Source organism: uncultured Roseibium sp., from assembly GCF_963675095.2.
GTDB lineage: Bacteria > Pseudomonadota > Alphaproteobacteria > Rhizobiales > Stappiaceae > Roseibium.
Window position 1 is genome coordinate 1 of record NZ_CAXXSJ010000010.1, and the last position, 57,671, is coordinate 57,671.

Genomic DNA, 57,671 nt, shown 5'->3' on the forward strand with positions numbered 1-57,671 from the left:
GCCAGGATTTCGTCAAAGCCATGAATTTTCATGTTTCCAATCCTCCTGCATCAGCAGGTTCTGCCGCAAAGGCGGCGGCTTCTTCCGTGATGTCGATGCCGACCGGGCACCAGGTGATGCAGCGGCCGCAGCCGACGCAGCCCGACGTGTCGAACTGGTCGTGCCAGCTGGACAGCTTGTGGGTCATCCACTGACGGTAGCGCGACTGGGTGGAGCGACGCACCGCGCCGCCGTGAATGTAGCTGAAGTCGAGGCTGAAGCAGCTGTCCCAGACGCGCCAGCGCTCGGTGTGGTCGCCGGACAGGTCGTTGACGTCTTCCACGTCGGAACAGAAACACGTCGGGCAGGCGAGCGTGCAATTGGCACAGGACAGGCATCTGTCCGCTACCTCCGCCCAGCGGGGGTGTTCGAGATTGTCCTTCAACAGGCCGGCGATGTTCTCCGGCATGGACCGCATCTGCATTTGGGCAGCCTGCTCGGTGACCGCGTGGGCTGCTTCCTCTGCTGCCGCATCGGCGGCAGCCGCTTCGATCCGATCCAGAATTCCTGCTCCTCGGTCGCTGCCGCATTCGACAAGAAATCCGCCGTCCTCAAGTTCGGTCAACGCGATGTCGAAACCAGCCTCAGCGCGCGGCCCGGTGTTCATGGAAGAGCAGAAGCAGGTCGGCGCCGAGCGGGCGCATTGGACGGCGACGATCAGCATGTTCTGCCGCCGGTGCTTGTAACCGGCATCAGTGAAGTCGCCGTTGTTGAAGACGCGATCCTGTATCTCGATTGCCGCGATCTCGCAGGCACGGGCACCGAAGATCGCCGTCTTGGGGAAGTCGACCTGATGCGGTTCGATGGCAAAGCCGTCTTCGGTGCGGGACGCGGACCAGAGTTTCTGGCGGGCGGGGAAGAGCCATTTCTTCCAGTTCTGCGGCCCGACCACGTAGTCGAACCAGCGGTCGTTTCCGCTTTCCCGCAGCCGGTAGTGACCGCCGTCCTGTTCATCGACAAACCCGCGTGGCAGATCGCCCGCCGTCTCGATCTCGTCATAGACGATCGCGCCGTCGCCCAGGCGCGGGCCGATCACGCGCCAGCCGTCCGCGCGCAACGCGTCGACGATCGGTGCCGGATCATCGAGAACGAAGCTGCCTCCAGTACGTGCTGTCATGTCCGGCTATCCCGCTAAGACATTGAAAATCGTTTTTGGTGCAATGCACACTTCACACTCTTATTCGTTCAGCATCAAGGTTATGCGACAATAAAAATCGAATTGTTGATCGAGGCGATCAGGCCGTAGCGGTCTGGAACGCCTAACCGTCGTAAAGCCCGCGGTCCCCGGGCCTGGCGCGTGGCGATGGCACTGAGAAAATCCAGGGAGGGTGTTTCCACACCTGCGGCGCGGGCGAACGCCTGGGGCGCGCGGATGATCTCGTCGATTTCCATCGGCCGGCCCAGTTCGTAATCCTGCAGGATAGACGGCTTGTGGTCGGGGATCTGGGCAATGGTAGCCTCCGCGTCGACCTTGTCGTCGAGCGGGTAGCCATGAGCTTTGGAAATCAGCAGTCCTTCCGCCAGAAGGCGGCGCAGGATGACGTTGAGATCCGGATCCACCCGCGAAATCGACGCTTCGTTCCGGGTCACCAGCGCAAGGCCCGAGATGCTCACGTTGAGCAGGAGCTTTGACCAGATGATTGTACGGATACCGCCTTCCGGGGTCGGGGAGGAGATCCCGGCCTCGTCCAGCAGCTTGCGCAAACCGGCGACATCGAACCGGCAGTTCGGGGTGACACCTTCGATGGACATGCGGTTGCGGTTGGGGGAATTGTTCTGCACGACGCCGGGCTCGATCATGGCGTTGGCGGAATAGACGCTGCCGCCGATGATCTGTTCCGGCGACAGATAGGCGAGATACCGGTCGGCAAGCCGGAAGAGCGGTGTGGAGGGTGGTTCCGGCTTGTCGGTCAGCCCGAGCGGATACCACCAGGGCATTCCGTTCTGCGGGAAGATGACGCCGGTTTCCGGACCGATCAGCGGCTTGAGCGGGGTCAACGATCGCCGCCAGTCCGGTTGCCTTCGCGGCGACGATGACGAGATCCTGCGGACCCAATTCGGCCGCATCCGAATGGGCCGGCAGGTCGACGCTCCAGGATTGGTCGCCTGCCTTGAGGGTCAGGCCCTTCGACTGAATGGCTTCAAGCTGCGGTCCGCGGGCGATCACCGAGACATCATGGCCGGCCCTGGCCAGCTTGACGGCAAAATGGCTGCCGATCGCACCGGCGCCGAAAATACAAATGCGCATGAAGATCTTCCAAAAGACGTGACGAGGCGTTGCCGTGCACTAGATCATGGAGAGGACGCCGGCGCAAAGACCCCTTGCGATTTTTCATTAGCTGGAGGGTTGCTCATAGAAAAAACTTCAAGCCTGAAATTTTAAGCTTGAAATAGTTTGCGGAACGCGCGACCATCTTCGCAACAAACCAAGAGGAGATTGTCGTCGTGCGGATTGCGTGTCTGGGAGGCGGGCCGGCAGGGCTATATTTCGCGATCTCGATGAAACTTCGGGATCCGTCGCATGAGATCGTCGTGATCGAGCGCAACCGAGCGAACGATACGTTCGGCTGGGGCGTGGTGCTCTCCGACGATGCACTGGAAAACCTCCAGAAGAACGATCCGAAAAGCGCCGAGGCGATCCGCGGCAACTTCGCCTATTGGGATGATATCGCCGTCGTCCACAAGGGCGTGCGCACGGTCTCCGGCGGTCACGGCTTTGCCGGCATCGGCCGCAAGAAGATGCTTATCCTGCTGCAGGAAAGGGCGCGCGAACTCGGCGTGGACCTGCGCTTCGAGACCGAATTCGACGACGTCGAGGAGTACCGCAAGGAGTACGATCTGGTCGTCGCCTGCGACGGCATCAATTCCCGGGTCCGCTCCCAGTACGAAGACTATTTCAAGCCGCAGATCGATGTCCGCAAGTGCAAGTTCATCTGGCTCGGCACGCACCAGAAATTCAACGACGCCTTCACCTTCATCTTCGAGAAGACGGAGCACGGCTGGATCTGGGCGCACGTCTACCAGTTCGATGCCGATACGGCGACGTTCATTGTGGAGTGCTCGCAGGACACCTGGGACAACTTCGGGTTCGAGGGTATGTCCAAGGAAGAGACCATCCAGACCTGCGAAAAGGTCTTCGCCGATCATCTGGATGGTCATGAACTCATGTCCAATGCGGCCCATCTGCGCGGCTCCGCCGTCTGGATGAATTTCCCGCGGGTGCTGTGCGAGCGCTGGTATCACGACAATGTCGTGCTTCTCGGCGATGCCTCGGCGACCGCGCATTTTTCCATTGGCTCCGGTTCGCGTCTGGCGTTCGACAGCGCGATCGCGCTGGCCGATTACCTCCACTCCGAGCCGGACATGCAGGCTGCCTTCAGCCGCTACCAGGAAGAGCGGCGGCTGGAAGTGCTGCGACTGCAGTCGGCGGCACGCAACTCGCTGGAGTGGTTCGAGGAGGTCGAGCGTTATCTCGATCTGGATCCAGTCCAGTTCAACTATTCCCTGCTCACCCGTTCCCAGCGTATCAGCCACGAAAACCTGCGCCTGCGCGACGCGCAGTGGCTGGCGTCGGCGGAACGCTGGTTCATGGATCACGCCGGCGCGCCGGCTGCCGCACCGACGCGTCCGCCCATGTTCGCGCCGTTCAAGCTGCGCGACATGGAACTGAAGAACCGCACCGTCGTCTCGCCGATGGCCCAGTACAAGGCAGTCGACGGCTGCCCGACCGACTGGCATCTGATCCATTACGGCGAACGGGCCAAGGGCGGCGCGGGTCTGGTCTATACCGAAATGACCTGCGTCAGCGCCGAAGGCCGGATCACGCCGGGCTGTCCTGGGCTTTATGCGCCGGAGCACGAGGCGGCCTGGAAGCGGTTGACCGATTTCGTCCATAGCGAAACCGATGCCCGGATCTGCTGCCAGATCGGCCATTCGGGCCGCAAGGGCTCGACCAACATCGGCTGGGAGGGGATGGACAAGCCTCTCCCCCAGGGCAACTGGGAACTGGTCTCCGCGTCTGCCATTCCGTGGTCGGACCAGAACGACACGCCACGCGAGATCAACCGGGCCGAAATGGACCAGGTGAAGGCCGAGTTCGTTGCATCCGCGGAGATGGCCGAACGCGCCGGCTTCGACATGATCGAGCTTCATGCCGCTCACGGCTATCTGATCTCCTCGTTCATTTCTCCGACGTCCAACCAGCGCACCGACGACTACGGCGGCAGCCTGGAAAACCGAATGCGCTATCCGCTGGAGGTGTTTGCCGCCATGCGCGCCGTCTGGCCCGCGGACAAGCCGATGTCGGTGCGTATTTCCGCCAATGACTGGGTCGGCGACGAAGGCGTCACCCCGGAAGAGGCGGTCGAGATCGCGCGCCTGTTCTGGGAGGCCGGCGCCGACCTGATCGACGTGTCCGCCGGTCAGACCTCGATCGATGCGAAGCCGGTCTATGGCCGCATGTTCCAGACACCGTTCTCAGACCGGATCCGTAACGATGCGGGTATCCGCACCATGGCGGTCGGCAACATCTACGAGGCCGATCACGCCAACTCGATCCTGCTTGCAGGACGTGCGGATCTGGTGGCCGTCGGCCGTCCGCATCTGTCGGATCCCTACTGGACGCTGCATGAGGCGGCAAAGATCGGCGACCGGAACGCGTCCGACTGGCCGCTGCCTTATCTCGCCGGACGGGATCAGCTGTGGCGGCTGGCCGACCGGGAAGCGGAAACGGTGGTCAAGGTATGACGCCACTCGCCGGCAAGCATATCGTCGTGACCGGAGGCGGCACCGGCGTCGGGGCGGCGACGGCGCAGGCCTTTGCGTCCGCCGGTGCCACGGTCACGATCATGGGGCGCTCCGAAGCGCCCCTTGCCGCGCAAGGACTGCCCTACGAGACCTGCGACGTGACCGACCGGGATGCGGTCTTCGCCGCGTTCGAGGCGGCGCGTGCGGCCCGCGGGCCGGTTACCGTCGTGATCGCCAATGCGGGGGCGGCGGATAGCGTTCCCTTCGCGAAAATGACGCCGGATATGTTCAATTCCATGCTGTCGGTCAATCTGGGCGGTGTGGTCAATTGCTGGCAGGCAGCACTCGCCGACATGAGGGCTGCGGGTTGGGGCCGGATGATCGCGGTTGCCTCGACCGCCGGTCTGAAGGGCTTCGCCTATGTCAGCGCCTATTGCGCGGCCAAGCATGGCGTGATCGGCCTGACCCGGTCTCTTGCCCAGGAACTGGCACGCACCGGCATCACCGTCAACGCGATCTGTCCCGGCTATATCGAAACGCCGATGCTGCAGCGGTCGATCGACAATATCATCGCCAAGACCGGCATGAGCGCCGAAGAGGCCGCGGCCCAGCTGCGCGCCGGCAATCCGCAGGACCGTTTCATCCAGCCGGATGAAGTGGCCGGGAGCGCGCTCTGGCTGTGTTCGGATGCGGCCCGGTCGGTCAACGGCCATGCGCTCAGCCTGACCGGAGGAGAGATATGACCAAAGAAACGCCCTCGTCTTCCCTGTCGAAGAACCGGTTGAGGCTCTGGCTGAAACTGCTCAAGACCTCGTCGTCCATCGAGGCGGAATTGCGCCGTCGGCTTCGCGACCAGTTCGGTTCGACCCTGCCGCGTTTCGACGTCATGTCGGCACTGGCACGCACGCCCGAGGGGCTGAAGATGAGCGAGATTTCCAGCCTGTTGAAAGTCTCGAACGGCAATGTCACCGGCATTGTCGAGCGCTTGGTCGAAGACGGTCATGCCCTGCGCCTGGCCGTGCCCGGCGACCGGCGGGCCAACCGGGTCAAGCTGACGGCCGCCGGGTCGAAAGCCTTTGCCGAATTGGCCGCCGAGCACGAAGGCTGGATCAATGAAATGCTGGGAGAGTTCGGCCCCGAGCAGATCGAAACGCTGAGCGATCTGCTGGAGGCGGTGCTCCACCCTGCCGAAAAAGACGAAAAATCGGGGAGCGCAGCAAATGCGGAGTGATGTAACCCATTTCAAATGCGAGATCGACGGCGGCATCGCCCGGATTTCGCTCGACCGTCCGGAACGGAAGAACCCGCTGACCTTCGACAGCTATGCGGAGATGCGCGACTGGTTTCGCGACCTGCATTACGCGGACGACGTCCACGCGGTGGTGATCCTGCCCAACGGCGGAAATTTCAGTTCCGGCGGTGACGTGCACGATATCATCGGGCCGCTGACGCGGATGAACATGAAGGAACTGCTTGCCTTCACCCGCATGACCGGAGATCTGGTCAAGGCGATGATCGGTTGCGGCAAGCCGATCGTCTCCGCGGTCGACGGTATCTGCGCCGGTGCCGGGGCGATCCTGGCCATGGCGTCGGATCTGCGGGTCGCGACGCCTGAGGCGAAGGTCGCCTTTCTGTTCAACCGGGTCGGCCTTGCCGGCTGCGACATGGGCGCTTGTGCGATCCTGCCCCGGATCATCGGACAGGGCCGTGCGTCGGAACTTCTCTATCTGGGCCGCTCCATGAGCGCCGACGAAGGCCTGAACTGGGGCTTCTTCAACCGGGTCGTCGATGCGGGGGCTCTGGAAGAAACCGCGATGGATTTCGCGAGCCGGATCGTTTCTGGTCCGACCTTCGCCAACTCCATGACCAAGACCATGCTGGCGCAGGAATGGTCCATGACGCTGGAACAGGCGATCGAGGCCGAGGCGCAGGCCCAGGCGATCTGCATGCAGGGCAACGACTTCCGCCGGGCCTACGAGGCCTTCGTGGCCAAACAGAAGCCTGTGTTCGAGGGAGACTGAGATGGCTGACCGCAGCTTCCTCAACTGGCCGTTCTTCGAGGCGCGGCACCGCTTGCTGGCGGAGCAGGCCGATGCCTGGGCCGAAGTCAAGCTCGCTGCGATCGATCATTCAGATACGGATGCCGCCTGCCGGGCGCTGGTCGCCGCAATGGGCGAGGCCGGTTACCTGCAACACACGGGCGCCGAAGACGGCCGGCTCGACGTGCGCACGCTCTGCCTGATGCGCGAAACCCTGGCCCGTCACGACGGGCTTGCGGATTTCGCCTTCGCCATGCAGGGCCTTGGCACCGGGGCGATCTCCCTGTTCGGCACGCCCGGGCAGAAGGCCGAGTGGCTGCCGCAGACCCGGTCCGGGCAGGCCATCTCCGCCTTTGCCCTGACCGAACCGCAATCCGGCTCCGACGTCGCCAACTCGACCATGACCGCCACCCGCGACGGCGACAGCTATGTTCTGAACGGCGAGAAGACCTGGATTTCCAACGGCGGCATTGCCGATGTCTACACCCTGTTCGCCCGTACCGGCGAGGCGCCGGGCGCAAGGGGGCTGTCGGCCTTCATCCTTCCGGCAGGGCTGCCGGGCTTCGAGGTGGTGGAACGGCTGGAGACGATCGCACCGCATCCACTCGCCACGCTGCGCTTCACCGATTGCCGCATTCCCGCTTCCGCGATGCTCGGCGAACCGGGGCAGGGCTTCAAGATCGCCATGTCCGTGCTCGACGTCTTCCGCGCTTCTGTCGCGGCCGCGGCACTCGGCTTTGCCCGCCGCGCGCTGGACGAGGCGCTTGCCCGGGTCACCTCGCGCAAGGTTCAGGGCGCGCCGCTTTTCGACCTGCAGATGGTGCAGGGACATATCGCCGATATGGCGCTCGACGTGGACGCCAGCGCGCTGCTCGTCTACCGCGCCGCCTGGACCAAGGACAGCGGCGCGCCCCGTGTCACCCGCGAGGCCGCCATGGCCAAGCTCTTTGCCACCGATCAGGCCCAGGCCGTGATCGACAAGGCGGTGCAGCTGCATGGCGGGGACGGGGTGAGGTCGGGTGAAACCGTCGAAAAGCTCTACCGCGAAATCCGCGCCCTTCGTATCTACGAAGGCGCATCCGATGTTCAGCGCGTCGTCATCGCACGGCAGGCTCTTGCCGAATTCCAAGGAGGATCGTGATGCTCAGTCCCTCAGCCCATGTCGACACATTTTCCCGGGATAATCTCCCGCCGGAAAGCCAGTGGCCGGATTTCCTGCTCGACGGTTTCGAGTATCCGGAACGGCTGAATGCCGGTGTCGAACTGACCGACGGCATGGTCGCCAAGGGCTTCGGCGACCGGACCGCTCTGATCGGCAACGGACGGCGGCGCACCTACAAGGAGCTGGCCGATTGGACCAACCGGCTGGCCAACGTGCTGGTCGACGATCTGGGCGTGAAGCCGGGCAACCGCATCCTGATCCGCTCCGCCAACAATCCGGCGATGGTCGCCTGCTGGCTTGCCGCGACCAAGGCAGGTGCGGTGGTGGTCAACACCATGCCCATGTTGCGGGCGGGTGAACTAACCAAATACGTCGAAAAGGCCGAGATCCAGTTCGCCCTGTGCGACACCCGCCTGATGGAGGAAATGGAACTCTGCGCCAAGGACAGCCCGTTTCTGAAACGGGTCGTCGGCTTTGACGGCACCTCCAATCACGATGCCGAGCTCGACCGGCTGGCGCTGGAAAAGACGGTGCAGTTCGAGCCGGTGCCGACCGGCCGGGACGACGTGGCGCTGCTGGGGTTCACATCAGGTTCCACCGGCACGCCGAAGGCGACGATGCATTTCCACCGCGATCTGCTGATCATCGCCGACGGCTATGCCAAGGAAGTTCTCGGTGTGACGCCGGAAGATATCTTCATCGGCTCGCCGCCGCTTGCCTTCACCTTCGGTCTCGGCGGACTTGCGATCTTCCCGCTGCGTTTCGGGGCAGCGGCCACGCTTCTGGAAAGTGCCACGCCGCAGAACATGATCGAGATCATCGAGAAATACCGGGCGACCGTGTGTTTCACCGCGCCGACCGCCTACCGCGTCATGCTGCAGGCGATGGAGGAAGGCGCTGACCTGTCCAGCCTGCGCGCCGCGGTATCCGCCGGCGAGACGCTGCCGGCGCCGGTCTATGACGCCTGGCAGGCAAAGACCGGCAAGCCGATGCTCGACGGCATCGGCGCGACCGAGATGCTGCATATCTTCATCTCCAACCGCTTCACCGACCACCGGCCGGCCTGTACCGGCAAGCCGGTGACCGGTTACGAGGCGAAGGTGATCGGCGAGGACGGCACCGAGGTGCCGAAGGGCACGGTCGGCCGGCTGGCGGTGCGCGGTCCGACGGGCTGTCGCTACCTCAACGACGACCGGCAGAAGAACTACGTCATGGACGGCTGGAACGTCACCGGCGACAGCTTCTCCGAAGACGAGAACGGCTATTTCCACTTCGCCGCGCGCAACGACGACATGATCATTTCCGCCGGCTACAACATCGCCGGACCGGAAGTCGAGGCGGCCCTGCTTGCCCATCCGGCGGTCGCCGAATGCGCCGTCATTGGCGCGCCGGACGAAGCCCGCGGCCATATCGTCCAGGCTCATGTGGTGCTGGCCGAAGGTTACGAGGCGAACGACAAGACCACGGAAGAGCTGCAGGCCCATGTGAAGGCGAAGATCGCGCCCTACAAGTACCCGCGCTCGATCATCTTCACCGACACGCTGCCGAAGACAGAAACGGGCAAGATCCAGCGGTTCAAGCTGAAGGCGGATTAACACGCGCGGCGGAGGGCTCGCGCGCCATAAGAAGAATTCATGAAAGGCCAGACATGACCCATCAGATCATTCAACCGGACGGCTGGGTGCAAGCCAAGGGCTACGCAAACGGAGTCCTGACCGAGGATGGAACGCTCTATACCGGCGGCCAGATCGGCTGGGACAAGGACCAGGTGTTCGTCGCCAAGGACTTCATCGGTCAGATGGAGCAGGTGTTGCGCAACATCCTCGACATCGTCGAGGCGGCAGGCGGGACGGCCTCCGACGTGGTGCGCCTGACCTGGTTCGTGAAGGACAAGAAGGAATACATGGCCCACCAGCGCGAGGTCGGCGAAGCCTACCGCCGCGTTTTCGGCAAGCACTTCCCCGCCATGTCCATGCTCGTCGTCGCCGACCTCATCGAGGACGAGGCCCTGGTGGAAATCGAGGCGACCGCGAAGATTGCGAAAGCCTCTTGAGGTAAGAACGCTCGTCCCGCTTGCTCCCGTCTCCCCCCTTGAGGGGGAGATGTCACCTTGGTGACAGAGGGGGGTGACGATGTGAGCGTCACACTCAGGTGCTGCAAATTTCCGAGAGGCCGAATACCCCCCTCTGTCCGCTAACGCGGACATCTCCCCCTCAAGGGGGGAGACGGGTGCACGGGGCTGAATCAGTTTAAAAACGAAATGTTCCGAGCCTTAAATCGGCCACCCCTAAAGCCCCCGCGCGTTCACGTAGATCGACCGCAACGATGTCGTGGCGCAGATGAACAGGCGGTTGCGTTTGGGGCCGCCGAAGCAGAGGTTGGAGACGACCTCGTCGATTCGGATCTTGCCGATCAGGGTGCCGTCGGCGGCGAAGCAGTGAACGCCGTCGCCGGCCGACGACCAGATGTTGCCGTTGGTGTCCAGGCGAAAGCCGTCGAAGAGGCCGGTGTCGCAGACGACGAAATCCGCGCCGGGCCCCACGGATTTGCCGTCCGCGGACACCGGGTACTTCCGGATCTTCGGTTCGCAATCGGGAAAGTGGGTCTTGCCCGTGTCGGCCACGAAGAGCGTGGTTTCATCCGCCGAGAACGCCAGGCCGTTGGGCTGTTTCATGTCATCGATGACGCGGGTGATGCCGCCGTCGGGCGCGATCCGGTAGACATGGCGGCCGTCCTGTTCCATCGGCGCGGCATCGCCCTCGTAGTCGCTGTCGATACCGTAGGAGGGGTCGGTGAACCAGATCGATCCGTCCGACTTCACGACCACGTCGTTGGGGGAATTGAGAGCTTTGCCGTCGTAGCTGTCGGCCAGGATCGTCTTGGTGCCGTCGATCTCGTAGCGGCTGACGCAACGGCCGCGATGTTCGCAGGCAATCAACCGGCCCTGGTGGTCGACCGTGTGGCCGTTGTGGTTGCGGCACGGCTGTTCGAAGGTGGAGACCGCGCCGTTCATTTCGTCCCAGCGCAGGATCCGGTCGTTCGGAATATCGGACCAGATCAGATAGCGGCCGGCGGCGAAATAGGCTGGCCCCTCGGTCCAGCGGCCGCCGGTCCAGAGCGTGTCCATATTGGCGTTACGGTGGATCAGCTTTGCAAAGCGGTCGTCGCGGATGTCGTAATGTTCTCCAGGCATGTCTTCCTCCCTTACGACGTGACGCGCTGATTGCGACCATAGACCAAAAGCATACCGATGATGACGGCGCCGTAGATGATCTGCCGGCCGGCTTCCGGCATCTGCATGATCGACAGGACCGAGTTGAGCAGGACGATCAGGATCACGCCGACCAGCGTGCCCGAATAACGCCCGCGTCCGCCGAGAATATGGGTTCCGCCGAGCACGACGGCGGCGATGGCCGGCAGCAGGAAGGCATTGCCCATGCCCTGATAGGCCTTGGCTGAATAGCCGGTGAGGAGAACGCCGGCGAGCGAGGCGCACAGGCCGGACATGACAAAGGCGCCGACGATGACGAAGCGTGTGCGGATGCCCGACAGGTAGGCGGCGCCCTCTCGCGAACCGGTGGCATAGATCGACCGGCCGAAGCCGGTGCGGGTCAGGATGAGCGCGACAACGGCGGAGACGGCCGCCCAGACGAAGATCGCGACCGGAATACCGAGCAACCGGTCCTTGGCCAGAAACAGCATCAGCGGCGTTGCGGAGTCTTGCGGGGCGAAACCACCGGTCTGCGCCACCATCAACCCGCGCAACACCGTGTCGACGCCGAGAGTGAAGATCATGGAGGGGATGCGCAGATAGGCGACGCCGAAACCGTTCAGCAGGCCGACGGCCAATCCGACTGCAAGCGCCATGGGCAGGGCCATGTCGCCACCGATGGCGGTGGCGGTCATCGCGGCCGCGGTCAGGGTCCAGGGGATCGACAGGTCGATATGGCCGAGGAGGATGACCATCATCATGCCCGCCGCACAGATGCCGAGGAAGGAGCCGGTCTGCAGCAGCTGCAGCAGGTATCTGGGTGACAGCAGCGGAGCCGTGCCGGTGGTCGACAGGGTGTAGACGGTGCCTGCCAGCAGGATCACGACGATGAACAGCGACGCGATGACGATGGGGCGGTTTTCGGCTGAAATGGAGATGCGCATGGCGGCCTACCTGAACAGATCGAGCTTGTTCTTTACCCTCAGCGTGCGGAACGCACCGAAGGAGACGGCGACAAGCAGGACAACCCCCTCAATCAGCGGCTGCAGCAGCGGGTCGATGTCGAGGATGCGGAAATAGAACGAGATGACGCGCAGGATCATGGCGCCGACGATGCTGCCGATGGCGCTGCCGATGCCGCCGAGCAGAGAGGTGCCGCCGAGCACGACGGCGGCGATCGAGTTCAGCGTATAGGCGCCGGCCTGCTGGATGTCGGCATTGCCCGATGACGTCTGGATCGCGAGATAGAGCCCGCCACAGGCGGCGAAGAACCCGCCGATGGTGAAGGCCGCGATCTTGGCGCGGTGAATTGGAAGCCCGGACATGAAGGCCGGGCCTTCCGCCGATCCGATGGCATAGACGGTCCGTCCCGTGACCGAGCGGCGGAAGGGCACCCAGACCAGGATCGCGATCAGGGCCACCAGAATGACCGGGACGGGGATGTTCGCAATGGGGCGCAGCCACCAGGCATTGCCGCCGTCGGCAAGGCCGTAGGTTTCGGCGAAATCGAAGACCGAGTTGGTCAGCGCCCAGTTGAGATCACCGTCCACGTCGCCGCCGGGTTTGGGTCGCACCAGCAGGGCAAGGCCGATGGCGATCGCGCCGGTGGCAAGGGTCGCGATGATCGGCTGGATGCGGCCATAGACGACGATCAGGCCGTTCATCAGGCCGAAGGCTGTTCCCGACAAAAGCGTCAGCACCATGCCGAACAGGATCTCGGCCGGCGAGCCGTTCACCAGGTGCGAGGCAATGCAGCTCGTCAGGGTCATGACGGCGCCGACGGAAAGGTCGAGCCCGCCCAGAAGCACGGGCAGCGTCTGCGCCATGGCGACGAAGGCAATCGCCGCCGTCTCGTTCGCATTCTGGACCGCGACGGCGGAGGAAAACCCCCGCGGATGCAGTATGTTGTAGCTTATGTAGAGAACGGTCAGCAGCAACAACGCGCTGGCAAACCCGACATTCTGCAGCAGCCATCTTTTCCAGTTCACAGCGTGCATCATGCGGCCTCGACGTCGATGTTGAGGGAGGCTGCGACCAGGCTTTCCTCGGTGATGGCGTCGCCCTCCTGTTCGCTGACGACCCGCCCGTCGTAAAGGACAGAGACCCGGTCGCAACAGCCGATCAGCTCCGCGTAGTCGGATGAATAGAACAGGATCGCCTTGCCTTCATTGGCAAGTGCGCGCATCAGCCGGTAGATCTCCTGCTTGGTGCCGACATCGATGCCGCGGGTTGGATCGTTGAGCAGGATGATGTCGGGATCGATCATCAGCCATTTGGCGATGACGACCTTCTGCTGATTGCCGCCGGAGAGCGTCATTACCGGATCATCTGCCGATCCGATCTTGATCTGGAGTTTCCTGAGGCCGTCCTCGACCGCGTGGCGGGCAAGAGCGGGATCGATGAAGGGCCCGCGCGAGATTTTCCCATAAGAAGCGGCGAGCAGATTGTCGGAGATCGGCATGCCGAGCATCAGGCCTTCGGTCTTGCGGTCTTCGGGCACGAGCGCCATGCGTGTCGTCGCGGATTTGGCCCCGGCCGGAGAGGAGGGGATGCCCTTGCGCTCGCCGATGGTGACATCGCCGTCCACATCCCGGAGCGCGCCGAAGAGGGCAAGCAGCAATTCCTTTTGCCCCTGGCCGTCGAGGCCACCCAGGCCGACGATCTCGCCCCGGCAGACGGAGAGGTCGACGCCGTTCAGCTTGTTTTCCCATTTGAGTCCCTGCACCTTCAACAGGGGCGTGCCACGCTCGTCCGCAGACGTCAGCGGTGGCTTGGGCGGGAACTGGGCTTCCACATCGCGCCCGATCATCAGGTGCACGATCTCGCGCTCGCTTTTTTCGCCCTTGGAGAAGGTTTCGATGTGCTGGCCGTTGCGGAAGACGGAGAGGGTGTCGCACAGGGCATCCACCTCATGCATCCGGTGGGAAATGAACAGGCTCGCCACGCCTTCGGCCTTGAGTTCCGCTAGAAGGTCGTAAACGGTCTGAACGTCGCGAGAGGTCAGGGCCGAGGTGGCCTCGTCCAGGATCAGGACCTTCGGCTTGCGGCCGAGCGCCTTGGCGATTTCCACCATCTGGCGTCGCGACAGGGACAGTTCGCGCACCAGCGACCGTGGATCGACATCCTCGCAGCGGACCCGGGCAAGCAGCTCCTCGGCGCGTGCGACCTGGGCGCGGCCGTCGATCAGTCCGAACCGGCGCGGCGGATCGGAAATGCAAATGTTGTCGGCCACCGACAGGTCGGGGATCAGCGACAGTTCCTGGAACATGCAAACGATGCCGGCGCGGTTGGCGGCATCGGGTGTTGGAAAGGTAACCGGCTTTCCCTCCAGGCGGATTTCACCCGCATCGGGCTGAAGCACGCCCGACATGATCTTGATGAGGGTGGATTTCCCGGCCCCGTTTTCACCCAGGATGGCATGGATGGATCCGGGCGAGCAGGCGAAATCGACATTCTCCAGGGCCCGGATGCCGGCGAAGAATTTCGAAATGCCGCGATATTCGACGATGGCGTCGCTCATGCGTGCGTTCTCACCGGTGCAAAACCGGTTCCCGATCGTTGAGAAGAAATGGCCCCGGGAAGGACCCCGGGGCCGGGTTGGGCGTGATGCGCCGCTTATTTCACGTCGGCTTCGGACTGGGACATGATCGCCGGTCCGGAGATGTTCACGCCGCAGGGCGGAAACTCGTTGACGGTGAAGAAATTGTCCGGCAGGTCGGTCCAGAAGTTCACACCGTCCTTGAGTTCCGTGTAATCGGCGACCGGCAGGGGGACGGAGATGAGCTGGGGCATGACGTTGCCCTCGAGCGCGGAGATGGCCGCCTTCATGGAGATCGCCACCAGTCCCGGGGACTGCCCGATGGAAATGCCCTTCAGGCCCTTGTCGGCATATTTGGCGACCAGCTTGCGGTAGCCGTTTTCCGATTCTCCGGCGATCGGGACCATCGGGTGTTCCGCATCGAGCATCGCCTGGACCACGCCCGTCGTGCCGCCCTGGGCAATCACGGCGTCGAACGCGCCATGGACCGCAATGGCGTCGGCACTGACTTTCTGCGCGGTGCCGTCATCCCAGTTGCCGACCACCTGGATCACTTCCCAGTCGCCGCCGGACGCATCGAGAACCTCATGGATACCGAGGGACCGGTCCCGGTCGACCGAGTTGCCCGGCAGACCGCGCACTTCCAGGATCTTGCCGGAGGTCTTGCCTTCCGCCTTCAGTTCCTTGAGCACGAAGTTCGCCCAGGTCTTCCCCATGGCCAGCTGGTCTTCGTTCACCTGCATGACCTTGTCGGTGTCGAGCACGTTGTCGAAGGGCACGATGACCACGTTGTTCTTGTCGGCGAGCCGGATGACGCGGTCGAAGCCGTCAGGCGAAACGGCGATGGTGACGATGGCGTCGTAGCCCTGGTTGATGAAATCCTCGATGGCGCCGAGCTGCGCCGGGGCATCTGTACCGGTGGAGACGACCTTGAATTCCTTGATCTTGTCCTTGACCGAGGGGTCTTCGGCGAAGGCCTTCGCGGTCTTGATCATCTGGATGCGCCAGGTGTTGCCGACGAAGCCGTTCACCACGGCGATGCGGTAGGGACCGGGCTTGGCATCCCATTGAAAGAATTTGGTCTCGCTGGACCAGGGCTTGAAGCATTGCGGGTCGGCGCCCGGACCGGAGACGGACTTCGGACCGGCAAGCGCCATATGTGCAGACAGGGCAAAGACAGCCACTGCCGTTGACAGTTTCAGTAGTGCTTTCATCGCTATTCCTCCCACGTGTCGCGCCGTTTCGCGGTTTCCTCCAGCGGGGCCGACGCCACCCGCTTCCGCGTTTGCAAATCACTCGTGAAACCGGCCGCCTCCCGCGGCCGTCAGGCAATCGCCTCCATCTCGTCGTTGAAATTCCGGAAGCCGGTCATGAGGTGGGTCCGCAGCCTGTACTGGAACGCCAGGCGGTCCCGGGCGCTCAGGGCCTCCAGCACACCCTCATGTTCGGAAAAGGTTTCGGTCTTGAAAGTCCGCCGGGTCTTGCCTTTCTGCATGATGCGCAGGATGACCGGCTTCATGACCTTGTAGACGTCCAGGATCGCGGCATTGTCGAGGATCGACACGAGCCGCACATGAAAGGCGAAATCGATCTCGGAGGCTTCCTGAAGATCGTGATTTTCGGAAAGCTGCCCGTTGATCCGGTGCAGGTCATCGAGATCGAGATCGGTCAGCCGGTTGAAGATCTGCTCCACGGACCCGACTTCCAGCAGATCGCGAAACGCCTGGACGTCCTGGAAGGTCTTGCGGGACACCTCCATGGTGTTGAAGGAAAACAGCTCGAAGGCGCGTGACATGCGGTTGTCGGTGATGGTCGCGCCGATTTTCGGACGGACATCCGCAAGGCCGTAGGCCTTCAGGATGCGCATGGCCTCGCGCACCGTGTTGCGGCTGGCATTGAATTGCGCGCAGAGTTCACGCTCGGTGGGAAGATTGTCGCCGACTTTCAGCCCGGCTTCCGCGATGAGTTCGCGTATCTGTCGGACCACCGCATCGACGGCAGACCCGTTTGCCGGATCTGTTCCAAGCGACACGATGCTCTCGTCCGTATTCAGCGCCATCCCGATACCCTGCTGGCCTGGTTGGGCCAGTTTCAGCCTATTTGTTGGACCAAGATTCGTAAGACCGCTTTCCAACCCTGTCAACATTGCGGAGCATTACAATTCTGATGCGGTGCAAAATGGCTGTTCTCAGATATCTAAATGCATTTAAATACGGGGTGATGGGGAATTCCTCTTTAAGTTGAGATGCTTGACCGGTGCTTTGAATTGCGTTTATTTGTCCGACCAAATGTCGTCCAACAATGCACGATGGGTGCGCGGGTTGTGGTCATGCCGGTGACCACAGCCGGCCGGATGCGCTTCAGGGAGAATTGAATGGCTTTCTTTCCGCATGAGCAGGACAAGGACGGGGTCTTTGTCGGGCGTATCTGGTCACCGGCTTTCGGGGGACCCTCGGTCGTCACGATCCGGGACGGTCAGGTGTTGGACATCACCTCGAAGGCGGTACCGCTTGTCTCCGATATCTGCGATATGGATGATCCGGCAGCCTATGTGCGCGAGGCGCCGGGGCATTCGGTCGGGACACTCGAAGAGATCGCGGCGAACCGACCCGGAGATCTGTCGCGGCCGCATTTTCTGGCACCGTGCGATCTGCAGGCGGTCAAGGCCTGCGGGGTAACGTTCGCCTCATCCATGGTGGAGCGGGTGATCGAGGAAAAGGCGGCCGGCGACCCGGCGAAGGCGCTCGAAATCCGCGACCGCGTGGGCGATGCGATTGGTGTTTCGCTTCGTGATATCCGGGCAGGTTCCGAAGAAGCAGCTAAGGTCAAGGAGGCCCTGATCGCCGAAGGCCTGTGGAGCCAATACCTGGAGGTCGGTATCGGGCCGGATGCGGAGGTGTTCTCCAAGGCTCAGGCCCTGTCTTCCATGGGCCCTGGCGCGGACGTCGGGCTGCACCCGATCTCACGGTGGAACAACCCAGAACCGGAGATCGTGCTGGCGGTCTCCTCGAAAGGCCGGATCGTCGGTGCGACGCTAGGCAACGACGTCAACCTGCGCGATGTGGAAGGACGGTCGGCGTTGCTCCTGTCCAAGGCCAAGGACAACAACGCGAGCTGCGCCATCGGACCGATGTTCCGCCTGTTCGATGGAGGCTTCACCCTCGACGACGTGCGTGCCGCCGAACTGGAGCTGACGGTGACAGGCGAGGACGGTTTCATCCTCGACGGTCATTCATCGATGAAGGAAATCAGCCGTGATCCGGAGGATCTGGTGGCGCAGGCGATCGGCCGCCATCACCAGTACCCGGACGGCCTTGTGTTGTTCCTCGGGACTTTGTTCGCGCCGACCAAGGACCGGGACGAGCCGGGCGGTGGCTTCACTCACAAGCTCGGCGATGTGGTCCGGATTTCATCGCCGGGCCTCGGGTATCTTGAGAATACCGTGCGGCTGTCGACGGAATGTCCGGAATGGACCTTTGGTGCGCGGGCGCTGATGCGCAATCTCGCTGCCCGGCAGCTTTTGTGAATGCGCAGCTGACCTTGAAGGTCAGTATTCCTTTTCGAAGAAAATGCCGGCCTTGGACGAGCCGTCGGCGCCTGCTTCACCGCGGGCGCGGAGATGCTTGGTGACGTCGATGTCGATGGTGACCCGGCTGGACCCTTCCTGGGTGCCCTGTTGAACGCCGACCGAGACCTTGTCGCCAAGCCGCTTGCTGACTTCCGCGGTGGTGTTGTTGTTCTCGTCGGTGGTGATGTTGATGCTGTCGACGCCGAGGCTCTTGCGCAGGTTTTCCAGCGGGCTTGCGCCGCCGAGCGTCGCGACCGCGCCCGCAAGCTGGGCGACCTGGGCCGCCGACAGGCTTGAGAGGTTCTGGCCGAAGAGGAGCAAAGCCAGCACTTCCTCCTGCGGATAGGCCGGCGAGGAGGTGAACGAAACGTCGGGATCCGAAGCGTTCCCCTCGATGCCGACCGTGATCGTCGTGCCGCTTGCCGTCGTCGTGGCGGCAAAGTCGAGCAGCGGATCGAAGCTGCCGAGGAAGGTGATCCGGCCCTTGGTCAGCGTCAGCAGACGGGACAGGATGGAAAGCGTACCGTTTTTCAGCGTGAAGGCGCCGGTCGTCACCGGATTGGCGGAGGTGCCGGAAATCCTGATACGCCCACCGAGTTCCACCTGAAGACCGCGGCCGCGTACGAAGATCTGCCCCGGCGCATTGACGTCGAGGTCGAGTGCTACGCCGCCGCCTGAAGACTTGCTGCCGGTTTCGGCCGTCAGGCTCGCCGTCTGCCGGGCGACGTCCTGAGGTGCGTTGATATGCTTGACGTCGACCGGGGCAAGCGTCGTCGCAAGCGAACTCGGGATGGTGATGTCGGCCCTTTGAATGAGGATACTGCCGCCGATTTTGGGCATGACCGCGAGGTCGCCGCTCAGTGTCAGGTCTGCGGTGAGTTTGGCGGTGACAATCCGGCCGTCGGTGTAGGTGCCGTCGTTGATTTTCAGGTTGAGGTTTGCCGGAAGTGACCCTCCCAGCCCGATGCTGCCGGAAGCGGACAGAGTGCCGCCCGCGCCGATGGTTCCGGTGAGGCTGGTGATCTCGATGCGGGTCGTGTCGATCTTGGCCGTGGCCGCGATCGACTTGACCACCAGGCCGGTGTTCAGGCTAACCGCGGTGGCGTCGCGGGTGGTGACCTGGCCGCTGAACGCGGGCTTGGCGGTCGTGCCGCCGATCTTCAGGTCGACGGCCGCCGCGCCGTCGAGGCGCAGTCCCGATTGGGTGAGGGCGCGCTGGGCAAGCGCGAAAGGCAGGTTGCCGGTCACGGTCATGTTCATGGCCTTGGAACCGGAGATCTGAACTGACCCTTCCGCGGTCAACCGACCGTCAGAACCGACGCTCAGGATGCTTTTATGGGTGACAGTCTCATTGGAAAAACGGCCGTCGCTCTTGAGATCGGCGCCGGGCAGGCCGAAGCCGGAAAGGGCGGAGGTTTCGAGGCCTTTCCAGGCCATCGACCACGCGGCGACGGGAGAGGCGGGCGTGCCGGAGACATCGACCTTGCCAGTGATCGTGCCGCCGAAGCGCATGCCAGGTGCTGCCAGGTCCGCCAATTCGGCGGGAACCTTTTCAAGGCCGAGTTTGATATCCAGCTTGTCGCCGACCGTCCCGGCGACAGTGGCCTTGCCGGAGCCGAGCAGCAGCGTCACCTGCTCCAGGGCGATTGGACCCTCGTTTGGCAGGACGACGCGCGCGGGCGATGCCAGGCTTGTTTCCTGCCCCTGGTAGAGGCCTTTGGCCTTGTTCAGGGTCACGGCTATGCCGTCCGCCGTCTGGCCGATCTGGCCGGCGAGCGAAAGCTTGCCGCCGTCCAGCAGGGCGTCGGTTTCGAAATCGGTGCCATTGGCTGTGCCAGAGGCCTTGGCGGTGAGCTGTTCCACCATCGTTCCGCCGGCAACGATATTGGAGGCGGTCAGCGTGCCGCCGATATGCGGCGTGTTCAGGAAGTCGGCGATCGTTGCTTTGAGGTCTGCCTGTCCGAGGGTCGCGGCATCGCTGACGATCTTCCTGGCTGTGGCGCTTACACGGGCAACGGGCACGCCGCTTTCGCTGGAAAGATCGATGGTCGCGTCAAGCGCGCCTGCGAGCTTCTGCAGGAGCAGGGGCGCAATTTCGGCCAGGTCCGGCAAGGTGACTGCGAGCGATCCGGACGGCGTCCCATCGCCATCAAGGGCCAGCGCTCCGGTGATCCGGCTCTGACCGGTCGTGAGTTCGATGTCATCGACGCGGCGGGTGCCGGTTTCATCGGAGGAAAATCCGGCATGCCCGGTGAGCGGCTGATCCCGGAAGGTCGCTCCGATGTCGATGGTGCCGGCCGGTTTGGTGAGCGAAGCGGTCAGGTCGGCGGAGGCTGTCAGATCCTTCACCGGCTCGCCCTGCATGGTGAGGTGCTTGGCGGTCAGGCGCGCGGTCACCTTCGGTGCTTCGATCGGTCCGTCAGCGGAGACCTCGAGATTTGCGCTACCGGTTAGCACGGGATCGAGCAGGGCAAGGTCTGCCAGGGCCGCGGTGGTCGTCGCTTCTATGTTCTTGAGATCGGACTGGCCGGTGATGGTCAGGTCCAGGCCCTTTGCGGCCAGGTGCAGATCATCGGCGGACAGCGTGCCGTCCTTGTCCCTGGAGAGGCTTCCGGTCAGGGTGGTGCGCCCCTGAAAGAGTTTGTCGGCGCGGGGATCGCCCAGGACGAGATCCATCCCGGTGCCGTCGATCTCCACGGTGGCGGATCCGGATTGCGGCTCGGCCTGGACCTTGAAGCCGGCCGACAGGGACCCGGCAAGATCCCGGCCCGCGAGCGCGGACAATGCGGCAAGATCGCCGAGCATCAGCTTGGCGTCCGCATTGGCTTCCTCAGGCGCGAAAAGACCGGTCAGGGACGCCTGCAGCGCCGGGTTGTTGATGGCGAGCGCCTTGACGTCGACCCAGTTGCCGGCTCCGGCGATGAGTTCGGCCGTTGCCCGGGTCGAGCCGGTAAAGGCATCGAAGCGGGGATCGCTTAACGAACTGATATCGGCGACAAGATCGACGGTGGCGGGAACCTTGAGCGTTGCCGTGACCAGATTTGCGTCCTGGCCGTTGGCGGTGACGGCAACCGACGCCATGGTGCCGTGCCGGCTGGCGAGGTTCCGCCCGTTGATCTCGGCACTCCAGTCGGCTTTCTCCGGCTTGCCGCTCGCCTTGGCCGTCAGGGTCAGCTCGGATGCGGAGAGCGTATCGTCGCCGAACGTCAGGGAGACCGGTGTTTTCAAGCGGGCCGAGACATTGGCCGAAAGCGTTTCCGGTGTTTCCCGGCCATCCGCCGAGAGGGCGAAGGCTGCGGTCTCTGCGTCGACCCGCAGGTTCTGCGGTTTGAAATCCTGGCCGAAGGCCACGGTTCCCTTCGCCTGCGTGGCGCCGGCGAAAAGTGGCCGGACAGCCTCGGGTGTCAAAGGTTCGAGCTGACCGGCAAGATCGAAATCCAGGTGGCGGGTGACGGCTCCGTTCGTCGTGGTTTCCGTAAGTCCGGCCTGACCGGTCACGGTCTGAACACCGTCCAGGGCAATGGCGAGGTCTGCTGCCCAGTTCTGAAGCGGGCCGTCTCCTTTCAGCGAAACGTCCAGTGCCGGAAGTTCGCTGACGTCGAGCAATCGGGCGAGCAGGCCGCCGCGTGGTTCGCTCGCCGAAAAATCCAGTTTGAGGCTTTGCGTCTCCGGAAGGTAACCGACCGCAGCCGTCAGGCTCCCCGCCTTGTCGTCGTCCCGCCGGATCTTTGCGCTTGCTTCAAGGCCCATGGTCGCGGCATCGAAGGCGAAGGCCCCGTCGGCGGTCAGACGCACTGGCGTTCCGGCGATCTCCGGGGCAAGGCTGATGTCACGGACCAGCAGCCTGCCGATTGTGATGTCGATAGGAAGGGCGGGCACGGAGGCCGAGGATGTCTCCTGCTCCGTTTCAGAGGTTGCCGGCACGGGCTTGCGGTCGACCGCCACACTGGCGATACCGATGCTGTCGATGGAGAGGCGCGCGCCCAGCAGCGCCAGCGGGTGCCACTTGGCATCGATGCCGGTTACCTGAAGCCACGGACCTTCGCTGTCGGAAACGCGGACGCTGTCCAGGCGCAGGTCTCCGCCCCAGCTGAGCATGGGCGGGCTGATCTCGACGGTCATATCCGGACCGGAGAGCGCGCTGTTCGCCACAGAGGCGATCAGCCGACCGCCGGGGCCGGTGTGCAGGAGAGCGATGGCCGCGAATGCCAGCACGACAACGACAGCCAGGGCCCTGACCAGGATTTTCAAGAATCGGCGCATGACCTACAGTTAGAGCGAGAATTGCGGTTTAAAAGCGGTGTTTACGGGAATCCGGTCAAAACGCCTGGCTGAGGCCGACATAGATCGCGAAATCCGGATCGTCCTTGTCCGGCGCAAGGGGGACAGCGACGTCGAGACGCAAAGGTCCGATCGGCGAGAAGTACCGGAGGCCTGCGCCGACGCCGACCTTGAGTTCCTCCGAGAAGTCCGGGAACTGGCTGCTGTAGGCGGCCCCGGCATCGACGAAACCGACGGCACCGAAGCTTTCCGTGATCCGGGTTCTGATCTCGGTGGAGGTTTCGAAGAAGCTGCGTCCGCCGATGACCTCGCCGGAAACGCGCGGACCGACGTTGCGATAGGCGTAGCCGCGAACGGATCCGCCGCCGCCGACATAGTACCTGCGAGACGGTGCGACATCGCTGAGGCTCGGCGTCAGGATGCTGCCGCCGGCGACACGGTTGGCGAGGATGAAGCGGTCGGATCCGCTCAGCGACCAATAGGTCGACAGGCTTGCCTTGGTGAAGGCCATGAAGCCGCCGGTTTCCGCATCATAGGCCGGTTCGGCATGGAAAGTGGCGCGAAGGCCTCGGGTCGGATTCAGGATGTTGTCCCGGGTGTCGTAGGCAATGTCGCCGAAAACGCCGAACAGGGCGTAATGGTCCGGGCCGAGCACGTCGGTTTCCCGGCTGTATTCGAACTCCGTTCCGACCGCGTAGGTCAGTTTGTCGGTCGGCGTGTTCGTCAGCTTCATGCTGCCGAAGACCGCGCGGCTTTCATAGGCCTCGGGATTTTCGCGCTTGGCACCGACGGTCGCGCTGAAACTGGTGGCCGGACCGAAGACGCCGGGCTTGGTGAAGACGACCTGCGTGGAATATTCCATGTCGCCGTAGTCGCCGTTGACGATACGTCCGACGGAACCCTCGAGGCTGAGCGTTTCGCCGGCGCCGAACAGGTTCCGGTGCCGCCAGTAGGCTTCGAGGCCGATCCCGTCAACGCTCGATATGGTGCCGCCGCCGCCGATAACGTGACGTTTGCGTTCGGCGACCTCGATCGTGATCGGCAGGTTGCCAGCGCTGTCGAGACGATCCGCCTCGATCACCCGGACGCTGGCGAAGATGCCGAGATCGCGCAGGCGTTTGGCGGCGCGGCGCAGGATCGCCGGGTCATAGCGGCTGCCCGGGTCGATCTCCGCCTGGCGAATGATGAAATCCGTCTTGGTTTTTTTCTGTCCCTGGACCGTGACATGGCCGAAAGTCGCGGCAGGGCCGGGGTTAGCCGAAATCGTCACGTCGAGCCGATTGCTGGCATGGTCGGCGACTACGGAGCGGTCGGCGATTTTGGCCAGCGGATAGCCCTGATCCTTCAGGTCGGCGACGATCCTGCTTTCGGTCTGGAGGATCTTGTCCGACAGGGCCGGTGCGCCGGGCACAAGACCGTACTTGGCCGGATCGAGCGTTGCCGCCGGCGTGCCATCGGAGGCCAGCTGGCGGATGGAGACGGTGCCGAAATGGAACTGCGGTCCGGTGACGACATGGATGACGACCGGAACCGGGGTGCCCGCGCGCCGGTTGACCTCTCCCGCCTCGACCGCCGCCTGAAGCGGCCTGCCGGCGATGTCGATATTCACCGTGCCGCCGTAGAGACCCTTGACGTAGAGCAACGCGATCAGCTGTTGCTGGTCGCCCAAGGCTCTGGAAATAAGGCCCGGCGAGCCCGATGGCGGGGTGTCCTGCTGCTGGATCAGCTGGGAGGTTTCCAGGAGGGACTTTTCCAGGTCCTTGTCGCCGCCGGAAACCGTCAGCGTGGCCGCATAGGGCAGGGGATCGGGAACCTCGTTGACCACTTCGGGCTTGTCGCCTTCGAAGAAGCGGAAACCGAAGACTTCGAACGCCTGGGCGGAAGGCGCACTTATCCACCCGCCGCAGAAAATCACTGCGATGGCCAAAACCGTCGAAGAGGTTTTGTCGGCGCGGCTTTTACGCGCACGCCCCTGCAGACGTTTCATGCCGTCGAACACGCAACTCCAAACACATGCGTTGATCTCGCCGAAGCCCGATGATCGGCTTCCTACCGGCGTGATAACCATCCCAACGCAATTTTAAACAAGAAATCTATACTGAAGTAATAACCGCCATGCCAGTGGCCGTCCCGGTCCGAAAATTCCCGGAACGGCGTTTAATGGCGGAGTTCTGCGGTGTTGCGGCGCGATATGGTCAGATTTCCGGAGGAAGAAGTTTTCCCGGATTCATAATATTCTGCGGATCGAGCGCTTTTTTTATCGCATGCATGGCCGAAATCTGGGTCGGCTCCTTGAGTTTCTTCATCACCTGCAGCTTGCTCTGGCCGATTCCATGTTCGGCGCTGAAGGATCCGTTCAGCCGGACCAGGGCGTCGTAGGCGATGGTGCCGGCTTTTTCCAGCGGCAGCTCTTCCCAGACGCAGCCCTCCGCGGCCGCGAGAGCGTAATGCAGGTTGCCGTCGCCCAGATGGCCGACGGTCAGCGGCAGGAAGCCCATTTCCCGGGTCGCCGTGTCGATCTCCTCGACGAAGGCCGCAATCTTCGCCAGCGGCAGGGAAATATCGAGATGGTAGGACGGGCCGAACTGCGTAATCGCCTCCAGGGTCGATTCACGCATACGCCACAGGTCCCGGCGCTGCTGTTCTGAGCGGGCCAGCATGGCGTCGAGGACATGGCCTTCCTCGATCAGGTCTGCAAGGATGTCCATCAGATCGTTCTGGAAGCGGATCGAGCCGTCGTCCATGATCTGCGCGTCGGCCGTACGGCTGGAGGCCACTTCCAGCAGGATCCCGGTCTCGGCCGGTTCCCGGAGCGGCGGACGCATGTCGGGAAAGGTATCCAGGATCACGTCGACCGTTTGCTTGGGCATGTATTCGAAGGCTTCGACCGCGCCGCCGGTCCGGTCCTGGATGGTGTTCAGGACCCCGATCGCGGCGTCCATTGACGTGACCGACAGGAAGGCGGTCGCGCGGGCTCCCGGCTCGGGGAACAGCTTGAACACGGCCGCGGTAATGATGCCGAGCGTTCCCTCCGCTCCGATCAGCAGGTCCTTGAGGTCGTAGCCGGTGTTGTCCTTGCGCAGACCCGTCAGGGCGTTGATGACGGAGCCGTCGGGCAGGACGGCCTCGATGCCGAGGCACAGTTCGCGCGTGTTGCCGTAGCGCACGACGTTGGAGCCGCCCGCGTTGGTGGAGAGATTGCCGCCGATGGTGCAGCTTCCCTTGGCGCCGAACATCAGCGGGAAGATCAAGCCATGTTCCAGCGCGCGTTCATGCAGGGTTTCCAGGATGACACCGGCTTCCGCCACGACCGTCCGGCCTTCCGGATCGAGCGAGCGGATGGCGTTCATGCGGGTGAGGGACAAGATCACCGAAGGCTGTCCGGCAATCGGTACGCCGCCGCCGCACAGGCCGGTCCGTCCACCTTGCGGCACGACGGCGACGCCGGTCGCCGCACACAGTTTGACGATGGCGGCAATGTCATTCGTGTTTGCGGGGCGCACAACGGCGATGGCCTCACCCTCGTGCTGCTGCGTCCAGTCCGTGGTGTAGCTGGCCGTGTCCGAGGCTTGCGTCAGGACGTTTTCCGCTCCGACAATGTCCCGGAGCCGAAAGGTCAGGAGATCCGAGGTGGCTGAATCCATTGGGTTCGACATTGTCGGAACGCACTCCATGCTGTGTCCGGGTTGAGAAGGTTCACGGACGGAGCCGTTCTGAAAGACAAACTAACATCCAACATGTCAGATTGGCTTGTCAAGAACCATGTAACATACTAGTTTTGATTTCGAATGAAGATGGAGGTGCAGGACCCTTGCGACCGATCGAGCCGCCGAAATCGCTGATGGAAGCCACTGCCGAACAGATCCGCGACGCGATCGTGTCCGGCGAGTTGCCGCTTGGATCCAAGCTGTCCGAGCAGCGCCTCGCGGATATTTTCGGCGTCAGCCGTTCGCCGGTCCGGGACGCGCTGGCCTCCCTTCAGACCGAGGGGCTGGTGAATATTTCCGCCAAGCGCGGGTCTTTCGTCTTCACGCCCGATCTGAAGGAAGTGGACGATCTGTGCGAGTATCGCGCCGTTCTTGAAACCGCCGCCCTGCGCATGGCACTTGCCCGCAACCGGGAAGCGCTGGTTTCCGGCCTTTCGAAGAGCATTACGGAGATGCAGGCGGCTTTGGAAAAGCAGGATGTGCGCCGCTATACGCGCGGCGACCTGCAGTTTCACAAGGCGATTATCGAGACGTGCGGAAACCGGTCCATCGCTCAGGCCTATGAACGCACCATCAGCCCGGTCATGGCGCTGCGCACCCATCTGTTCACGATCATGAATGCCACGCTCGACCGGTCGATGGAGGAACACGCGGGTCTGGTGGAGGCCTGCCGATCCGGCGATGCGGATGAGGCGGTGCGGCTGCTCGAAGAACACGTAAGCCATCTGGTCGACGCCTTCCGTACGGCACTTGCCGAGCAGGAGGCGGAGTAGCCAGGCCGGGCCGCTCGCCGATAACTTGAATTGAAATGCATCTGCGGCCGCTCCGGTGCGAGGGGCCAGTTCCGGAGGAAACAGACGTGAGAAAAACGACCGCGGACATCATGGTGGACGCACTTGTCGCCCATGGTGTCGACACTATGTTCGGCATTCCCGGCGCCCATTGCTACGAGCTTTCCGATGCGCTGGCCCGCCGCTCGAACGATATTCGGTTTGTCCATTCCCGTCACGAGCAGGGATCGGGCTACATGGCCTACGGCTATGCCAAGTCAACGGGCAAGCCGGGGGTGTTTTCCGTCGTGCCGGGGCCGGGCGTTCTCAACGCCGGGGCAGCACTTTGTACGGCCTATGGCGGCAACGCGCCGGTGATGTGTCTCACCGGCAATATCATGTCTCACCTGATCGGCCAGGGACGCGGTCAGCTTCACGAGCTTCCCGATCAGCTGGCGACGCTGCGCGGGCTGACGAAATGGGCGGAGCGGATCGACCACCCGTCCGGCGCGGGGGATATCATGACCCGCGCCTTCCGGGAGATGCTCTCCGACCGCCAACGCCCGGTCGCCGTCGAAGTGCCCTGGGATGTCTTTGGGCAGAAGGGGCCTGCGCCGGAAATCGAACCGTCTGCGCCCCACCGCCCGCCGGTCGATCCGGAGAGCATCGAGGCTGCGGCGAAGATGATCGCGGCGGCGAAGAACCCGATGATCATGGTCGGCGGCGGCGCGCTTGATGCGGCCGCCGAGGTCCTCGCGCTTGCGGAAAAGATCCAGGCGCCGGTCGCCTCCCACCGAAGCGGCAGGGGCATTGTCCCCGACGACAATCCGCATGCGATGAACCTCATCGCTGCCTATGACTATTTCAGGGAATGCGACCTGCTGATCGGCATCGGCAGCCGCCTGGAACTGCAGTACATGCGCTGGCAGTGGCGGCCACAGGGGCTGAAGGTGATCCGGCTGGATATCGATCCGACCGAGATGGTGCGCCTCAAGCCGGATCTCGGCATCGTCGCCGATGCAGCTGAAGGCGCTGCCGCGCTGACCGCGGCCCTGACCGGTGCCAAGGCAGAGGATCGGACCGCCGAATTCAAGGCGATCAGCAAGCGGGCTCGCGAAGCGTCCGAGACGATCCAGCCGCAGATGGATTATCTCGATGCGATCCGCCGCGCCCTGCCGCGCGACGGTTTCTTCGTCGAGGAAGTCAGCCAGATGGGCTTCACCGCCCGCTTCGGCTTTCCGGTCTATGCGCCGCGCCAATACGTGACTTGCGGCTACCAGGACAATCTCGGCTTTGGCTACAACACCGCGCTCGGCGTCAAGGTCGCCAATCCGGACAAGCCCGTCGTCTCGGTCTCTGGCGACGGTGGTTTCATGTTCGGCGTGCAGGAACTGGCAACGGCGATACATCACGGCATCGGGGTGGTGGCTGTCGTCTTCAACAACAGCTCCTACGGCAATGTGCGCCGCGACCAGATGAATGTGTTCGATGGACGTCTGCTCGGCGCGGACCTGACCAACCCGGATTTCGTCGCCCTTGCCCGCAGCTTCGGCATGGCGGCGGAAAAGGCCGAAACGCCGGGTGAACTGGAAACGGCGGTCGCAAATGCAATTGCCTCCGGCGGTCCGGCGCTGATCGAGGTTCCCGTGCCGCGCGGCTCGGAAACGTCGCCCTGGCCGTTCCTGCATCCGGCGCCGCACAACTGATATTTCATTAGGGAGGAATTGAAGCGTGACCGAGTTCACCATGACCATCGGCGGAAAGCCGGTGACAACAGCTGAGACATTCGAAGTCATCAATCCGGCGACCGGCGGTGTGGCCGGGCTGTGCCCGTCCGGCGGGGAGGCGGAAGTCAATGCCGCCGTCGCCGCGGCCAAGGCCGCCTATGCAAGCTGGAGCAGGACGCCGGATGAGGTTCGCCGTCAGGCGTGCAGCGACATCGCCCGTGTTCTGGGCGAAAACGCGGAGGAGCTTGCGGTGCTTCTGACGAGCGAGCAGGGCAAGCCGCTCGGCGGCCTCGGCTCGCGGTTCGAGCTGGGCGGTTGTGGCGCCTGGGCCGGCAATACCGCCGCGCTCGATCTGCCGGTCGAAGTGGTCAAGGATGACAACGAGGGCCGGATCGAGGTCCACCGCAAACCGCTGGGTGTGGTCGCATCGATCACGCCGTGGAACTGGCCGCTGATGATCGCCATCTGGCACATCGCGCCGGCGATCCGGGTGGGCAACACGGTGGTGATCAAGCCGTCGCCTTACACCCCTCTTTCCACCCTGCGCATGGTGGAGCTCCTGAACACCGTCCTTCCGGAAGGGGTGCTCAATGTCGTGACCGGACCCGACAGCATCGGACCCGTGCTGACGGGTCATCCGGATGTGGCGAAGGTCACCTTCACCGGGTCGACCGAAACCGGCCGCAAGGTCATGAGCAGTGCCGCAGAAACGCTGAAGCGCCTGACGCTCGAACTCGGCGGCAACGATGCCGGCATCGTGCTGCCGGATGCGGACCCGGCCCGGATTGCGCAAGGGATTTTCTGGGGCGCCTTCATCAACAACGGCCAGACATGTGCTGCGCTCAAGCGCCTCTATGTGCATGACAGCATCTATGACGATGTCTGTTCTGAGCTTGCGAAGTTCGCGCAGTCGGTTCCTGTCGGTGACGGGATGGCCGAGGGCAGCCAGCTGGGTCCTGTCCAGAACGCCATGCAATATGCCAAGGTTGTCGAACTCGTCGAGGATGCGAAGGCGCAAGGTGCGCGCGTTCTGCTCGGTGGCGAAGCCCCGGCCGGCGATGGCTATTTTTACCCGATCACGCTGATTGCGGATGTGACCGACGGTATGCGGATCGTGGACGAAGAGCAGTTCGGTCCGGCACTGCCGATCATCCGCTATGACGACATTGAGGACGTGCTTGCACGGGCCAATGCGTCGAGCATGGGACTGGGCGGGTCTGTCTGGTCGAGCGATCTTCAGAAAGCCCGCGACGTGGCGCTCCGGCTTGAATCCGGTTCCGCCTGGATCAACGCGCACGGGGGGCTCAATCCGAATGCCCCGTTCGGCGGTGTCAAACAATCAGGGATCGGAACGGAATTCGGTGTCGAAGGTCTGAAGGAGTTCACCTGCATCCAGACCCTGCACTGCTGACAAGGCCGGGAACATTCCATCTTTGAGAGACAGGCGGCAGACACTGCCGCCTGTTTCCGTCTGTGCGGACGTCAGTCGATGACCGCGCCTTCTTCTTCCTTGGCCATCTTCATCCGGCCCTTCAGGATCCTGCCGAAGACCATGGGCAGGACGAAGCCGATGACGGCGAGGCTCCAGAGCGCGATAGACAGCGGGCTGTCGATCAGGGTCAGCCAGTTGCCGTTGTCGATGGTGATCGCCCGGCGCATGTTGCTTTCCATGGCATTGCCGAGCAGCGTGCCGAGGATCACCGGAACCAGCGGCACATCCAGCTTGCGCAGCACCCAGCCCATTACGCCAAAGCCGACCATCACCAGAAGATCGAAGGACGAGCCGGAGATGCCGTAGATCCCGACGAAGCTGACCATGGCGACGACGGGCATGAGGATGCGCGGCGGGATCATCAGGACGCGGGTGAACAGGCCGATCATCGGGATGTTCATGGCGAGCAGCATGACGTTCGCGATGAACAGCGCCGCGATCAGTCCCCAGACCACATCCGGCTGCTGGGCAAAGAGCAGCGGGCCGGGGGTGATGTTCAGCGACAACAGGACGGCGAGCAGGACGGCGGTGGTGCCGGAGCCGGGAACGCCGAGCGCGAGCATGGGAACGAGCGCACCGCCGGCGGCCGCGTTGTTGCCGGCTTCGGGGGCCGCGACGCCACGCGGATCGCCGGTGCCGAAGGTGCCTTCCTTGTCGACCAGCCTCTTTTCCATGGAGTAGGAAATGAACGAACCGAGCGACGCGCCCGCACCGGGCAGGACACCGGCCAGGAAGCCGAGCAGGCTGGTGCGCAGCATCGTCGGGGTGCATTGCTTCAAAAGAGAGAAGGACGGGACCAGCCGGCCGATCACGATTTTCTTGCCTTCCGCATCCGCCGATCCGTGCCGGTGTTCCAGGAAGATGAAAACTTCCGACAGGGCGAACAGACCGACGATGGCGACGAGGAAATCGATGCCGTCATAAAGATGAACTTCGCCGAAGGTGAAGCGGGGCACGCCGGTCTGTGTGTCGACACCGACCATGGCAAGCCCGAGGCCGAGGGCGGCGGCAAAGGCGGTCTTGGCCTGGTTGGTCGAGGCCACACCGCCGAGGGTGGCGAAGGCCAGCGTAAACAGGGCGAAATATTCAGCCGGACCGAACAGCAGCGCGATCTTGACGAGCTGCGGCGCCAGCAGGATTAGTCCCCAGGTCGCCAGAAACGCACCGACGAAGGAGGCTATCCCTGAGAGCGACAGGGCTTCGCCGGCCCGTCCTTTCTGCGCCATGGGATAGCCGTCGAGACAGGTCATCATGGCCGGCTCGTCGCCGGGAATGTTCAATAGGATCGAGGAGATCCGGCCGCCATACATGGCGCCGTAATAAACGGACGTCAGCAGGATCAGGGACGGTGTTGCGCCGAGGCCGAGGGTGAAGGCGAGCGGGATCAGGATCGCGACCCCGTTGGACGGCCCGAGCCCGGGCAGGGCGCCCATGATGGTGCCGAGAAAGCAGCCGAGCAGGGCGAGCAGCAGGTTCTGCCACGTCAGGGCAATCACGAAACCGTCTGCAAGAGAGGAAAGGGTATCCATGACGGTGCTCCGTTAAAACCCGAGTGGTCCGCGGGCGAGGGAGAGGCCCAGGACCAGGTGGAAGATGGCGTAGATCCCGAGCGAGGTCAGAGTGCCTGTCACCAGCGAACCGAGCGGCGTCGTACCCAGGCGCCAGGTGAGGTAGCTCGCGGCAATGGCGGTCGCGATGACGAAGCCGATCTCGGGCAGGGCCAGCGCGTAGACGACCATGACGGCAATGGCTGCGGCGATTTCCAAGAACCGGCCGAGCTGCGGCCAGTGCGGTTCCGCATCCGGCTTCACGAAAATGGCAATAGAGGCCAGCGCGAGGACGCCGGCAATGATCAGAGGAAAGGCCTTCGGGCCGACCGCGTCGGACAAAAAGCTTTCTTCGATGATCAGGGCGGACCAGGCGAAGCCGATGGCCAGCAACAGGCCGACGACCCCAAAAATACGGTCGCTCATGACGTTATTTCCTCCCCGGGGGACAGGCTTCGCCTGCCTTTGTTGTTCTGGAACGGAACAGGCCGGGACGCAGGTCATATGCGTTCCGGCCTGCCGCCGATCTTGTCGGACTTACTTGATGATGCCGATGTCGCGGGAGATTTGCTGGATCTGCGCGACCGACTTGGCGACGAAGGCCTGGAAGTCCTCGCCCTGCAGGGAGAGCGGCGCGAGGCCATTGGCAGCCATCACCTGCTTCCATTCGTCGGAGGCATAGAGATCGGAGATCTTCGACACCCAGGTATTGTAGGCTTCATCGGACATGCCACCCGGTGCGTAGAAGCCGCGCCAGTTGGCGCCGATGGCATCGACACCCTGTTCCTTGGCGGTCGGGAACTTGTCGAATTCGCCCGGCAGGCGTTCGGGAGCCAGCACTGCGAGGACCCGGATATCGCCGCTGTCGACAAAGCCCTTGGCTTCGGAAATGTCGCCGGTGAAGGCCTGGACCGAACCGGCAAGAAGCTGGGTGACCGCCTCGCCGCCGCCGTCGAAGGCGATGTATTTCACCGAACGAACGTCCGTGATGCCGTAGGCGTTGGCGGCGATCAGAACCTTCAGGTGATCCCAGCCGCCGACGGCGGAGCCGCCCGCAACGGAGACCGTTGTCGGATCGTTCTTGATCTTGTCGAGCAGTTCCGGAAGCGTCTTGATCGGGCTGTCGGCAGCAACCGCGATCACGCCGTAGTCGGCGCCCACGGAGGCGACCCAGCGGACCTGGTCCATGGTGTTACCCGGATAAGCGCCCTGTGCGAGGCGAGTTGCGGTGGCCGAGGAGGCCGCGACGATGAGATCGTTGTCGTCGTTGCGCTTGTTGACCACTTCGGCAAAGGCGACCCCGCCGCCACCGCCGGCCAGATTGACGACCTGCACGGTCTTGTTCAGTAGACCCAGATCCTGAAGCGATTTACCGACCTGTCGGCAGGTGAAGTCCCAACCTCCGCCGGGGTTGGCCGGTGCGATACATTCGGGGTTTTCAGGGGTGAAGCCCTGTGCCTGCGCACCGAGAGCCGAAAGGCCCAGGAAGGCGGCGGCAAGGGCAAGACGTGTCGCTTTGAACGCCATGAGATTATCTCCTCCAATATGAACCGGGATTGGATTTCCGTCGGTTTGTTCGTCCGCTTTCCCGGAGACCCGGGCTCCCCCGAATTCCTCCGAGCGGCTCCAGGCTGTCTTAGTCCTTGAATCTGTCACTGACCTGTCACACGGTGGCGGTCCGTCCGTTTGACGACGGCAACAAGACAAAAATCCTGGAGGACGCGCGGGTGCGGCTCTTGCTGGTGGAAGACACGCTTGATGTGGCCGAGGCCGTCATCATCCGGCTGGAACGGTCCGGGATCGCCTGCGATCTGGCCCGGACCGTCGAGGAGGCGCGGGGCTATCTCGATGCCCAGTCCTATGACGTTATCGTTCTCGACATCAACCTGCCTGACGGGCTCGGAACGGATCTGCTGCGGGACATGCGCGCCAAAGGCGACCGCACGCCGGTCATGATGCTGACCGCGCAGTTTTCCGTTGACGATCGGGTGTCGACGCTCAACCTCGGTGCCGACGATTACCTGGTCAAACCCTTCGACCAGCGCGAACTGGAGGCGCGGGTGCGCGCACTTTACCGGCGCGAGCAGGGCGACAAGGGTAATGAGATTTCGCTCGGTACGCTCTCGTTCAACCCGACCGCCAAGGTGCTGCGCAAGGACGGTGTGCCCCTCACCTTGACCCGGCGCGAATTCTCGCTACTGGAGCTTCTGATCCGCAACCGTGGTTCGGTGATGAGCAAGGACCGGCTCTATGAGGGACTGTTCTCCTTCAACGACGCAGAGGTCGGTCTCAATGCCATCGAGCTTTATATCGGCAGGCTGAGGAAGAAACTTGCCGGCTCGCAGGTGCATATCGAGACCCTCAGGGGCCTAGGGTACAAGCTCGATGTGGATTCGTAAAATCAGAGAGTCCGCAGCCGCGATGTCGCTGACCGCACGCGTGGCGCTTGCGGTCGGGTCCCTGCTCCTGGTCGGTGGCGTCGTGGTGTCTCTTGCCGCCTTCGCCTATGGCCGGGAAGCGGCGCGGGAGACCTACGATCGTCTGCTGGTCGGCGCGGCGAACGACATAGCTGAATCGATTACGGTCGTCGACGGCGCACCGGTGGTCGACCTGCCCCTGTCCGCCTTCCAGCTCCTGGCCCTTGCTCCCGATGACCGGATTGCCTACCGGGTCGTCGGCGTGAACGGCGAGACGCTGACCGGATATGACGACCTTGCAATTCCCGACAAGCGCGGTCGGGCCGACACGTCCTTCTTCAATGCCGCGTTTTTCGGTGAGCCGGCGCGTTATGCGGTCGTCACGCGCCGCTTTGCAGAACGCAGCCTCAACGGCACGGTTCATGTGATCGTCGGCCAGACCCTGCTTGCCCGTAACGCGCTGGCGCTGGACATCACGCAGAATGTCCTGTTCGGGCTGATCATTTCCGGAACCCTGCTTCTGCTGCTTGCCGTTCTCGTGGTCCGTTCGGCCCTGAAACCGCTGGCGCGCATCGGCGAGGCGTTCGCGAAGCGGGATCCGCATGACCTGACGCCGATGGACACGCAGGTGCCGCGGGAGGCCGCCGTGATGATCCAGGCCCTGAACGGTTTCATGGCGCGGCTGGACCGGCAGTTTTCCTCCATGCAGAACCTGATCTCCGACACGGCCCACCAATTGCGCACACCTGTAGCGGCTTTGCGGGCGCAGGCGGATCTGGCGGCGGAGGAGGCCGATGACGATCGTCGTCGGGCTATCGTGGAACGAATCCATCGCCGCTCGGTCAGCCTCGGAGAGCTTCTCGACCAGATGCTCAGCCGTGCCCTGGTGCTGCACAGAACCGACAGCGCCCGGCGGGAGGTGGTCGACCTGAGGGACGTCGCGCTGGAAGTGCTTGAAAGCGGTGATCTGCAGCTGCTGGCGCCTGAAACGGATATCCAGTTGGAGATCGGCGAACTGCCGGTTCCGGTTCTGGCTGACAGCCCCTCCCTGTGCGAAGCGGCGAAGAATCTGCTCACCAACGCGGTCCGCTATGGCGTGAGCCCGGTGCGTCTCGGCGCCTCCCGCGACGGGGAGACGGCGTCGCTCTGGGTCGAGGATCAGGGGGAGGGGCCTGCCGAGGCGGTCCGCAATTCGCTGGGCGAGCGGTTCGTCCGTTCCGCCGCGTCGGATGGAAAAAGTGCTGGTCTCGGTCTGTCGATCGCCAAGTCGGTCGCCGAAGCCTTCAACGGCCGTCTCGAGTTCGAGAGGGCGCAACCATCGGGCTTCCGGGTCGTTTTGGTGTTTCCGGTGGTCGAGGAAATGTCATGACGAGTGTCCGGATCTGCCTGTTGTTTGTGGCGGTCTTCCTGCAGACCGTTACCCTCGATGCCCAGGAGATGACCCATCTGTTCGGATCGGAAGACGCGCCGCGACGCCTCGTCATCCGCTCAACGACTGACACGGATGTCTTCGCCGGCGTAGTCGAGGCATTCCTGGCGGAGCGGCCGGGTGTTTCGGTCCTCTATGAGCAATGGGGATCGAACGATCTTTACGAACTCACGTTGAAGGATTGCCGCTCGGGCCGGACCGGGGCAGACGTGGTGATCAGTTCCGGCGTCCATCAGATGGTCAAGCTCGTCAACGACGCCTGTGCCGCGAAGTACCAGTCGCCCCTGACCCGCGCCTTGCCGCAGGCCTTGCGCTGGCGTGACGAATTGTGGGGCATCACGCGGGAGCCCGCGGTGATCGTCTATAACCGGGCCGGTGTACCGCCGGTGGATGTGCCGCGGACGCGCTTCGATCTTCTGGATCTGCTGCGGCCAGCAGACACGCCTTATGCTGGAAAGGTCGCGACCTACGATATTGAAGCCTCCGGCCTCGGATATCTCTTCGCCTTCGTGGATTCCCAGGAAGCGACCACCTTTGGTGCCTTGCTGGAATCGTTCGGCCGGACCGGTGCGGATGCGACCTGCTGTTCGGCGGAAATCATCGAGGGGGTGGCGACGGGCAAATACCTGCTCGCCTATAATGTGCTTGGATCCTACGCGGAGGGTCTCGCCCGGGCGGATGACCGGATCGGCATTGTCCTGCCGCAGGACTATACGCTTGTCCTCTCCCGGACGCTGATGATCCCGAAACAGGCCGGCAACATGGCAGATGCGCGCGCGTTTCTGGATTTCCTCCTGTCGCAACAGGGCCGGACGGAACTGCGTCAGGCCCTACTGATCGCGCCGGGTCTCGACGGGGATTCCGCCGATGCCGGTGAAGGGATCAGCGAAACGGCGCTGCGGCCGATCGGCCTGTCACCCTCTCTTCTGGTCGCCCTGGACCGGCAGAAACGAGACCAGTTCATCCGCCTCTGGCGGGGTGCATTTCCGGGTCCGTAGTTTTTCGAGCGCGCGCCTCAGCTCTCGGTGAGATCGAGTTGGACGAGCAAGGCCCCGGCCTCGACCGTGGTGCCCGGCACTGCTCCAACCGTGGAGACCGTTCCCGCCGCGGCGGCCCTGAGATCCATCAGCAGCTTCATGGATTCCATCACCACCAGGGTGTCGCCTTCCGCAACCGTGTCGCCGGGCCGGACATTGACAGTGACCAGCAGCCCCGGGATCGGGGCCGTGATGCGGTCCGGCGCGGCTGCGGTACCGTTGTGGCGGGTGGGGTTGAAGTCGCCGAGGGGAACAATGCGATGTTTAGCGTCAAAGCCGGGGCCCCAGACATAAGTGGTGCCGTCGCGGTGGATCGCCCCGACCGTCTCGTTGACGCCGTTGCGGGTCAGGCGAAGGGTGACCGGGTCCCGCCATTCTGCCGAGACGGTCTCGGTCGTGCCGTTGCAGATGATCGTGTATTCGCCGGATTGCCCGGCGATTTCCACGCGGTGCTCGGGATTGTTTGCGTCGATGTAAGTGGTTCGGGCCGGGTGGCCTGCACCTGAGAGCAAGCGAAAGCCGGCAAGGCTCTGCCAGGGGGACGTGGCCGGCCGCTCCCGCAGATGGCAGGCAAGTGCCGCATAGGAAAGGCTGTCTGTCGTCTCTTGCAGTGACCAGCCTTTCGGCCATTCCTGCGTGAGAAAATTCGTGGTCGCGCTGCCGGATGCAAACCGCTCGCTCCGGATCGCATCGCGCAGGAACAGGCGGTTCGTCGTTAGGCCGGCAATCTCAAGCCGGTCCAGGCCGGAAGCCAGCTTCCGGCAGGCGGCTTCCCGGTCCGGCCCATGGGCGATCAGCTTGGCGATCATGGAATCGTAAGATGAGCCGATTTTTGAGCCCGACTGAATGCCGGTGTCGCACCTCAGGCTGGGATCGACCCGCCAATGCAGGACCTCGCCGGTCTCGGGCCTGAAGCCGTCGGCGGCATCTTCCGCCGTCAGGCGTGCCTCGATGGCATGGCCGGTGCAGGTGATCTCATCCTGCGAAAGAGGCAGCTTCTCGCCCGCCGCACTACGGAACTGCATTTTCACCAGGTCGATGCCGGTGATTTCCTCCGTCACCGTGTGTTCGACCTGAAGGCGGGTGTTCATTTCTAGGAAATAGAACTCCCCGGTTTCGGCGTTCATGACGAATTCGACGGTGCCGGCGCTATCGTAACCGATCGCCTTGCCGAGACTGATGGCTGAGCGGAACAGGCGGGCCCGGGTCTCCTCATCGAGATTGGGCGCGGGGGCCTCTTCCAAGAGTTTCTGATGATTGCGCTGGACCGAGCAGTCGCGCTCGAAAAGGTGGATCAGGTTGCCGTGCTTGTCGCCCAGCAACTGGACCTCGATGTGGCGCGGGTTGAGGATCAGCTTTTCGATCAGCAGGCGGCCGTCTCCGAAAGATCTCTCGGCCTCGGTGCGCGCTGAGCTTATCGCACCGGCAAGGTCGATCGGGTCGAAGACGGCGCGCATGCCCTTGCCGCCGCCGCCCGCGCTGGCCTTGACCATGATGGGGAAGCCGATCTCTCCGGCTGCTGCGATCAGCGCCTCATCGGACTGGTTCGCGCCGGAATAGCCCGGAATGCAGGGCACGCCGGTTCGCTCTGCAATCGCCTTTGCCTCGATCTTGGATCCCATCGAAAGGATCGCTTCCAGGTGCGGACCGACCCAGGCGATGCCGCCTTTCGCGCACCCGCTGACGAGGTCGGGCTGTTCGGACAGAAAGCCGTAGCCGGGATGGATGGCGGTGGCGCCGGTCGACCTTGCCGCGTCTAGGATCCGGTCCGGGCGCAAATAACTGTCGGTCGCCGGGGCCGCGCCGATGTGTACGGCCTGATCGGCCATCTGCACGTGGAGGGCGTCCCGGTCGGCGTCCGAATAGACGGCGATGGTCCGGAGGCCCATCCAGCGCGCGGTCCTGATGATGCGGCAGGCGATTTCGCCGCGGTTTGCAATGAGAACGCTATCGAACATGGCCAGCCTCACATCCTGTAGACCGGGCGCGGGCCGGTGTCCTGTTTCAGGCCCGCGCCGAGCGCAATGCACAGGCCGAGCACGTCGCGGGTCTGGTTCGGCTCGATGATGCCGTCGTCCCAGAGCCGGGCGGTTGCATAGTAAGGGTCGGACTGTTCCTCGAACTGGGCGCGGGTCCTGGCGTCCAGGTCTGCAATGTCCTGTTCCGAGGCAGAGCCCTTGAGGCTGGCGCGGCGCAACTCGGTGACGACGGTCGAGGCTACGTCCGGGCTCATGGTGGCAATGCGGGCGTTGGGCCAGGAGAACAGGAAACGGGGGCGGAAGCCGCGGCCGCACATGCCGTAATTGCCGGCGCCGTAGGAGCCGCCGACTATGACTGTGTATTTCGGTACGCGGGCATTGGCGACCGCATAGACGAGCTTGGCGGAATGCTTGGCGATCCCGCCGCGCTCGGCCTCGGTGCCGACCATGAAGCCCGTGATGTTCTGCAGGAAGATCAGCGGGATCTGGCGCTGGTCGCAGAGTTCGATGAAATGGGCGCCCTTGACCGAGCTTTCGGAGAACAGCGCGCCGTCATTGGCGAGGATCCCGACCGGATAGCCGTGAATGCGGGCAAAACCGGTGATCAGCGTGGAGCCGTAGTCGGGCTTGAATTCCGAGAACTCCGAACCGTCGACCATGGAGCGGATCAGGGCGCGCATGTCCGTTGGCCGCTTGAGATCAACGGGGGCGTGATCCTGGGGCGTGCCGTGGTCGGCCTTGGGCGGGACCGGTTCCGTCGGGGGCGAGCTGACCCGGCGGCCGTCACCCAGATTGGCGACGATCTCGCGCAACTTCTGCAGGGCAGTGATCTCGTCCGGCGCGATATGGTCGCTGACCCCGGAAATGGTCGTCTGCATGTCGGCTCCGCCGAGCGTCTCGCCGTCGACGACTTCGTTGATGGCGGCCTTGACGATGGGAGGGCCGCCCAGATGGATACGGCCGGTGCCGCGCACCATGATCACCTGGTCGCTGAGGGCCGGAATATAGGCCCCGCCCGCGGTGCAGCCGCCGAAGACGACGGATATCTGCGGAATGCCTTCGGCGGACATCTGGCACTGACGCCAGAAGGCGCCGCCGAAATGGTCTCGGTCGGGAAAGACCCGGTCCTGCTCGGGGAGAAACGCCCCGCCGCAGTCGACCAGATAGAGGCAGGGCAGGCGGTGTTCCTGGGCGATCTCCTGGGCGCGGGAGTGCTTGCGCACCGTTTCGGCGAAGAACGAGCCGCCTTTGACCGTCGCGTCATTGGCGATGATCATGCAGGGCTGGCTGTGGATCAAGCCGATCCCGGTGACGATACCGGCGCCGGGTACCTCGCCGCCGTAAAGGCCATGGGCTGCGAGCGGCGACAGTTCCAGGAAGGCGGTTTCCGCATCGAGGATGAGGTCGATCCGGTCGCGCACGAACAGCTTGCCGCGCTCAGTGTGGCGAATGCGGAACTTCCCGCCGCCGCCCTGGGACGCTCTATTCAGCGTTTCCCGCAGCGTTGAAACCAATGCGTCAATATCTGCCATGCGTCTTTCCTCCTCGGAAATCCGGTTTGACATTCTGACTAACGGCCGTTAGAAAATCTGTCAACAGAAACGATGCGGATGGAAACATGCAAAGCCGGGGCGACAGCGAGAATTGGATCCGCCTTGAACGCTCAGGGCCTGTCTGTGTCGTGACGCTGAACGCGCCGAAGCAGCTGAATTCCATCCATGCGGAGATGATGACCGACCTGATCGGCACGCTTGAAAAGATTCAGGCAGATGCCTCCTGCCGAGCCCTCGTGATCACCGCGACTGGCCGGGCCTTCTGCACTGGTGCCCATGTGGGTGAAATGAACGACTTTGAGGACAAGGGGCGTGAGATCGCCCTGCTGCTGGATACAGGATGGAACCGGGTGGTGCGGCTGATCCGGGACATGCCCAAGCCGGTCGTTGCGGCGGTTCAGGGGATTGCCGCCGGCGGTGGGGTCGGGCTGGCGTTGGCAGCGGATATCGTGCTTGCGGCGCGCTCGGTACAGTTCATCCAGGTGTTCGGGCCGAAGCTGGGCGTGGTGCCGGATGTGGGCAGCACGTGGTTCGTCCCTCGGGCGATCGGCAGGGCGCGGGCCATGTCGTTGATGCTGACAGGAAAGCCGCTTGATGCGGAAACCGCTGAGGCCTGGGGACTGATCGCGCACTGCGTCGATGATGATGTCCTGATGGAAGAAGCCATGGCCTTGGCGCGCCAGCTGGCGGAAGGGCCGGTCGCGGCTTTCGCGGAAATCCGGGCGGCCGTCGACCGGGGCCTCGTCTCGGATCTCGGCAGCCAGCTGGATTACGAGCGGGATACGAACGGCCGCCTGTGCGACGGGCGAGATTTTGCCGAAGGCACGTCCGCCTTCTTTGAGAAACGCAGTCCGCGATTTACAGGCCGCGAGCCGTAACCGACGGACAAGCAGTCGGGAGGAAATATGGCAAGTCCGGGATTTGACGCGACCACGTCGAGCAACTTCTTTTTCAGTGAAGAGCATCACCTGCTGCGGGCCCAGGTCCGCCGGTTCGTTGAAGAGGAGATCAAGCCTCACGCGGACGCCTGGGAGAAAGAGGGTTCGACCCCGCGCGACGTGCTGCGCAAGATGGGAGAACTCGGCTTCTTCGGCATCCGCTATCCGGAGGAATATGGCGGCTCGGCCATGGACGAACTGGCGACTGTGGTCCTGGCCGAGGAGCTTGGGCGATGCACCTATGCCGGAGTCGCGATCACCGTGCTTGTCCATACCGACATGGCCTCGGTCCATATCTTCAACGCCGGCAACGACGCGCAGAAGGCGAAATATCTGCCGAAGGTGGTTTCCGGCGAGATCATCACGGCGGTCGGGGTCACCGAGCCGGATGCGGGGTCCGATGTGAAAGGCATCCGCACCACGGCGCGTTGGGATGGCAGCCACTACGTGCTGAACGGCTCCAAGATGTTCATCACCAATGGTGTCCTTGGCGACGTCTATTGCGTGGCGGCCAAGACGGATACCTCCGGTCCCGCGAGCCAGTCGGTGACCATGTTCATTGTCGAGAAGGGAACGCCCGGGTTTTCCGTGTCGCGGTCGCTGGACAAGCATGGCTGGCGCAGTTCGGATACGGCGGAGCTCTCCTTTGCCGACGTGCGTCTGCCGGCCGATGCGGTGCTGGGCCAGGAGGGCCGCGGTTTCTACGAGATCATGAAGAATTTCCAGAACGAGCGACTGGTTCTTGGCGCCATGTCCATGGGCGAGGCCCAGGCGGCGCTCGAGTTGACGGTCGATTACGTGCGGGAGCGCAAGGCCTTCGGCGCGCCGCTCTGGGACAAGCAGGTGATCCGGCAGAAGCTTGCGGAACTGACGACGAAGGTCGAGATGGGCCGGCAGATGATTTACGCGACCGCAGCGCGGGCGGCGGCTGGTGAACAGCTCGTGCGTGAGGTATCGATGATCAAGGCCTATTGCGGCGAACTGGTGAACGAGGTGATGTACGCCTGTGTCCAGTTCCACGGCGGGATGGGATTCATGAGTGAAAGCCCGATCGAACGCATGTCGCGCGATGCGCGGGTGCAGGCGATCGGCGGTGGTGCGACGGAAGTCATGCTGGAAGAAGTCGCCAAACGGATGTGAGGAATATGCGGTACTGGTCGTTCAGGGATGGTTTCGGTCTGGAAAATCTGGTGGTTTGCGAGGGCGAGACACCGCAGCCGGGTCCGGACGAGGTTCTGCTGGAACTGAGTATGGCTTCCCTGAATTACCGTGATCTCGTGGTCATGCGCGGGCAACACGGCAAGGCCGTGACAACGCCGCTCATTCCGTTGTCGGACGGCGTCGGCAAGGTCATCGAAACCGGCTCCGCGGTCGAGGATTTCTCCGTTGGTGATCGCGTCTCGCCTGCCTTCTTCCAGCATTGGGACGGCGGGGCGCCGCCTTCGAACCTGGAACGCGGACGGCTTGGTGGGCCGTTGGATGGTGTGCTCACGTCCCATGCGGTTTTTCCGGCAAGGACGCTTGTACGCGTACCCGAATACTTGAGCGATGCGGAAGCGGCGACCTTGCCATGTGCCGGTGTCACCGCCTGGAGTGCGCTCAGCGAACCCGCGCCTTTGCGTCCCGGGGAAACGGTTCTGGTCCTTGGAACGGGCGGTGTTGCTCTCTTGGCAATCTCACTCGCCAAGGCCTCCGGTGCGCGGGTGATCGTGACCACCTCTTCGGCGGAACGGGCCGCTCAGGTCCAAAAGCTTGGTGCGGATCTGGTGATCAATCGGAACGCGGTTCCCAACTGGTCGAAAACGGTGCGGGAGTTTACCGGTGGCGCCGGTTGCGACCGCGTCGTGGAACTCGGCGGAGCGGCCACGCTCATGGAGTCGGTCAAGGCGTCGAAAATCGGCGGGACCATCATTCTGGTCGGCAACGTGACCGGGAATAACGCAGAACTCTTTCTGCCGCTGGTGCTGACACGCCGGCTGACACTGCAATCGGTTTCAGTCGGGTCTCGCCAGGCCCTGGTGGCGCTGAATCGAGCCATGGATCATCATCAGATCAGGCCGGTCGTGGATACGGTTTTCCCCTTTGACAAGGCGCCGGATGCCTTTCGCGCGCTCGAAAGCGGTGGCGGCTTCGGCAACGTCTGCATTTCCTGTGTTCAGGAAACCGACCATTGAACAAAACCAACGCTGCTCAAAAGACAGACCAAAAACCCAAGGCCGCCGTCTCCCGCCAGGAGATCCTCCTGGTCGCCGCACGGATGATGCGGGAGCGCGGCTATGCGGAGACGTCCTTGAGGGATTTGGCGGCAGAGGTGGGGATGAAGGCAGGAAGCCTCTATTATCATTTCGCCTCGAAGGAAGTTCTGGCGACAGAGGTGATGCGGCTCGGGGTCGAGATCGTGTCGGATGCGGTCACCGACGGCCTGAAACGGGCGGGTGACCTGTCGCCGAGGGAACAATTGGTCAACGCGCTGCAAATCCACCTTGAAACCCTGCTGTCCGCCAGCGACTTCTCCTCCGCCCATATCCGTTGCTATCCCTTCGTGCCCGATACGGTTCAAGCCGAACTGAAGGGCGCGCGCCGGGATTACGACAGGGTTTGGAACGGCATCATTCGCGCCTATCTGGGCGAGGAGGCGGAGGACCGGCAGGTGCGGTATCTGCGCTATGCACTGGTGGGCGCGCTGAACTGGTCCCTGGAATGGTTCGATCCGAAGCGGGACAGCGTTTCCGACTACATCGTTTCCGTCGCCCGCCTGCTTCCTGATATCGACCCTTCGTGAGGCTGTTGTCCGGTCAGAGTAAATATTCCTCATCTTGAGTGATATTTGTGCATATAAAGTATATTTATTGAGCATTCCACCTTCGTGGAAGCAAGTTCGACGTACTTGAAACAATAAATAGTGCGTCTCAAAACAACGAATTCTGACAAAGGTTCTCCTACGCTCGATCCTGTTTGAAGCGGCATGCAGCAATTCAGGATCAACTATACGGAGCGTGAGATGACCAAACCCAATTTCATGAAGTCCCGAACTTTACTCAGCGTTTGTGCGGGCGTCGGACTGGCCGTCCAGATCGTGACCGGTGCGATGGTCGCATCCACGGTCCTTTCCACCGGAACCGCCCAGGCCGCACCGGCCGGCTGCGCGGACCTGCAGGCGAAATATCCGGATCTCAAGGGCAAGACCCTGGTCAACGCGGTGAACCCGCATACGCCGGGCTACGAGGCGCTCGACCCGAATGACCCGACCAAATATGTCGGCTTCGATATCGACCTGGGTGAAGCAATCGGCGAATGCCTCGGCTTCAGCCTGACCTACAAGTCGGTGACCTTCGCGGCCCTGTTGACCACCCTCCAGGCAGGTCAGGCCGACATCGTGATTTCCGACATCTACGCCACGGTCGAGCGCGCCAAGGCCGCCGACTTCATCACCTATCTCAAGGTGTTCGACGGCGTGCTCGTTGCCAAGGGCAACCCGAAGGGGATCACGGGGATCAACCTGACCATGTGCGGTGCGGTTGCGGCTGAAAACACCGGTTACGTGGAAGTGCCGCTGATCCAGGCTCTGGAAGCGGAATGCAAGGCCGCGGGCAAGCCGGCGCCTGAAATCCAGCTTTACGATAACAACGCCAACTGCATCCAGGCAATCCTTTCAGGTCGTGCTGATACTTACGTCAACGACGTGAACACCGTCGATGGCGCGGTCAAGGCCTATCCGGACCAGCTTGCCAAGGCCACCGCGGTCACCCTGCCGTATTCGGTCGGCATCGCCGTTCCCCGAAACAACGTCGAGTTCCGCGACGCGATCATGGCGGCCCTGACCCTGATCCAGGAGTCCGGCATGCAGGTGGAAATGATGAAGAAGTGGAACCTGCCGGAAGACCAGATCGAAGCACCGAAGCTCGTCCTGGCCGAGTAAACCGAAGCGGCGGTCCGGTCGCATTAGACCGGGCCGCCTCCCTCGTTCTGCGATACAGCGAAGGCTCCGATGGATCTCTTCCTCCACTATCTGACCCAGCCCTATCTGGTTACCGGGATCGTCTACACGCTTCTCATCACCGGCCTGGGCCTTGCCGGTGCCAGTGTCATGGGGATCGTGCTGGCGGGCATGCAGCTCAGCCGGTTTCGCGCCCTGGCGATCACCGCGCGCATCTACGCAATCATCTTCCGCGGCACGCCGCTCATCCTGCAGATGATCTTCTGCTATAACGCCTTGCCGATGATCGGCATCAAGCTGACGGCGGTCGAGGCGGCCAGCCTGGCGCTGGCGCTGAACGAAGCGCCCTTCATCGCCGAAATCATCCGCGCCAACATCATCAGCGTCGACCGCGGCCAGATCAGCGCCGGTCAGGCGCTCGGCATGACGCCGCTCGTTACCATGATCCGCATCGTCGTGCCCCAGGCATTCCGGTCCATGGTTCCCGCCCTTGGCAACGAGGCCGTGAGCGCGCTCAAGAACTCGTCGCTCGCCTCCGTCGTGTCGGTCCAGGAACTGACCCTTCGCAGCACCCAGCTCGCGTCGGCCAACTTCGACTTCTTTTCCATCTTCTTCGCTTCCGGCCTGATGTATCTGGTCCTCACCGGCGGTATCGCGGCGATCCAGATCGTTGTCGAGATCATGCTGGATCTCGATCATCCGAACCCCAAGGCGCGGTTTGCCCGGCTCCTGCCCTGGTACCGGGAGCCCACTGTCGCCGAAGCAGAAACCGAACCGGCTGTCGAGGAGGTGGTGTCCACGCCGCTGCCGGCGCCGTCTGCCAAGGCGAGCCATCCGGTTGACCGCCACAAGCGCGCCCAGGCGATTGCCGGAAGCAGACCGGCGATCGAGATCGGCGCCTTGAACAAGAGCTACGAGGGCAAGACCGTCCTGGCCGGACTCGACCTGACCGTCCGTCTCGGCGAGGTGGTTGCGCTTCTGGGGCCGAGCGGCTCCGGCAAGAGCACCCTGCTGCGCTGCATCAACCACCTGGAATCCTGGGACAGCGGCACGATCAGGGTCACCGGCCGTCAGCTCGGCGTCGACACCGACGGAAAACGTTTGTCGCCACGGGCGATCGCCGATGCGCGGACCGCCGTCGGGGTCGGTATGGTGTTTCAGAACTTCAATCTCTTCGCCCATCTGACCGCACGGGAAAACATCGCCGGTCCGCTGCGCTGGGTGCAGCACCTGTCGAAGTTCGATGCCGACCGGCGGGCGATGGAATTGCTGGACCGTGTGGGCCTGAGCCACCGGGCCGATGCCCTGCCGCGGCACATGTCGGGTGGGCAGCAGCAGCGCGTCGCGATCGCCCGGGCTCTGGCGCCCAATCCGGCGGTCCTGCTGCTCGATGAACCCACCTCCGCGCTCGATCCGGAACTGGTTGCCGAGGTGCTGGAAGTGATCCGCCGGTTGGCCGTGGAAGACGGCCTGACCATGGTGATCTCCACCCACCAGATCAGCTTTGCCCGGGAAGTGGCCGACCGTGCCGTCTTCCTCGCTGACGGGGCCGTCGTGGAGGAGGGACCCGCGGAGGAAGTGCTGACGAGACCGAAGAACCCGCGCACCGCGCAGTTCCTGCAAATCATATCCGAAGATGCCGCCCTGACGGCCTGAGCCGCTGCCGCGTCCTCCGGAATATCCGCCCTTGCCCGGGATCGGGCCAAAAGACTTCGCCGGCAGCGTCGGCGGTCCAGGTAACCTATTGGAGAAGAAGATGAAACATCACACTCTGCCCGTCTCCCCCAAGACCGTGCACTGGGGCTATTTCAGCAAGAAGGTCGAACCGTCGCTGGTGGTCAAGTCGGGCGACCGGGCAACGATCGAGACCCTGACCCATCATGCAAACGACGACTACGAGCGCATGATCAAGGGCGATCCGGCGGCAGAAGCGATCTATCACTGGACGAAGGAAGAAAAGACCATCGCGCGGCGTGGCTCCGGTCCGACCGAGGGGCCTTTCGAGCGCGGTTCCGGTGAGGGCATCGGCGTTCACCTGATGACCGGCCCGGTGGCCGTCGAGGGGGCAGAGCCCGGCGATGTGCTGGAGGTCCGGATCCTCGATGTCCGTCCGCGTCCGAGCGGCAACGCCTGTTACTGCGGTCGTTGCTTCGGCTCCAACGCGGCCGCCAACTGGGGTTTCCAGTATCACGACCTGATCGAGGAGCCGAAGCCGCGTGAAGTGGTTACGATCTTCGAACTCGATACGACTGGCGAACCCTTCGCCAAGGCTGTCTACAACTATGTCTGGACGCCGCAGACGGATCCGGACGGCATTGTTCACCCGACCATCGATTATCCCGGCGTTCGCGTGGATCATTCGCTGATCAAGAAGCGGGAAAACATCCTGGCCAATGTGCGCGTTCCGGCGCGGCTGCATTTCGGCACCATGGGCCTTGCCCCGTCGGAAGAAGACTTCGTCAGCTCCATTCCGCCGTCCTATACCGGCGGCAACATCGACGACTGGCGCATCGGCAAGGGCGCGCGCATGTATTACCCGGTTGCTGTCGATGGCGCCTATTTCTCGGTCGGCGATCCCCATGCCGCCCAGGGCGACAGCGAACTCGGCGGCACGGCCATCGAAACCTCGCTCACCGGCGATTTCGAATTCATCCTGCACAAGAAGAACGATCTCGGCGGAACAGTGCTGGAAGGACTGGAGCATCCGATGCTGGAGACGGACGACCAGTGGTCTGTCTACGGCTTCACCTTCTCCAACTACCTGGCGGAACTCGGCGCGAATGCGCAGATCGAGGTGGCGCAGCACTCCAGCGTCGACCGGGCCATGCGGGATGCGTTCCGCAAGCTCCGGCGGTTCCTGATGACGGTTCACAATCTGAGCGAGGATGAGGCGATTGCGCTGATGTCGGTTGCCGCCGATTTCGGCGTCACCCAGGTGGTCGACGCCAACTGGGGTGTGCACGGGTCCATCCGCAAGAACGTGTTTCGATGCGACTGAATAACAGCACTGGCATTCTTTTCTTCGCAGGTGCAATATGAGCCTGAGGGTCATGCCGCGCCGCACATATGTGCGGCCGGCCGGTAATACCGGACCTCGTCACTCATCCGGCAGCGCGGACGCTGCTGCCGGACGCCCGGCGGAAACAGGGATGAACATCAGGCAGTTTATCAGTGAGGCGTACACGGAAGGGACCCGACATGGGGCCTGGCTGGATCTGCTCGCTGAAATCGGCCTCAGTTCGGATCAATCCGGTGACGGTCTCGACGGATACGCCAACGCGGTTTTGAGCGGTGCCGCCAACGGGGTCCAGGTGGCGCGCCTGACGGCGGAGTCGCAAACACTTTCGCCGCATCCGTTGCGTGGCCGGCTTCCTCTTCTGCTGCTGGTCCTCAATGACGGCGCCGTGGTCGAAACCGCCGACGCGGAAATCGCCGTCCCATCCGGAAACCTTGTCGCATTGCCTCCTTCAGGCTCGTGGCAGTTCTCCTGTCCCAATGGCGTCCGGATGGTGGCGCTTTCGGTGGCCGAGGTTTTCTTCAACGGCCGGAGGACCGGCTTTGGCGGCATCGCTGAACCGCAGGTCTTCGCCGGAACGGGGCTCGCGGCTGTCCTTCGTCGCACGTTGGAAGCGGCGGCGGAAGAAATGGACCATCTTCCGCCCGGCGAATGGGAGGCGGTCGAACACTCTCTCGCCGAACTTTATCTGACGGTGCTGGCGCAATCCGCCGGCCGAAGTGGCTCCGATGCGCAAGGGTTGGCGGCTGCCGCCCTGCTTCACAGAATTACCCGGACCATTGAGCACCGGCTGGCGGACCCGGAACTGACCGCAGCCCGCGTGGCAAGCCTCGAAGGGATCTCCGAGCGCTATCTGCAAAAGCTGTTTGAAGGTACGGGCGAGAGCTTCAGCCTCTATCTCCGCGAACGGCGCCTTCAAAGTGCTCGTGCCACGCTGATGTCTCCCGCCGATGTCCGGGTGCCTGTGGCGGAAGTTGCCTATGACTGCGGTTTCAACGATGCCGCAAATTTCAATCGCCTGTTCAAGGAGCGTTTCGGCCTGTCTCCCGGCGCCTTCCGGAAGAGGCATGCGGAAGGTCTCGATACAGGTCCGGGCGTGGAACAGCGTGGCTGGCCGGAACAGGCTTTGACCGGCAAGCGCCTGCGCTCCCCCCGGGTGATTGTCGAGGAAAACGGCACCACGCCGGTGTTTGCCGCGGCAGATGCTGTGGATGATACGGCTGACCACCACCTGTCGGTCGAGGCCTCCCGCGTTCACTGGGGCTATTTCAGCCACAAGCTGCGCCCGGTTCTGGAAGTGACATCGGGCGAAACGGTCATGGTCGAGACCCTGACACAGCATGCTTCCGACGATCCGGACCTGATGATCCGCGGCGATGCAGCGGCTGAAAACGTCTTCGACTGGACCACCGAGCACAAAACCGTCGACCGGCGCGGTGCGGGTCCGATGGATGCGTCCATCTTCGGGCGCGGAGCGGGCGAGGGATTTGGCGTGCATATCTGCACCGGGCCGATAGCGATCCGGGGGGCCGAACCGGGTGACGTCGTCGAGGTTCGCATCCTCGAAATCACCCCGCGCCCGAGCCGGAGCCCGGGCTATGAGGGACGTTTTTTCGGCAGCAGCGCGGCTGCCTGGTGGGGTTATCACTATAGTGAGTTGGTCGAGGAACCGAAGCCTCGGGAAAACATCACTCTTTACGAGATCTTCCCTGACGCCGCCGAACCCTATGCCTCGGCGCTCTATTCCTACCGCTGGGAAACGCAGACCGACCCCTTCGGCACGGAACACAAGACCTACGACTATCCCGGCGTACCCGTCTCGAAAGAGAGGATCGATCCGATTGCGCCCGTTCTGCAGGATGTGAAGATCCCGCTCCGTCCGCATTTCGGCGTCATCGCGCTCGCACCACGCGAAGCGGCGCTGGTGGACTCCGTCCCGCCTGCCTATTTCGGGGGGAACCTGGACAACTGGCGGCTCGGCAAGAATTCGGCGATCTATCTTCCGGTATCCGTGCCTGGCGGACTGCTGTCGATCGGCGATCCTCATGCCGCCCAGGGCGACGGAGAACTAGCCGGGACGGCGATCGAATGCTCGATGACCGGCACCTTCATGCTCGTGCTGCACAAGAAGGCGGATCTGGGCGGGGAGTTCTTTGCGGATCTCACCTATCCGCTCATTGAAACGCCGGACGAGTGGGTGCTGACCGGCTTCAGCCATCCCAATTACCTCGCCGAATTCGGCGCGAAGGGGCAGAGCCAGGTCTATGCCAAATCCTCGCTCGACCTGGCGATGAAAGATGCCTTCCGCAAGGCACGCCGTTTCCTCATGGCGACACAGGGACTCAGCGAGGACGAAGCGATCGCGCTCATGTCGGCGGCGGTCGATTTCGGCGTGACCCAGGTCGTGGACGGCAACTGGGGCGTTCACGCGATCATCAAGAAATCCTTGTTCAGGGAACGCAATTCAAACATCTGAATAATCTTGGAGCACCCATGCAGTTTCACATGATTGCGAACGGTCCGAAGCCGGTCGCACCTTTCAGCCATGCGGTCGAAACCGACGGCTTCGTCTTCGTCACCGGCCAGATGCCGGATACGCCCGATGCGCCGGGTGTGCTGCCGGACGGGATCGAGGCGCAGACGCGCAATGTCATGGAGAACCTGCGCACCGTGCTCGCGGGTCTTGATCTGGGTCTGGAGCATGTGGTGATGGCGCGGGTCTATCTGACCCGGTTCCAGGAAGACTACGACGCGATGAACGAGACCTACCGAAGCTTTTTCCCGGCCGATCGCCTGCCGGCACGCACCTGCGTCGGCGTCACAGGTCTTGCCTATGACGCGCTGATTGAGATCGATCTCGTCGCGCGGCGGCCCGGGTAGACATTTTATAGCGGCACCACGTCGACCTTTTGCTCGGTCGTCTGTCCGCCGGACGTGCGCATAACGCCCTTGACCGGGGAGATGTCGGAATAGTCGCGGCCGCGGGCGATGACGATGTGATCCTGGCCGACGCGCAGCGCGTTGGTCGGATCGTATTCGACCCAGCCGATTTCGATGCCGCACCACGCCCGGACCCAGGCATGCATGGCATCGGCCCCCTCCAGGCGTTCCGAGCCTTCCGGCGGGATGGTGCGCAGGAAGCCGCTGACGTAACCGGCTGGAATGCCGATGCCCCTGAGGCAGGAGATCATGATGTGGGTGAAGTCCTGGCAAACGCCGTGCCGGTTCTGAAAGGCTTCCATAGCCGTCGTCTGCACTGTCGTTGCGGTGGCGTCGAAGGTCATGTCGCGGTGAAGCGTTTCGCCGATCGTTTCCACGGCCGCGAGAATGCTCATTCCAGGATCGGTGACGCTGCGGGCATAGCCGGTGAACTCTGGATCCAGAACGATCCGGGGAGAGTGGTCCAGGAAATGGACCGGCTGATGAGCCTCCATCGACCGTATGCTGTTCAGTTCGTGCGGCAGCATGTTGAGCGGTGGCGAAATGTCGAACCCGACCGGGGCCGCTGTGCGGTCGACGCGCGCGTGAACGTGGAAGGCGATTTCCGAATGGGCGGACCGGTAGGATATGTCGGTCACGCTGTTGCCGAAAAAATCCGTCCTGTCGGTGCGCTCGTCCGGTGCCGGATCCACGTCCAGCCTACCGGCGACCAGGCGCTGTTCGCCTTGAATATCGGCAGGCAGCAGCCGCAAGGCGTGGCGCCCGGCATTCGCGGCACTTGCGTATTCATAGGTGATCGAAAGGGAAATGTCGTAAAGCACATCAGCCTCTCAGCGGATATAGGTCGTGGACAGGCCGGTGGACAGGGAGGCGATGCGCCCGCTCAGGTCATTCAGGGCCTCCGGCGTCAGCGTTTCCGGCGTCGAGACCGACAGGCTGGTGTGAACCTCCAGCATCGTCCGGGACAGTTCGGACAGTTGCCCGTACCTGTCGGCGCCCGGGAGCACTGACAGATGGTCCTTCATTTCGTTCAACTGATAGAGGATCGAGCGCGGATTCTTTGTATCCAGCGCCAAAAGGTCGAGAACAGGGGCGCTGCTGACGGACACGGTGTAGCGGCGGTTCATGGACATGGAGCTGTCACCGACTTCCAGGATCAGCTCGAGCGCCCCTTCAGGGGCGTCTTCGGCCGTGAAGACGGCCAGCAGGGTCGCCATGGCCATGGCGCGTTCCAGCGAGCGCCCGATCCCGAGGAAACGCCAACCGGTGAACCGGTACATGTTTTCGTGCACCAGGCCCGAAAACCCGGTGATCTTGCGCAGCAGAATGCCCATGGCGCGGGCCGCGTCATCGCCGGCTACGACGGTCGCGCGCATTTTTTCGGTTGTTTCGGCCAGATCGTTCAGGGCCAGCCAGCCGTCGACGGAGAAGCGGTCGCGCACCTTGCTGGCGCTGAAGACCGCGGATGTCAGCATGGCATGGAGGCTGGCAGGAACCGGTTCCAACGGATCGACACCCTGTCCCTCCAGGAAGGCGCCCGCCGCGCCGACGAGCGGTGAAGCCGGATCGTCGGTTTCCGCGAGGCGGGCATGGTAGGCGCGCAGAAGCCGGATCGTTCCTTCCGCGCGTTCCACATACCGGCCGAGCCAGAACAGGTTATCGGCCGCGCGCGACGGCAGGACACCGGGCTGGCTGCGCAGATAGGGCGCGCCCGGCTGTTGCAACAGGGTGTCGGACCGGGTTGACTGGCCGCCGACGACCCAGACATCAGCCGCGGAGCCGCCGGCCTGCATGGCGATGGCGCTGGCATCGTCCGTATTGCCGATACGGGCGAACCCGCCCGACATGACTTCCCAGCCACTGGCGGTCCGGGCCAGAAAGACCCGGAGGCTCATCGGCCGCGGCACGAGCGTGCCGTCGATATAGGCCGGTGTGGTCGACAGCGTTACCGCTTCCTGTCCGACCAGCTTATTGCCCTGTGCCGCGATCCAGTCGGCGAGGGACTGACCATCGCTGCCTGCAAAGCGTCCGCCGACCACATTGTCCGCCGACGTTTCGAACGGCAGACCCGTCGAGAGGGCGCGGCTGATCATCATCTGCCCGGCATTTTGCGTGACGTAGTCACGGGCGCTTTCGTCGCCGCACCACCACGTCGCGACATTGGGCAGCTTCAGGGGCTCGCCTTTCCAGTCCTCGCAGATCCGAGGCAGGAAGGCCAGCAGGGCTCGCGTCTCCAGGATGCCGGCGCCCAGAGCATTGATCATCGTGACACTGCCGCTGCGGACGGCTTCCACCAGCCCCGGCGTGCCGAGCTGAGACCGCTCGTCAAGTTCGAGCGGGTCGCTCCAGGCCGCGTCCAGGCGGCGCCACAGAACGTTGACCGGCCGCAGGCCGGCAACGGTCCGCACCATGAGATTGCCGTTTTCGACCGTGAGGTCTTCGCCCTCAAGCAGCATGAAGCCGAGATAGCGGGCGATATAGGCATGCTCGAAATAGGTATCGTTCATCAGCCCCGGCGTCAGGATCGCGACACGGCTGTCGGTTTCCCCCCGCAGTGCCTGTAGCTGGTCGCGGAACCTGCGAAAGAAACCGGCGAGCCGCTGAACGTTTGCCCGGGCATAGAAATCGTTGAAGACCCGGCCGGTGGCGACCCGGTTTTCCAGGGCAAAGCCCGCACCGGAGGGCGCCTGTGTCCTGTCGCCCAGCACCCACCATCTTCCGTCGGGCCCCCGGCCGATCTCGAACGCCAGGAAATGGAGGAACTTGCCTGAGCGAGGCGTGACGCCGACCAGCGGACGCAGCCATTCCGGGCTTCGCCCGACCATGCAGGCTGGCAGGAAACCTTCCGCAACCAGCCGGTTGGGGCCGTAGAGATCCGCGACCACGTCTTCCAGAAGTTCGGCGCGCTGGATCAGACCGTCCGCGATCGCCTGCCATTCATCGGCGTCGATCAGAACCGGCACATGGCTCAACGGCCATTCGCGCTCGCTCGTTTCCTGTTCGCCGTATTGGCGGAAGTAGACACCGGCATCCCGCAGATACTGATCTCCCCGGGAGAATCTCTGCGTTATGTCGCTCGCCGTCAGCTTCGACAGATGGGTGAGGAAGGACCGCCAGACCGGGCGGACCGCACCGTTGGGATCCAGAAGTTCATCGGCGACGCCCGCAGGCGGGCGGTACGCGCGCAGCAGGCCGAGCACGCCATCCGTCTTTTCCGATGCCTGGTCCAGTCCCATGTGGTCAGATTCCTGCCGGCCGTCTCAGGTCGAGCGTGAGAGGGAACTCCGGATGCGGATATTCTTCCGCGGGTTGATAGTGGCCGGGAGTGTGACCGTGCGGCTCGAAACGGGCAAGCCGCCGAGCCTGCGCTTCGTTGCCATTCACAGGAAATGTGTCGTAACTGCGTCCTCCGGGGTGGGCAACGTGATAGACGCAACCGCCGATCGCCCGTTTGCTCCACCGGTCGTAGATGTCGAAGGTGAGCGGCGCATCGACCGGATGGACCGGATGCAACGCCATGGCGGGCTGCCAGGCCTTGTAGCGCACGCCGGCAACAGCGACGCCGTTCGTCTCGGTTTTCTGCAAGGGGACGCGGCGACCGTTGCAGGTCACGATGTAGCGTGCCGGGTCGGTGGTCGTCAGCTTCACCTGCAGGCGTTCCGTGGAACTGTCGGTGTAGCGGACGGTTCCGCCGATGGCGCCGGTCTCGCCGAGCACATGCCAGGGCTCCAGCGCCTGGCGCAGTTCGAGCTGCACGCCTTCGACGTCGATTTCGCCGTAGAACGGGAAACGGAATTCCGACTGGGCGATGAACCATTCCGGCCGCATCTGGAAACCGTGCTGTTCCAGATCGCGCAGCACCTCCAGGAAGTCGTTCCAGATGAAATGGGGCAGCATGAAACGGTCGTGCAGCGCCGTGCCCCAGCGTGTCAGATGCCCGCCGAGCGGCTGCTGCCAAAGCCGTGCGACCAGGGCGCGGATCAGGAGCTGCTGGGCAAGGCTCATGCGCGGATCCGGCGGCATTTCGAAGCCGCGGAACTCGATCAGGCCGAGGCGTCCTGTGGGACCGTCCGGCGAATACATCTTGTCGATGCAGATTTCGGCGCGGTGGGTGTTACCGGTCACGTCCACGAGAAGATTGCGCAACAGGCGGTCTACCAGCCAGGGGAACGGTGCCTGGCCCTCGTTGGGCGCGTTGATCTGGGACAGGGCGATTTCCAGCTCGTAGAGACCGTCGTGCCGGGCCTCGTCCACGCGCGGCGCTTGGCTGGTCGGGCCGATGAACAGCCCTGAAAACAGGTAGGATAGGCTCGGATGGCGCTGCCAGTGCAGGATCAGGCTGCGCAACAGGTCCGGACGGCGCAGGAACGGACTGTCGAGCGGCGTCGCCCCTCCGACCACCACATGGTTGCCGCCGCCGGTACCGGTGTGCTTGCCATCGATCATGAATTTTTCGGCGCCGAGCCGGGTTTGCCGGGCCTCTTCGTAGACCGCTTCGGTGGTCGCCACGCATTCCTGCCAGTTTGAGGCCGGATGAATGTTGACCTCGATCACACCCGGGTCGGGGGCGACGCGGATGACGTTCATGCGCGGATCGGTCGGCGGTGCGTAACCCTCGATATGGACTTTCAAGCCCAATTTGGCAGCGGAGGCTTCCGCGGCTGCAACCAGTTCCAGGTAGTCCTCGATCCGTTCGACCGGAGGCATGAACACGCAGAGCCGGCCGTCGCGAGGCTCCACGCTCATTGCCGTGCGGACAGCATCTTCGCCGGGGTCTTCGGGAAGGGCCTGTTCATTTCGTGTCTGGCCGGCTTCGGATGCAGTGAATTGGGCCACCGCCTGTTCCCGGTCCGGTCTTGGACCGACCTGGTACTCCGGAAGAGGGCCGCGCGGTTCGGTCGGGTCGGCGGTGTTGATATAGGGATACTGGGATGCCGGCACGTGGGGCAGGGCCTCCAGCGGCAACCGGTATCCGACCGGACTGTCGCCGGGAACCAGGAACAGGGCGTCGCGGCGCAGTTTCCAGCGTTCGGAACGCCAGCCGGCTCCCGCCGATTTTGCTTGCCAGCGCTGGATCGGAAGAACGTAGCCGCTCGGGTGGGTCAGGCCGCGGTCGAACACCCGGGCGATGCGGTGACGGGCTTCCGCATCCTCCAGCTCCGAGTTCTTCGGCGTGACGTTGACCGGCAGGTTGGATTCCTTGACCAGCCATTCCGCCGGATCCTCGTAGGCGGGAACCACATAGTCCGGCTGGACTTCGAGCTCCTCGGCAATGCCCTTGAGCAGGGCCTCGGCCTCTTTGTCCGACGCGCCGGTCTTTTCTCCCTCGTCGGCGATCAGGTCAGCGTCCTGCCAGATCGGTTTGCCGTCGCCGCGCCAGTAGAGGGAAAAGGTCCAGCGCGGCAGGGTTTCGCCCGGATACCATTTACCTTGACCATAATGCAGGAAACCTCCCGGCGCGAACCGCCCGCGCAGCCGACGGATCAGCTTATCCGCCAGCGCGCGTTTGGTCGGGCCGACCGCGTCCGTGTTCCATTCCCCGGCTTCGAAATCGTCGATGGAGACGAATGTCGGTTCGCCGCCCATGGTAAGGCGAACGTCTTCGAATTCCAGAACCTTGTCGACCTTTTCGCCCATGGCATTGAGAGCATCCCAGGCTTCGTCGGAAAACGGCTTGGTGATCCGCGGATGCTCGGCGACGCGGGCAACCTTCATGTCGAAGGAAAAGTCCACTTCGGCCGCACTGGCCACGCCGGAGATCGGGGCGGCGTTGCGGTAATGCGGTGTGCCCGCCAGCGGAATATGGCTTTCGCCGGCAAGAAGCCCGGAGGTCGGGTCCAGTCCGATCCATCCGGCGCCGGGCAGAAAAACTTCCACCCAAGCGTGAAGGTCGGTGAAGTCGTGATCGGTCCCCGACGGCCCATCCAGGGCTTCCAGGTCCGGCTTCAGCTGGATCAGGTAACCGGAAACGAAACGGGCGGCGAAGCCGAGGTTGCGCAGAACCTGTACCAGCAGCCAACTGGAATCCCGGCATGAGCCTCTGGCGTGTTCCAGGGTTTCCTCGGGCGTCTGCACACCCGGCTCCATCCGGATGACATAGCCGACTTCATTGGCCACGCGGGCGTTCAGGCCGACGATGAAATCGACGGTTCGTGTCCGGTCCCTCGGCGTGGCGTCGAGAAAGGCCTGGAGCCTGGGGCCGACCGGCTCGGTCTTCTTGTAGATTTCAAGATCGTCCCGCAGTTCGGAAGGGTAATCGAACGGCCAGTGTTCCGCCTCTTCCTCGACGAAGAAGTCGAACGGATTGTAGACCGACATGTCCGCGACCAGATCGACCTCGATCTTGAATTCACGCACCGGTTCGGGGAACACGAAGCGGGCCTGCCAGTTGCCGTAGGGGTCTTGCTGGTGATTGACGAAATGGCCGGAAGGGCTGACTTTCAACGAATGGGACAGGACCCGTGTCCGGCTGTGCGGCGCCGGCCGAAGGCGGATGATCTGGGGCCCGAGCGTGACCGGGCGGTCGTATTTGTAATGGGTCAGATGATAGATGCTTGCGCGTATCGACATGGTCCGTCCGGTGTGACTGCTCTTCCTG

The 57,671-nt window shown here is 63.3% G+C and carries 42 protein-coding genes and 1 pseudogene; 23 read left to right on the forward strand and 20 right to left on the reverse strand.

Features of this window, described 5'->3' with window-relative positions; all coding sequences use genetic code 11:
- Positions 1-28 precede the first annotated feature (28 nt).
- The 3 genes and pseudogenes from ABIN98_RS04140 to ABIN98_RS04150 all read right to left on the reverse strand — a co-directional run.
- Positions 29-1,156, reverse strand: coding sequence for a 4Fe-4S dicluster domain-containing protein (locus tag ABIN98_RS04140; protein WP_346907658.1), 1,128 nt, complete (start codon positions 1,154-1,156; stop codon positions 29-31).
- Positions 1,157-1,236: 80 nt separating this feature from the next.
- Positions 1,237-2,037 carry a ketopantoate reductase C-terminal domain-containing protein gene (locus tag ABIN98_RS04145; RefSeq protein ID WP_346907659.1) on the reverse strand — a complete coding sequence of 267 codons (801 nt, stop codon included), beginning with the start codon at positions 2,035-2,037 and terminating at the stop codon, positions 1,237-1,239.
- 46 nt (positions 2,038-2,083) lie between these two features.
- Positions 2,084-2,287, reverse strand: a pseudogene (locus ABIN98_RS04150) (ketopantoate reductase family protein); the annotation flags it as partial.
- 197 nt (positions 2,288-2,484) lie between these two features.
- Here ABIN98_RS04150 and ABIN98_RS04155 point away from each other — a divergent pair.
- The 7 genes from ABIN98_RS04155 to ABIN98_RS04185 are packed head-to-tail and all read left to right on the forward strand — an operon-like array spanning position 2,485 to position 10,039.
- Complete coding sequence (locus tag ABIN98_RS04155; protein ID WP_346907661.1) at positions 2,485-4,785, forward strand: bifunctional salicylyl-CoA 5-hydroxylase/oxidoreductase; 2,301 nt, start codon at positions 2,485-2,487, stop codon at positions 4,783-4,785.
- Positions 4,782-5,528, forward strand: a complete 747-nt coding sequence (locus ABIN98_RS04160; protein ID WP_346907662.1) for an SDR family NAD(P)-dependent oxidoreductase — start codon at positions 4,782-4,784, stop codon at positions 5,526-5,528. The genes ABIN98_RS04155 and ABIN98_RS04160 overlap by 4 nt, the downstream gene beginning before the upstream one ends.
- Positions 5,525-6,016, forward strand: a complete 492-nt coding sequence (locus ABIN98_RS04165) for a MarR family winged helix-turn-helix transcriptional regulator (RefSeq protein ID WP_346907664.1) — start codon at positions 5,525-5,527, stop codon at positions 6,014-6,016. The genes ABIN98_RS04160 and ABIN98_RS04165 overlap by 4 nt, the downstream gene beginning before the upstream one ends.
- The gene (locus ABIN98_RS04170; RefSeq protein WP_346907666.1) at positions 6,006-6,806 is read left to right on the forward strand and encodes an enoyl-CoA hydratase family protein; all 801 of its coding nucleotides are present in this window, start codon (positions 6,006-6,008) and stop codon (positions 6,804-6,806) included. Before ABIN98_RS04165 ends, ABIN98_RS04170 begins: the two co-directional genes overlap by 11 nt.
- Position 6,807: 1 nt before the next feature.
- Positions 6,808-7,965, forward strand: coding sequence for an acyl-CoA dehydrogenase family protein (locus ABIN98_RS04175; protein WP_346907667.1), 1,158 nt, complete (start codon positions 6,808-6,810; stop codon positions 7,963-7,965).
- Positions 7,965-9,581 (forward strand): benzoate-CoA ligase family protein, encoded by a 1,617-nt coding sequence (locus tag ABIN98_RS04180; protein WP_346907669.1) that lies wholly within the window; start codon positions 7,965-7,967, stop codon positions 9,579-9,581. Before ABIN98_RS04175 ends, ABIN98_RS04180 begins: the two co-directional genes overlap by 1 nt.
- 53 nt (positions 9,582-9,634) lie before the next feature.
- Complete coding sequence (locus ABIN98_RS04185; RefSeq protein WP_346907672.1) at positions 9,635-10,039, forward strand: RidA family protein; 405 nt, start codon at positions 9,635-9,637, stop codon at positions 10,037-10,039.
- A 234-nt stretch (positions 10,040-10,273) separates the two neighbouring features.
- Here ABIN98_RS04185 and ABIN98_RS04190 read toward each other — a convergent pair whose 3' ends face one another.
- The 6 genes from ABIN98_RS04190 to ABIN98_RS04215 all read right to left on the reverse strand — a co-directional run bounded on the left by ABIN98_RS04190 (position 10,274) and on the right by ABIN98_RS04215 (position 16,794).
- Positions 10,274-11,179, reverse strand: a complete 906-nt coding sequence (locus tag ABIN98_RS04190) for an SMP-30/gluconolactonase/LRE family protein (protein ID WP_346907674.1) — start codon at positions 11,177-11,179, stop codon at positions 10,274-10,276.
- An 11-nt stretch (positions 11,180-11,190) separates the two neighbouring features.
- Positions 11,191-12,141, reverse strand: coding sequence for an ABC transporter permease (locus tag ABIN98_RS04195; RefSeq protein ID WP_346907676.1), 951 nt, complete (start codon positions 12,139-12,141; stop codon positions 11,191-11,193).
- A 6-nt stretch (positions 12,142-12,147) separates the two neighbouring features.
- Positions 12,148-13,197 carry an ABC transporter permease gene (locus ABIN98_RS04200; RefSeq protein WP_346907678.1) on the reverse strand — a complete coding sequence of 350 codons (1,050 nt, stop codon included), beginning with the start codon at positions 13,195-13,197 and terminating at the stop codon, positions 12,148-12,150.
- Positions 13,194-14,717: a sugar ABC transporter ATP-binding protein gene (locus ABIN98_RS04205; RefSeq protein ID WP_346907680.1), complete on the reverse strand. Its 1,524-nt coding sequence runs from the start codon at positions 14,715-14,717 to the stop codon at positions 13,194-13,196. Before ABIN98_RS04205 ends, ABIN98_RS04200 begins: the two co-directional genes overlap by 4 nt.
- 95 nt (positions 14,718-14,812) lie before the next feature.
- Positions 14,813-15,949 carry a sugar ABC transporter substrate-binding protein gene (locus tag ABIN98_RS04210; RefSeq protein WP_346907682.1) on the reverse strand — a complete coding sequence of 379 codons (1,137 nt, stop codon included), beginning with the start codon at positions 15,947-15,949 and terminating at the stop codon, positions 14,813-14,815.
- A 110-nt stretch (positions 15,950-16,059) separates the two neighbouring features.
- Positions 16,060-16,794 (reverse strand): FCD domain-containing protein, encoded by a 735-nt coding sequence (locus ABIN98_RS04215; protein WP_346907684.1) that lies wholly within the window; start codon positions 16,792-16,794, stop codon positions 16,060-16,062.
- Positions 16,795-17,109: 315 nt separating this feature from the next.
- On the opposite strand from ABIN98_RS04215, the gene ABIN98_RS04220 reads away from it, so the two are divergent.
- On the forward strand, positions 17,110-18,261 hold the full coding sequence (locus tag ABIN98_RS04220) for a fumarylacetoacetate hydrolase family protein (RefSeq protein ID WP_346907686.1): 1,152 nt from the start codon (positions 17,110-17,112) through the stop codon (positions 18,259-18,261).
- Positions 18,262-18,282: 21 nt separating this feature from the next.
- On the opposite strand, the gene ABIN98_RS04225 is transcribed toward ABIN98_RS04220, so the two are convergent.
- The 3 genes from ABIN98_RS04225 to ABIN98_RS04235 form a co-directional block, all read right to left on the reverse strand.
- Positions 18,283-22,554, reverse strand: coding sequence for a translocation/assembly module TamB domain-containing protein (locus ABIN98_RS04225; protein ID WP_346907688.1), 4,272 nt, complete (start codon positions 22,552-22,554; stop codon positions 18,283-18,285).
- A 67-nt stretch (positions 22,555-22,621) separates the two neighbouring features.
- Positions 22,622-24,571, reverse strand: coding sequence for an autotransporter assembly complex family protein (locus ABIN98_RS04230; RefSeq protein ID WP_346907690.1), 1,950 nt, complete (start codon positions 24,569-24,571; stop codon positions 22,622-22,624).
- 208 nt (positions 24,572-24,779) lie between these two features.
- Positions 24,780-26,228: an FAD-binding oxidoreductase gene (locus tag ABIN98_RS04235; protein ID WP_394701422.1), complete on the reverse strand. Its 1,449-nt coding sequence runs from the start codon at positions 26,226-26,228 to the stop codon at positions 24,780-24,782.
- Positions 26,229-26,395: 167 nt separating this feature from the next.
- Here ABIN98_RS04235 and ABIN98_RS04240 point away from each other — a divergent pair, with 167 nt between their 5' ends.
- Genes ABIN98_RS04240 through ABIN98_RS04250 form a run of 3 tightly spaced genes read left to right on the forward strand, consistent with a single transcriptional unit; the run spans position 26,396 to position 30,199 of the window.
- Positions 26,396-27,064, forward strand: coding sequence for a GntR family transcriptional regulator (locus tag ABIN98_RS04240; RefSeq protein ID WP_346907693.1), 669 nt, complete (start codon positions 26,396-26,398; stop codon positions 27,062-27,064).
- Between the two features lie 35 nt (positions 27,065-27,099).
- The gene (locus tag ABIN98_RS04245; RefSeq protein ID WP_394701423.1) at positions 27,100-28,767 is read left to right on the forward strand and encodes a thiamine pyrophosphate-dependent enzyme; all 1,668 of its coding nucleotides are present in this window, start codon (positions 27,100-27,102) and stop codon (positions 28,765-28,767) included.
- 40 nt (positions 28,768-28,807) lie between these two features.
- The gene (locus tag ABIN98_RS04250; protein WP_394701429.1) at positions 28,808-30,199 is read left to right on the forward strand and encodes an aldehyde dehydrogenase family protein; all 1,392 of its coding nucleotides are present in this window, start codon (positions 28,808-28,810) and stop codon (positions 30,197-30,199) included.
- A gap of 71 nt (positions 30,200-30,270) precedes the next feature.
- On the opposite strand, the gene ABIN98_RS04255 is transcribed toward ABIN98_RS04250, so the two are convergent.
- From ABIN98_RS04255 to ABIN98_RS04265, 3 genes are all read right to left on the reverse strand, one after another.
- Positions 30,271-31,809: a tripartite tricarboxylate transporter permease gene (locus ABIN98_RS04255; RefSeq protein ID WP_346907699.1), complete on the reverse strand. Its 1,539-nt coding sequence runs from the start codon at positions 31,807-31,809 to the stop codon at positions 30,271-30,273.
- Between the two features lie 12 nt (positions 31,810-31,821).
- Entirely contained in the window at positions 31,822-32,253 is a 432-nt protein-coding gene (locus ABIN98_RS04260) for a tripartite tricarboxylate transporter TctB family protein (RefSeq protein ID WP_346907700.1), read from the reverse strand.
- A 111-nt stretch (positions 32,254-32,364) separates the two neighbouring features.
- On the reverse strand, positions 32,365-33,354 hold the full coding sequence (locus ABIN98_RS04265) for a tripartite tricarboxylate transporter substrate-binding protein (RefSeq protein ID WP_346907701.1): 990 nt from the start codon (positions 33,352-33,354) through the stop codon (positions 32,365-32,367).
- A gap of 116 nt (positions 33,355-33,470) precedes the next feature.
- Between ABIN98_RS04265 and ABIN98_RS04270 the strand changes: the two genes are divergently transcribed.
- The 3 genes from ABIN98_RS04270 to ABIN98_RS04280 are packed head-to-tail and all read left to right on the forward strand — an operon-like array spanning position 33,471 to position 36,671.
- Positions 33,471-34,226, forward strand: coding sequence for a response regulator transcription factor (locus tag ABIN98_RS04270; protein ID WP_346907703.1), 756 nt, complete (start codon positions 33,471-33,473; stop codon positions 34,224-34,226).
- Between the two features lie 22 nt (positions 34,227-34,248).
- On the forward strand, positions 34,249-35,613 hold the full coding sequence (locus tag ABIN98_RS04275; protein ID WP_346907704.1) for a sensor histidine kinase: 1,365 nt from the start codon (positions 34,249-34,251) through the stop codon (positions 35,611-35,613).
- A complete protein-coding gene (locus ABIN98_RS04280; RefSeq protein WP_346907705.1) occupies positions 35,610-36,671 on the forward strand; it encodes an ABC transporter substrate-binding protein in 1,062 nt (353 codons plus the stop codon). The genes ABIN98_RS04275 and ABIN98_RS04280 overlap by 4 nt, the downstream gene beginning before the upstream one ends.
- Positions 36,672-36,688: 17 nt before the next feature.
- Here the strand turns inward: ABIN98_RS04280 and ABIN98_RS04285 are convergent, their stop codons facing one another.
- Together ABIN98_RS04285 and ABIN98_RS04290 are read right to left on the reverse strand one after the other, a co-directional pair.
- Complete coding sequence (locus ABIN98_RS04285; RefSeq protein ID WP_346907707.1) at positions 36,689-38,668, reverse strand: biotin carboxylase N-terminal domain-containing protein; 1,980 nt, start codon at positions 38,666-38,668, stop codon at positions 36,689-36,691.
- 8 nt (positions 38,669-38,676) lie between these two features.
- Positions 38,677-40,254: an acyl-CoA carboxylase subunit beta gene (locus ABIN98_RS04290; RefSeq protein ID WP_394701424.1), complete on the reverse strand. Its 1,578-nt coding sequence runs from the start codon at positions 40,252-40,254 to the stop codon at positions 38,677-38,679.
- A 53-nt stretch (positions 40,255-40,307) separates the two neighbouring features.
- Between ABIN98_RS04290 and ABIN98_RS04295 the strand changes: the two genes are divergently transcribed.
- The 9 genes from ABIN98_RS04295 to ABIN98_RS04335 all read left to right on the forward strand — a co-directional run bounded on the left by ABIN98_RS04295 (position 40,308) and on the right by ABIN98_RS04335 (position 51,013).
- Positions 40,308-41,120, forward strand: coding sequence for an enoyl-CoA hydratase-related protein (locus tag ABIN98_RS04295; RefSeq protein WP_346907710.1), 813 nt, complete (start codon positions 40,308-40,310; stop codon positions 41,118-41,120).
- Between the two features lie 27 nt (positions 41,121-41,147).
- Positions 41,148-42,320: an acyl-CoA dehydrogenase family protein gene (locus ABIN98_RS04300; RefSeq protein WP_346907712.1), complete on the forward strand. Its 1,173-nt coding sequence runs from the start codon at positions 41,148-41,150 to the stop codon at positions 42,318-42,320.
- A 5-nt stretch (positions 42,321-42,325) separates the two neighbouring features.
- Positions 42,326-43,354: an NAD(P)-dependent alcohol dehydrogenase gene (locus ABIN98_RS04305; RefSeq protein WP_346907714.1), complete on the forward strand. Its 1,029-nt coding sequence runs from the start codon at positions 42,326-42,328 to the stop codon at positions 43,352-43,354.
- The gene (locus tag ABIN98_RS04310; protein ID WP_346907716.1) at positions 43,351-43,962 is read left to right on the forward strand and encodes a TetR/AcrR family transcriptional regulator; all 612 of its coding nucleotides are present in this window, start codon (positions 43,351-43,353) and stop codon (positions 43,960-43,962) included. Before ABIN98_RS04305 ends, ABIN98_RS04310 begins: the two co-directional genes overlap by 4 nt.
- 306 nt (positions 43,963-44,268) lie before the next feature.
- Positions 44,269-45,099 (forward strand): ABC transporter substrate-binding protein, encoded by an 831-nt coding sequence (locus tag ABIN98_RS04315; protein WP_346907775.1) that lies wholly within the window; start codon positions 44,269-44,271, stop codon positions 45,097-45,099.
- A gap of 69 nt (positions 45,100-45,168) precedes the next feature.
- A complete protein-coding gene (locus tag ABIN98_RS04320) occupies positions 45,169-46,773 on the forward strand; it encodes an amino acid ABC transporter permease/ATP-binding protein (protein WP_346907718.1) in 1,605 nt (534 codons plus the stop codon).
- Positions 46,774-46,873: 100 nt separating this feature from the next.
- A complete protein-coding gene (locus ABIN98_RS04325; protein ID WP_346907720.1) occupies positions 46,874-48,115 on the forward strand; it encodes an acetamidase/formamidase family protein in 1,242 nt (413 codons plus the stop codon).
- A gap of 151 nt (positions 48,116-48,266) precedes the next feature.
- On the forward strand, positions 48,267-50,609 hold the full coding sequence (locus tag ABIN98_RS04330; RefSeq protein ID WP_346907721.1) for an acetamidase/formamidase family protein: 2,343 nt from the start codon (positions 48,267-48,269) through the stop codon (positions 50,607-50,609).
- 17 nt (positions 50,610-50,626) lie between these two features.
- Complete coding sequence (locus ABIN98_RS04335; protein ID WP_346907722.1) at positions 50,627-51,013, forward strand: RidA family protein; 387 nt, start codon at positions 50,627-50,629, stop codon at positions 51,011-51,013.
- A gap of 5 nt (positions 51,014-51,018) precedes the next feature.
- Here ABIN98_RS04335 and ABIN98_RS04340 read toward each other — a convergent pair whose 3' ends face one another.
- Genes ABIN98_RS04340 through ABIN98_RS04350 form a run of 3 tightly spaced genes read right to left on the reverse strand, consistent with a single transcriptional unit; the run spans position 51,019 to position 57,643 of the window.
- Positions 51,019-51,894, reverse strand: a complete 876-nt coding sequence (locus ABIN98_RS04340) for a transglutaminase family protein (RefSeq protein WP_346907724.1) — start codon at positions 51,892-51,894, stop codon at positions 51,019-51,021.
- A gap of 9 nt (positions 51,895-51,903) precedes the next feature.
- On the reverse strand, positions 51,904-54,309 hold the full coding sequence (locus tag ABIN98_RS04345; RefSeq protein WP_346907726.1) for a circularly permuted type 2 ATP-grasp protein: 2,406 nt from the start codon (positions 54,307-54,309) through the stop codon (positions 51,904-51,906).
- Positions 54,310-54,313: 4 nt separating this feature from the next.
- Complete coding sequence (locus ABIN98_RS04350) at positions 54,314-57,643, reverse strand: transglutaminase family protein (protein ID WP_346907728.1); 3,330 nt, start codon at positions 57,641-57,643, stop codon at positions 54,314-54,316.
- Between the last annotated feature and the right edge of the window lie 28 nt (positions 57,644-57,671).

What these genes read in the sequence shown, in the direction of transcription:
- ABIN98_RS04315 (WP_346907775.1), top strand. Translation starts at nt 44,269, where the DNA reads ATGGTCGCATCCACGGTCCTTTCCACCGGAACCGCCCAGGCCGCACCG.
- ABIN98_RS04220 (WP_346907686.1), top strand. Translation starts at nt 17,110, where the DNA reads ATGGCTTTCTTTCCGCATGAGCAGGACAAGGACGGGGTCTTTGTCGGG.
- ABIN98_RS04140 (WP_346907658.1), bottom strand. Translation starts at nt 1,156, where the DNA reads ATGACAGCACGTACTGGAGGCAGCTTCGTTCTCGATGATCCGGCACCG.
- ABIN98_RS04300 (WP_346907712.1), top strand. Translation starts at nt 41,148, where the DNA reads ATGGCAAGTCCGGGATTTGACGCGACCACGTCGAGCAACTTCTTTTTC.
- ABIN98_RS04265 (WP_346907701.1), bottom strand. Translation starts at nt 33,354, where the DNA reads ATGGCGTTCAAAGCGACACGTCTTGCCCTTGCCGCCGCCTTCCTGGGC.
- ABIN98_RS04335 (WP_346907722.1), top strand. Translation starts at nt 50,627, where the DNA reads ATGCAGTTTCACATGATTGCGAACGGTCCGAAGCCGGTCGCACCTTTC.
- ABIN98_RS04175 (WP_346907667.1), top strand. Translation starts at nt 6,808, where the DNA reads ATGGCTGACCGCAGCTTCCTCAACTGGCCGTTCTTCGAGGCGCGGCAC.
- ABIN98_RS04320 (WP_346907718.1), top strand. Translation starts at nt 45,169, where the DNA reads ATGGATCTCTTCCTCCACTATCTGACCCAGCCCTATCTGGTTACCGGG.
- ABIN98_RS04170 (WP_346907666.1), top strand. Translation starts at nt 6,006, where the DNA reads ATGCGGAGTGATGTAACCCATTTCAAATGCGAGATCGACGGCGGCATC.
- ABIN98_RS04350 (WP_346907728.1), bottom strand. Translation starts at nt 57,643, where the DNA reads ATGTCGATACGCGCAAGCATCTATCATCTGACCCATTACAAATACGAC.
- ABIN98_RS04230 (WP_346907690.1), bottom strand. Translation starts at nt 24,571, where the DNA reads ATGAAACGTCTGCAGGGGCGTGCGCGTAAAAGCCGCGCCGACAAAACC.
- ABIN98_RS04185 (WP_346907672.1), top strand. Translation starts at nt 9,635, where the DNA reads ATGACCCATCAGATCATTCAACCGGACGGCTGGGTGCAAGCCAAGGGC.
- ABIN98_RS04325 (WP_346907720.1), top strand. Translation starts at nt 46,874, where the DNA reads ATGAAACATCACACTCTGCCCGTCTCCCCCAAGACCGTGCACTGGGGC.
- ABIN98_RS04245 (WP_394701423.1), top strand. Translation starts at nt 27,100, where the DNA reads ATGCATCTGCGGCCGCTCCGGTGCGAGGGGCCAGTTCCGGAGGAAACA.
- ABIN98_RS04345 (WP_346907726.1), bottom strand. Translation starts at nt 54,309, where the DNA reads ATGGGACTGGACCAGGCATCGGAAAAGACGGATGGCGTGCTCGGCCTG.
- ABIN98_RS04280 (WP_346907705.1), top strand. Translation starts at nt 35,610, where the DNA reads ATGACGAGTGTCCGGATCTGCCTGTTGTTTGTGGCGGTCTTCCTGCAG.
- ABIN98_RS04255 (WP_346907699.1), bottom strand. Translation starts at nt 31,809, where the DNA reads ATGGATACCCTTTCCTCTCTTGCAGACGGTTTCGTGATTGCCCTGACG.
- ABIN98_RS04250 (WP_394701429.1), top strand. Translation starts at nt 28,808, where the DNA reads ATGACCATCGGCGGAAAGCCGGTGACAACAGCTGAGACATTCGAAGTC.
- ABIN98_RS04305 (WP_346907714.1), top strand. Translation starts at nt 42,326, where the DNA reads ATGCGGTACTGGTCGTTCAGGGATGGTTTCGGTCTGGAAAATCTGGTG.
- ABIN98_RS04200 (WP_346907678.1), bottom strand. Translation starts at nt 13,197, where the DNA reads ATGATGCACGCTGTGAACTGGAAAAGATGGCTGCTGCAGAATGTCGGG.
- ABIN98_RS04285 (WP_346907707.1), bottom strand. Translation starts at nt 38,668, where the DNA reads ATGTTCGATAGCGTTCTCATTGCAAACCGCGGCGAAATCGCCTGCCGC.
- ABIN98_RS04205 (WP_346907680.1), bottom strand. Translation starts at nt 14,717, where the DNA reads ATGAGCGACGCCATCGTCGAATATCGCGGCATTTCGAAATTCTTCGCC.
- ABIN98_RS04210 (WP_346907682.1), bottom strand. Translation starts at nt 15,949, where the DNA reads ATGAAAGCACTACTGAAACTGTCAACGGCAGTGGCTGTCTTTGCCCTG.
- ABIN98_RS04290 (WP_394701424.1), bottom strand. Translation starts at nt 40,254, where the DNA reads ATGTCAAACCGGATTTCCGAGGAGGAAAGACGCATGGCAGATATTGAC.
- ABIN98_RS04235 (WP_394701422.1), bottom strand. Translation starts at nt 26,228, where the DNA reads ATGGATTCAGCCACCTCGGATCTCCTGACCTTTCGGCTCCGGGACATT.
- ABIN98_RS04180 (WP_346907669.1), top strand. Translation starts at nt 7,965, where the DNA reads ATGCTCAGTCCCTCAGCCCATGTCGACACATTTTCCCGGGATAATCTC.
- ABIN98_RS04260 (WP_346907700.1), bottom strand. Translation starts at nt 32,253, where the DNA reads ATGAGCGACCGTATTTTTGGGGTCGTCGGCCTGTTGCTGGCCATCGGC.
- ABIN98_RS04330 (WP_346907721.1), top strand. Translation starts at nt 48,267, where the DNA reads ATGAACATCAGGCAGTTTATCAGTGAGGCGTACACGGAAGGGACCCGA.
- ABIN98_RS04160 (WP_346907662.1), top strand. Translation starts at nt 4,782, where the DNA reads ATGACGCCACTCGCCGGCAAGCATATCGTCGTGACCGGAGGCGGCACC.
- ABIN98_RS04275 (WP_346907704.1), top strand. Translation starts at nt 34,249, where the DNA reads ATGTCGCTGACCGCACGCGTGGCGCTTGCGGTCGGGTCCCTGCTCCTG.
- ABIN98_RS04190 (WP_346907674.1), bottom strand. Translation starts at nt 11,179, where the DNA reads ATGCCTGGAGAACATTACGACATCCGCGACGACCGCTTTGCAAAGCTG.
- ABIN98_RS04295 (WP_346907710.1), top strand. Translation starts at nt 40,308, where the DNA reads ATGCAAAGCCGGGGCGACAGCGAGAATTGGATCCGCCTTGAACGCTCA.
- ABIN98_RS04195 (WP_346907676.1), bottom strand. Translation starts at nt 12,141, where the DNA reads ATGCGCATCTCCATTTCAGCCGAAAACCGCCCCATCGTCATCGCGTCG.
- ABIN98_RS04215 (WP_346907684.1), bottom strand. Translation starts at nt 16,794, where the DNA reads ATGGCGCTGAATACGGACGAGAGCATCGTGTCGCTTGGAACAGATCCG.
- ABIN98_RS04165 (WP_346907664.1), top strand. Translation starts at nt 5,525, where the DNA reads ATGACCAAAGAAACGCCCTCGTCTTCCCTGTCGAAGAACCGGTTGAGG.